Here is a 57,671-nt window from a genome sequence, read left to right as displayed (position 1 = left end):
TTCCAGTTCAACACGGCGGCCATTCAACTGGCGAATTTCCGCTTCCGGGTCGGCGTCAAAAGCAACGCTTAAGTGGCTGCCGATAAAACGGCTGAACGCCTGGTGCAGACGCTGGGTTTTCTGCACATCGAAAGAGAGCGTCGCGAACCGTTCGGAAAGCCCTTCGCGCTCGGCGTGCAGGTTTTCGATACGGTTTTCACGCGCCGCGCGCCCGAAGATCGGGACTTCCGGGAAGCGGGAGTAGCGCCACTGGCGCTCGGCAGTCTTCACCACCACCGCTTTTTCCAGTTCGTCGACGCTGAAGACGCTGTCATCAAACGACTGCGGGTCACCTTCGATAAAATAGAGATCTTCAGGGCAATCCGTCAGCCCTTCCAGCTGTTCGCTGATGAGAGACAGATCCGGCACCACGATCGCATGACGCGAAGGGCCATACAGCGCGGAGAAGTACGGCGCATCTTCAAGGCTGACGTCATCATAAATTTCTGACAACAGCACGCCGCCAAAACGTTCGGCCAGCGTATTTAGACGCTGATCTTCCGAGCCGCCTGGCTGGCTTAAGCGTTCAATCTCTTCATCTATCGCATTTTTACGCGCGCCCACTTCGTCGCGCTCAACAATCGCCTCACGTTCACGTTCGAGCAATTGTTGCAGATACTCGGTCACATCCTGGCCGGAGGTAAACTCTTCGCCGCTCTGCTCGCACAACTGATTCAGGCTATTTTGCGCCGCCAGCCAGACAGGGGCTCGCCGCATCAAATGCTGAATACGCGACTCAACCTGCTCCTGCTCCTGACGCAGCGTCATTCGCTGTTCGCGCGCATTCGACACGCTGTCAGAAAGGTCGGCGATACGCGCTTCCAGTTCCTGATGCAGGGCTTCCAGTTCGTCGATATCGAAATGCTTACCCTGACGCTTACAAAACTCAGCCAACAGGCGTTCGGCTTCCTGTTGTTCACGCAGACGCTGTTCCAGTTCGTTCAGGCGCATACGCAACGGCTGAACCTGTTCTGCCAGATGACGCTGGTTGACGCCGTCGCGCAGCAGTTCCCGTGCGACATCCCACGCTTCACCGCGCGCCAGCGGGCCATTGATCGCCGCCACCAGTTGATACGCCTGCTCAAACTGACTGTGCGCGGTTTGCGCCACACTCATTTTTTGTTCCAGCGAGAGCAGTTTTTCCGTCGCTTCCTGCTCTTTGGCCTGGAAGGTTTCCAGCCACTGCGCCGCACTGTCCGCCGTTAAATCCGGCAGATGGCAAATTTCTTTAGCCCGGGCAAGCGCCTGAATCGCCTGGTTGTATTGAATGGCGCGCGTTTGCTGTACATCCAACGCCTGCTGATAATCGGCGAGCTGATTTTTCAGCTCATCCACTTCCAGCTCTGCGGCTTCGGCACGAGCTTCATTCTCTTCCTGACGATCGACCGCTTCGGCGACCACTTCATTTTGTTCTTCAAGGCGGATCTGTAATTCATCCAGGTCAGCCTCGTAACGTTCAATTTTTTCTTGCTGGCGCAGGGCCGTTTGCACCAGATTCAGGTGATCGCTCGCCGCCTGATAGTCGGCTTCCAGATCGCCCTCTGCACCGTTGTGCTCGCCCAGCTCACGCGCCATATCGACGTGCTTGTACTGCTCCGCCGCCAGTTGCTTACGGGAGGTGTGCAATTCACGGCGATACTCAAGGGCTTTATCCAGATGGACCCGCCGCTCGTTAGCATGGCGCATGTAGTCAGCCGCCACATAGTTAGTGGCTTCGCTGATAAGATGCTTAAACAAGTCGCGGTCAGACTGGGTGACGCGAATCGCTTCCAGCGTCATACGGTTTTCACGCAGCGCGGCTTCCATATCCTGGAACGCTTTACGTACACCGCTGTTTTCCGGCAGCAGGTAGTCACGCAGCGAGCGCGTAATCGCGCTGGAGATACCGCCGTAAAGTGACGCTTCGATCAGGCGATAGAACTTACTGCGGTCTGACGCGGAGCGGAGACGGCGAGCAATAATGCCCAGATCGAACATCAGCGAGTGATAGTCGGTAATCGAGTTGAACTGCTTAAACTGCACGCCTTCCATCTCGTCGAGCTTTTCTTTCAGCTCCGCAAGCGTCAGCACACGAGCCTGGCGATCGTTGAGGGTTTCCGTGACCAGTTGCGTCGGTTGTACCGACATCGGCAGCCCCTGAATGGCGAACGGCTTGATGTCGACTTTACGGTCGCGCCCGGCAACCTGCTGCAAACGTACGCCCACAACCACACGCTGATGACGTGAGTTGAGAACATCCAGCATGGAGTAACAGACACCCGCTTTCAGCTTACCGTGCAGACCTTTGTCTCGCGATCCGCTGGTCGCTCCCGCCTCGGTGGTATTACGGAAGTGCAGCAGGGTCAGATCCGGGATAAGCGCCGTAACGAACGCCGCCATGGTGGTGGATTTCCCTGCCCCGTTCCCCCCGGATAACGTGGTGACCAGTTCATCGAGATCAAACGTTCGGGCGAAGAAACCGTTCCAGTTAATCAGCGTTAGTGAGCGAAATTTACCGCGTTCAATCATTATTCTTCCTCTCCACTGTCCGCCTGATTCTCTTCGGTCTCATCATTGAGCTGTAGATGGTTTTCGACGGGCATCGCTTCGCCATCACGAATTAAGCGGCGTTGCGCTTCACGAGGATCGTCGCCGCTACGGACATCCGCCCCGAAGCGGAAGACCGACTCGGTGATGCGGAATTTGCTGCTGTCGTGGCCCATAAACCACACCATGCCCAGGCGACGCAGACGGTTTAACGATGAACGTACCTTTTCCTGCAGTTTCTGACGGTCAACGTCTGAACCGGTCGAGCGGTTGTTTACCAGCTTCAACAGTTTGGCTTCGTCAGCCAGCGTCAGCAGTTCGTCGTACAACTCTTGCTGGGTAAAAATCCCTTCATTCGCCAGACGTTCCGGACTGAGATAGAGATAGCACAGGATTTTACCGACCATCATGTCCAGCTCAGACAACACGGAGCGCGGAATAATCGTTGTGGAACGCGGGCGAAGATAGAAGAAACCTTCCGGCGCGCGAATTAACTCAACGTTATAGCGGCTGTAAAACTCTTCCAGATATTCCTGAAAATCCATCAGAAAGGCATGGTTATCCAGTTCATCCAGACCAATATGTCTGCCCGAGCGTAATGCGCTGTCCAGCGCCGGAAATAACGGGTTTGCCAGCGCCTGCGCCAGCTTAACTGGCATCACTTGTTCAATATTTGTCAATGACATGCGCCTGTACCTTGGCTCCGTAATCATTAATTGGCTGCCATTTAGGAGGCAGTCCGGTGAAATCTGCTTGCGCTACGCCAAGACGTACCGCTTGATCAATTACAATACGCGCGACGTCAAAATGACGCGCACGCGGGTATTGCGCCAGATACTCGCGCACCACCAGACCGAGATCCAGTGGTGCTTGTCTGGATTTGTAGATAGCCAGCTGTTCTTCGATGATCGCCGCCAGCTGTTCCCGAATCTCGTTAAATTCTTCATATTCCAGATCCGGCGGCAACTCCCCGGTTACCTCTTCGTCGCGCAGGACCATCTCTTCATCGCGCATGTCCAGCAGGCGATCTGCATTGGCGTAGGTTAGCGCCCACGGATCGTCAAAATAGGTTTGAACGGACTGACGTAAACGTTGAGCAAAGACGCGGTTTTTATCCATATCAATGGCGGTACGGATAAATTTATGCACGTGCCGATCATAGCCAATCCACAAGTCGATGGATTGCTGACCCCAGCTAATAATGCGATCCAGTTTGCTCTGGAGATCGAAGACCAGTCTGTCGACGAAATGCAGATCGTCGCGCGTCATGATTGCGTCCTGAATGTGCAACAGATTAGCTTGCAGCTTATCGCCCGCCGCTTCCAGCGTATCCTGGAGTTCGCGCAACGTGCCGGAGGTTTCAGACAGCAACATTTCGCAGCTCGAAATCGCTGCGCGCCAGTCCTTGTTCAGCAACTGGGCAATGTCGTCTTTCACCTGCTGTTGCTGCTCGTCCATGATGCGCTGCGTCAGGTCGATACTGTCGAAGATTTCCGCCACGGAATATTTCAACGGCGCATACACATTACGATGCCAGTGGAATTCATCGCCGCCTTCACTCGCCGCATCTGCGGCACGCTTCAATTCACCCGCCACAATGGACAGCTGCATTGAGAGACGCAGCGTGGAAAACTCACGCTGGCGAATATAGTAGTCGGTAATGCCGATCCCAAGCGGCGTCAGACGGTAGATGGCATTCCCTTCCGCCTGCTCACTGGTAAAGCGGTTCAGCAGACGTTGACGAACCATATCGTTGATCGCGTTGTTGGCGCGCACGCCGATGGTTTCGCTGGTTTGCTCAAACGCATCACTGACATGGCGGAATGCATCCACCAGCTCCCCTTCGCTCATCTCACCGTCCAGACGCTCGCCGTTGAGCGTGGCCACCGCCAGCAGGAACGAAAGTCTGTCTACCGGCAGCGCGATGGAGAAGTCATTTTTTCTGGCCCAGGCAACCAGTTCGGGGACTGTCTGGGAAAATTCACTCATAAGTTATCCTTGCATCTGCGGTTTGCGAGCGGTGACATGAATGTAACGGCCAAGGCTAATGTAAGGCTCCTGGCGACAGTAGCGCGTTTCTAATTCGACTAACATTTCATAACAGTCACGCTGTTGGTGCTTCTCACGCAGATAATCATGAAACACACGTACACCCGTTTTGCCGGTAATCTGCCAGCCAATCTCTTCCAGCCATTGGTAAACCTGCCCCGGTTCACGCGGATAGTCTGGCGAAAGCGTACGTTTTTTACGTTTTGGCATCCCGACTTGCACGTAGTCAAAGTTCCCTGCCACCATGTTGTGCATCAACAGGCCGTTAGCATTGTAGAACATTAATGACAGCACGCCGCCGGGACGTAACACAGACCAAAGCGTTTGTAACATGCTGACGGGGTCAGCGACCCACTCAAGCACAGCATGAAACAATATCAGATCAACCGGGCTTTCCAAATGCGAAGCAACATCCTGAGCGGCGCATTGTATAAAATGCATGTTTCCGCTTACGCCTTTCGCCTCAGCCGCCAATTGCGCGCGCGCAATCATTTCGCCGGACAGATCGCATAGTGTGACCCGATGACCCCGTTCAGCCATTTTGATCGCGGTCTGCCCTTCACCACCGCCAGCATCCAGGATGTGCAGTTTTTGCTCACCCATTTCCGCCAGGACACGGTCAAGGTCTTGCCACAAAATGGCCTGCCGCAGCTGCCCCTTGGTGGTTCCGTAAATGTTACGGGAAAACTTTTCTGCAATGTCATCAAAATTGCGATCCCGCATCGGGCTCTCCACAGGCTAACAAAGGGGTTCTCTGATAAAACCGCTATTTTGTCACAGCCACGCCGAGAATGAACCTGTCTGGTGTAATATCCCTGCAGATCCCCTGCTGTATGGTTAAAAAAGGAACCAAAAAGGATGCTTTTTACACTGAAGAAAGTGATTGGCGGTATGATGCTGCCGCTCCCGCTCATGCTCTTGATCATGGGGGTGGGACTGGCGCTGGTGTGGTTTAGTCGCTTTCAAAAAACCGGCAAGGTGTGTCTGAGCCTGGGCTGGCTCGCATTATTGCTATTGAGCCTGCAACCGGTTGCCGATCGCTTACTGAAACCGATCGAAGACCAGTATCCCACCTGGCAAAACACGCAAAAAGTCGAATATGTCGTGGTGCTGGGCGGCGGTTATACCTGGAATCCACAGTGGGCGCCAAGTTCAAACTTGATCAGCAACAGCCTGCCGCGTCTCAACGAAGGGGTGCGACTTTGGCTGGCCAATCCGGGGTCAAAACTGATTTTTACCGGCGCAAGAGCAAAAACGAATAATGTCAGTACGGCTGAAGCCGGAGCCAGAGTCGCGCAGTCACTCGGCGTGCCGCTAAGCGATATCATTACCCTGGATAGCCCCAAAGACACTGAAGAAGAAGCGGTAGCCGTTAAGCAGGCCATCGGCGATGCGCCGTTCCTGCTGGTCACTTCCGCGTCGCATTTACCGCGCGCCATGATTTTCTTCCAGCAGGCGGGGCTTCATCCGCTCCCGGCCCCGGCAAATCAGCTGGCGATTGATTCGCCGCTCAATCCGTGGGAGCGAGCGATCCCTTCTCCCGTCTGGTTGATGCACAGCGATCGCGTCGGATATGAAACATTAGGTCGCGTCTGGCAGTGGCTTAAAGGGGCCTCAGGCGAGCCAGGGCAGGAGTGATTTGGCCGCAAGATCAAAGTTAGCGCGGTTAAAACGCCCTGTATTGACCAGTTGCGAAACTTCATCCCACAATACATAGAGCCAACGCCGCCAGATAAAGGATTCTGCGACTGGCGCGCGTTGCAGGTAATGCCAGAGCAACCCTTCCGCCAGTGCGTTGTCCATCAAGCGAAACAATTCGTACTCCCGTGGCGCCCACAGCATCACGCCAGGTCCTACCATTGCCAAAAGCTGATCGTTGCGGGCATCTTTAAGCATACTGCGCAAACTGAAATTGCCGTGAATCAGTACGCAATTGTCGTTAAATCCTTCAAACAACGCAGGCAGGCATTCCCGGGTACGGAACAGAATGCGCTTGTCATGCATCGTTAACCCCGTATTGTTGAACTGGTTTAACGTGCTCCATAACACTTCGACACGCTGGCGGTACCAGGAAGGCCAGATATTTTCCTGCGTATTATCCACCGCGCCCACACAGCCACGGCTATCCTGACGATGCCAGGAGAGCAAACCTTCAACAATCTGGTCTTTTAAATGCTCCCACCGTTCAGGCGTTCGCGCTGGCGCTTCAACGGGTACGCCACGCATCCGTTCCAGCAGTAAAATATCGGGGCCGGGATGCTCTTCATGGGTCATGACGCCGTAAATGACCGGCATACGCACCGTGCCGCTACGCGCCAGCATGGTCGTTTTCCACGCCAACTGTTGCGCCATACCTGGCGTGGTGAAACTTCTCGCCATGAGCGGCATCGGTTTTCCCTGGCTGTCATACAGTGACCACAGCGCCGTATCTACCTTTTCATTCACGCACTCTATACGGCTGAGTTTTTCACCCAGTAAATGACTCAATTCGGCTCGCAGCTGTTCCATTTCAGATTGCCCTCATAAACGCTACTGCTTTCATAATGAGCGTCGTATGGACAGATGTCACCCTGATGAGATCAATTGATGAAAAGAAAAGTGGAGGAAAATCGTAACGGTACGACACCCCTCTCATAACTGAGCGGAGTGTCGGTATTGAAGCTTAACGCATTTCAGCGCGAACGCGCTCAAGGTCTTCGGCTGTATCCACACCAGTTCCAGGAACTTCTTTAGCAACGGCAACATGGATTTTTTCGCCGTACCACAACACACGAAGCTGCTCCAGCATCTCAATGTGTTCCAGTGGGCTTGGCTGCCAGTTCACATAGCGGCGAATAAATCCGGCACGATAGCCATAGATCCCCAAATGGCGCAGGAAGGTATCGCCAATGGTCTCACGGCTATTGGCAAAACGGTCGCGATCCCAGGGGATCGTCGCACGAGAGAAGTAAAGCGCGTAGCCTTGTGCATCCAGCACCACTTTCACCGCGTTTGGATTGAATGCCTCTTCCGCACTGTGAATCGGCACTGCCAGCGTTGCCATACCGACCTGGCGCTGCGCCAGGTTGTCCGCGACCTGGCGAATAATTACCGCCGGGATCATCGGCTCATCGCCCTGTACGTTCACAATGACGGTATCATCGCTGAATCCGCATTTTTCCACGACTTCCGCCAGTCGCTCGGTACCCGACTGATGATCGGCGCGGGTCATGCACACCTCACCGCCAGCCGCCTCTACCGCGCGCGCCACATCTTCATGATCGGTCGCCACAATAATACGATCGGCCCCGGATTCACGCGCACGTTCCAGCACGTGCACAATCATCGGCTTGCCGTTGATATCCTGTAATGGTTTACCCGGCAGGCGCGTCGATGCAAAACGGGCAGGAATAATGACCACAAAACTCATGATTTGCTCTCGTCGGAGGTCAAAGGACGGGCTTCGGTTTCCAGTAATACCGGAATACCATCGCGTAATGGGAAAGCAAGGTTATCCAGTTTGCAAATCAGTTCTTGTTTTTCCTGGTTGTACCAGAGTTTGCCGTTACATACCGGGCAGGCAATGATTTCGAGCAGACGATGATCCATAGTTCCTCCAGATGGACCGGATTGTGATTCTGTAAATATTAACATAATCGTCTATCCCTCTGCGTCTATTTCCCAGCCCTGTCGGCAGTCACCAAACAATCCCTGGGGACAAACGCCCAGCGTAACGCGCTTTGCCTGCTGCCAACGCGCGAAATCGCTAATCGCCTGAAACAGACCTTTTTGCAGGGTTGCACCGGGCTTGATCCCCTCTTGCAGGTACAACGCAATCACTTCCAGTACCCCCGTTTTGCGGTGCATTTTGGCATCCATCCGCCCGACCAGCGCCCCTCGATGCAACAACGGCAGGACAAAATAACCGTATTGTCGTTTAGGCGCCGGGGTGTAGCACTCCAGACGATAAGTGAAATCAAACAGTTGCTCTGCCCGTTTTCGATCCCAGACAACGGGGTCAAACGGTGACAACACGGCGCTGTGCGTCGCCGTTAATTGGCCTGCCAGTGCCTGTTCAAGCAACGGTTGAAGGTCTGCATGGAGCCACAACGTGCCTAATGTTTCAACCTCGACTGGAATGATCTGCTGTTGCTCAGCGCGGGCGTCCCGCCATGCATTCAACGCAGGCCGTTTTAAGCGGTAGTAGTCCGCCAGCCACGGTTCACGGAATATCCCCAGACTGCGCGCACTGTTATCCAGCATCGCGGTTTCCGCTTGCGCCTGAGAAAGTAAGTCACGTTTATCATCCCAGTGGGGCATGACGCGTTGCGTCAAATCATACACCCGCTGAAAGTTGCGACGTTCCACCACCATCACCTTTCCGGCGGTAAACAGTCCTTCGAGATGACGTTTATGGGGCTTCCACTCCCACCAGCCGTTAGCCCCTTTGCGTGGATGTTCAAAATCCGCAGAGCGCACCGGACCGTTGTGATGAATATGCTGCATCAGTTGCTCGATTTCATGGGCATGCTCTTTCATCCAGGCCGCTTTATACTTCCAGCCCATGTTCTCGGGCGACAGCATTCGGTGGCGGATGAGCGCAAAGTCGCTACGCGGCAGAAAACAGGCCTCATGCGCCCAGTACTCCATCAGTTCACCGCGCAATAATGCGTCATCCAGCCACTGCGGCGGATAGTTCCCAAGGCGGCTGAATAGCACCAGATACGGGCTACGTGCGACAATGTTGATGGTGTCGATTTGCAACAGCGACATGTGCGAAATGGCGGCGAGAATATCGCCAGGCTGCGCGCGACGGCGTGATTTCTTTAACAGCCCCTGGGCTGCAAGGTGAAGGTGACGAGCGTCGGTAAGAGAGAGTTGCGGCAACAACATTGAGAACTCCATAAATCGTTCGCCGCCGCAGCCTGATTCAGCTAACGAACCAGCGAAATGAGTTGCTTAAGCAAGGCATCCGGTTCTTCACCAGACAGCTGAGCATCAACAGGCAAATACCACCAGTTATCGTCTGCAAACGAGCGGCACTTAACGGCATCCTTTTCCGTCATCACCAGCGTCTGACCTTCGGTGAGTAATGCGTTGACGTCACCGTAACTGAGCGACTGATGATCTGCCAGCGCCACGCATTTTTGCGGATGTGCGCCGCATGCGTCGAGTGTCGCAAAGAAACGGGGAGGATGGCCGATGCCCGCCATAGCGACAATATTACGCAGTTGCGCCACATTACAGCGTTCACCGGTGCGCAGATTGACTGCAAGGCCGGGTTCCAGAAGCATGGGAATTTCACCCGATTCAGCAACGCCGCCATTAACAATAACTGCATCCACCGATTTAAGCCGACCCGCACGCTCGCGCATCGGGCCTGCCGGCAGCCACCAGCCATTGCCAAATCGGCGAACACCGTCAACCACCACGATTTCTACATCACGCGCCAGACGGTAATGTTGCAACCCATCATCGGTCACAATAATTTGCACATCATGATGAGCCAAAATGGCTTTTACCGCATCGCAGCGATTGGGCGAAACGGCAACCGGCGCGCCGGTACGTTGAGAGATCAGAACCGGTTCATCACCCGCTTCCGCTGTCGTGGTCTCGTGTGTCAGGAGCAACGGATAGGATGGCGCCTTACCACCGTAACCCCGTGAAACCACCCCCACGCGAATACCACGCTGCTGGAGCTGTTCAACCAACCAGATAACGACCGGCGTTTTACCGTTGCCACCCGCCGTCAGATTCCCCACGACAACGACCGGCACTGGCGCACGCCAGGTTTGTTTTAATCCCAGCCTGTAGCACAAGCGGATACTCCCGCTCACCAGGCCGTATAGCCAGGAGAGTGGGAGTAATAGCCGCCATAAAGGCGACTCACCGGACCAGATGCGTGCGATCATTGACCAAATTGCATTCTGTGCAACTGAGCATAGACACCGCTATGTTCCAGCAGGTCAGTATGGGTTCCACGTTCAACAATCAGCCCGTCTTCCACCACTACAATCTCATCTGCCTGTTCAATAGTGGAGAGGCGGTGAGCAATAACCAGCGATGTACGGTTTTTCTGTAGTTCGTCCAGCGCAGCCTGGATCGCACGCTCCGACTCGGTATCCAGCGCGGAAGTGGCTTCGTCCAGAATCAGAATCGGACTGTCGCGCAGCAGAGCACGCGCAATCGCAATACGCTGGCGCTGACCGCCAGACAACAGGACACCGTTCTCACCAATGACTGTATCCAGACCGTCATCCATTTTGTTGATAAAGTCCATCGCATACGCCATACGTGCAGCCTCTTCGATCTGCTCGCGGGTGTACACCTCATTACGTGCGTAGGCAATGTTGTTAGCGACGGTATCGTTAAAAAGATGTACGTTCTGTGAAACCAGAGCAACCTGGTTACGCAAGGATGCCAGCGTATACTCACGCAGGTCATGCCCGTCCATCAGGATATGGCCTTCATCAATGTCATAAAAACGGGTGATAAGACTGGCGATCGTCGATTTCCCTGAGCCTGAACGCCCGACTAACGCCACGGTTTTACCTGCCGGAATATTCAGACTGATATTACGCAGTGCAGGCACTTCACGTCCCGGGTAGGTGAAGGTGACGTTGCGGAATTCCAGGTCGCCGCTTGCACGTTCAATAACACGCTTACCTTCATCTTTCTCTTGCTCGCTGTCCAGAATCGCAAATAGTGTCTGGCATGCCGCCATCCCACGCTGGAACTGTGCGTTGACGTTGGTCAGAGATTTCAGCGGGCGCATCAGGGCAATCATGGATGAGAAGACAACGGTGATCGTCCCTGCGGTCAGGTTTTCCATGACGCTCGGGAAGCTGGCCGCATACAGGACAAAGGCCAACGCCAAAGACGCAATCAGCTGAATGATGGGGTCAGAGATAGCAGAGGCCGACACCATCTTCATCCCCTGCATACGCATTTTATTGCTGACTTTGTCAAAACGTTTGGTTTCGACTTCCTGACCACCAAAAATCAACACTTCTTTGTGGCCTTTCAGCATCTGCTCAGCACTGGTCGTGACCTGCCCCATCGTGTTCTGCATGTTTTTACTGATGCTACGAAAACGCTTAGAAACCACGCGAATCGCAATTGAGACAACGGGCGCCAGTACGATCAGAATGATCGACAGTTGCCAGCTGTAGTAGAACATCAAGACAAACAGACCGATAATCGAGGCCCCTTCACGCACAACGGTGATCAGCGCCCCAGAAGAGGAAGATGCGACCTGCTCTGAGTCGTAGGTAATGCGCGAGAGCAAAGTGCCTGTCGACTGCTTATCAAAAAAGGAGACGGGCATCCCCATCATATGGCCGAACAAGCGACGACGTATTGTCATCACGACCTTACCTGACACCCACGAAAGACAGTAGCTGGAGACATAGCTGGTGATGCCACGTAATACCATCAGACCAATCACCACCAATGGCATCCAAAGCAGCACCGAACGGTCTGTTTTACCAAAACCTTCATCCAGTAACGGCTTCAGGAGCGATAACATGAAGGTATCGCTCGCTGCGTTGAGGATTAACGCCACACCCGCCACGATCAGGCCCAATTTGAACGGCGCAATGGTTGGCCACAGTCTGCGGAATGTCTGCCACGTAGAGAGATCTTTATCGTTATGCATTCAAAAAACCAGCATTTGTTGAAATAGCCGCATATTCTACCCGTTATCCTCTGACACGCCAAACCACTGATGATACCAACGAGGTAAAATTTGCTCCCGCAGACTGCGTATTCGCCAACCTTGCGAGGAAAAGATAAGCGAAATCTGCCCCTGATGCGGCGTATCCAGCCATTGATATCCCTGCTGACGGTATCGCTGCCTGACTTTCCGTGACGGCAATCGCCAGGCGTTGTAACGCGATGCCGAGGCCAGCGCCCCCTGCCCCTCAACACGTTGAATTAACGCCAGCGACGAAGACGTATTGCTACCATGGTGCGGAACCTGAATAAATGTCGCCTGTAAATGTTGCCAATAGTGACTTAGCATTTTTTGTTCTGCGCCGGATTCAATATCCCCCGTCAACAGCACACTGTATTTACCGTCATCGACTTTGACGACACAGGAACGGTTATTCCCATTTTCTTTATTACCTTTGATCGGCCAGTGCGCGCGAAACGTCAATCCTTGCCATTTCCACTGTTCTGCCCGAAAACAGGGCTGATGCCCTTCCCATCCTAACGAGCTTCTTATCCAAAGCGTTGGCCAGGCTTTCTGTAATGAGTGCAATCCACCACGATGATCCAGATGTTCGTGGCTGAGAATAATGCCTTCGGGTTTCAGGTTGTGCCAGCGTAGCCAGGGAATGATCAACTGCTGCCCGCTGTCACCCTCCGGCCAGGCTCGCCCGGTATCATAGAGAATAGCCTTGCCATTGCGGGCAATGACCATCGCCAACCCCTGCCCGACATCCAGCATGTGAACCTGCCATTCATCTTTGGGCTCTGTACGCCATACGGGCCAACTGACTAAAATCGCTCCTGCCAGGCATACCCCCGGCCAGGTACGCCAAACAGCAAACCGCCAGGCAATGATTATTAACCAGGGAGACAATGCCAACCATTGCCACCGCTTATCAATACTGATCCAGCCTTCCGGTAAATGGCTGAGCAGCCAAAACAAGAGTGCCAGTGAACGATCGGCCAGATACCAACATCCCTCTTCAATGAGGAGTGGTCCCGTCAGGTGCACCACCATGCCAGCCAGAATGAGCGGGACAGAAATAAATGTCACCAGCGGTACAGCAAACAGATTTGCCAGAAATGCGGTCACACTCAGGCCATGAAAGATCGCAATTTGCACAGGTAAGAGCAACACCGTAATGCCTAACTGCAGATGGATAAGACTCCATATCAAGCGCCCCACGCGTGATACCGAACAGGCTGGAGCAGGACCCCATTGATACCAAAACAGAAGTGCAGCAACCGCCAATGCCGACAGCCACAAACTCTGCGACAAAATGGCAACAGGATCGGCAATAACAATCGCCGCCAGACAACAAAGCCAGACCTCCCATCCACTCCATTGCCGTCCGCTTAATTTAAGTATTCCCCATGCACTCAAGGCAATAACCGTGCGTAATGCGGGTGGCTGCAACCCCGTAAGCCAGGCATAAAACAGGGCGCTGCCGATTCCACCCACAAGGGGAACCGGCCAGCGAATCCACCCCGCTGGCAACACAAATTGCATACCTCGAATAATTCCCCCCGTGAGCAACGCGGCAAAGGCAATGTGCAGACCGGAAATCGCCATCAGATGTGTTGTGCCAGTATCCCGCATGAGGTCTTTCACCTCCTGCGGCACCGACAGACGCTCCCCCATGCCCAGCCCCAGGATAACCTGCTGCCAGGGATAGTTTTCCAGCGAAGCCGTGAGAGAAGACAAGTAACGAGCACGTAAGCTGCACCGGGGGTCGATGACACTTGCCTGCAAAAAACGTCCCGTCAGAGGTTGATGCTGGGCCAACGCATAACGTTGGCTATCGAACCCACCGTCATTCAGTTGACCATGTACCGCGCGTATCTTTAGCGTCATTGCCCACTGTTGCCCGGCGCACACTTCGCCTGGCAAATACTGATCGTTTAAAACGATTCCCACCGCAGGAAATAGTCGCTGCCCCTGCACATGCGTAACTTGCCCATAATGCGTCGTCATATGGTCAGTCGCGGTTATTTGCACAACAGCCTGTTGCGTTGCACCAGGCAATGTATTGCCCGGCCAGAGAGTCTGTTTTGCGGCGAAGATCCCCCACAGAAAGAAGAGCACAGTCAGTGTGACATAACGCGACCAACGCCGGGGAATAAAACAGAATACACACGCCAGAAGGAATACGACGGCGAGATACGGCGTATCCGGTAATGCGGGTAATAGCAACAGAGGAAGAATGCCAGACAATGCGCACGCACTCACCGTTGTTATTTTCATAGGCACCTCCCTGTTAGAGAAAGTGTGCCGTTTTGTGGTGTGGTTGTCCGGTGGCAGTTTGACAACTTACAGCAAGGATTCCGCTGTTTTTGGATGGCGGCTGAAACGCGCAAATACAAATGCGAAGGGGATTCCAGTTCCCCATCTTTGACGGGGTTCCAGAAACGAAAAAAGCACCTCTACGGTGCTTTTTTCTGGCTCAAGTTTTAAGTTAAAACTTAACCGTAAATATTGGCGCGATCGCGCAGTTCTTTACCTGGTTTAAAGTGAGGAACATATTTTCCTTCCAGATCCACTTTGTCGCCAGTCTTCGGGTTACGTCCGGTACGAGGTGCGCGGTAGTGCAAAGAAAAACTGCCGAAACCGCGGATTTCAATACGCTCGCCCTGCGCAAGAGTCGAGGCCATATGCTCCAGCATCTCTTTCACTGCATCTTCAACCGCTTTCGCGGGAATGTGAGATTGCTGGGTTGCAAGTCTTTCAATCAATTCTGACTTGGTCATGATTCCTCCGGTTCCTTAAAGGCAAAATTAGCTGTTACTGTCGCTGCATTGATTAAGGGCGGCCGTAGCCGCCCTTAGTGCTTGATTACAGGACGAATCCCGCAATCTGTCAAGTAAACTCGTGATACTTCAGGATGAAACACCCCGAAGTTTCAGAGAATTACTCGCCTTTAGCTGCTTTGAAAGCTTCAGCCATTGCGTTGTTGGAGAAGTTTGCATCTTCCTGTTTGTTAACAGTTGCGATTGCATCTTTCTCATCAGCTTCGTCTTTCGCACGAACAGACAGGCTGATTGCACGGTTTTTACGATCAACGCCGGTGAATTTAGCTTCAACATCGTCGCCAACGCTCAGAACCAGAGTTGCATCTTCAACGCGGTCACGGGAAGCTTCAGAAGCGCGCAGGTAACCTTCAACGCCGTCAGCCAGTTCTACGGTTGCGCCTTTAGCGTCAACTGCAGTGACTTTACCGTTTACGATTGCGCCTTTCTTGTTCAGTGCAACCCAGTTGTTGAACGGATCTTCTGCGAGCTGTTTAACGCCCAGAGAGATACGCTCACGTTCTGCGTCAACCTGCAGAACAACTGCTGCGATTTCGTCGCCTTTTTTGTATTCACGAACTGCTTCTTCGCCTGCAACGTTCCAGGAGATGTCAGACAGGTGAACCAGGCCGTCGATGCCGCCGTCCAGGCCGATGAAGATACCGAAGTCAGTGATAGACTTGATTTTACCTTCAACACGGTCGCCCTTGTTGTGGGTTTCCGCGAACTGCTGCCATGGGTTGTTTTTGCACTGCTTCAGACCCAGGGAGATACGACGACGTTCTTCGTCGATATCCAGAACCATAACTTCCACTACATCGCCAACGTTAACAACTTTGGACGGGTGGATGTTTTTGTTGGTCCAATCCATTTCGGAAACGTGAACCAGGCCTTCAACGCCTTCTTCGATTTCAACGAAGCAGCCGTAGTCGGTCAGGTTGGTCACGCGACCAGTCAGTTTGGTACCTTCCGGATAACGCTTAGCGATAGCTACCCACGGATCTTCGCCCAGTTGTTTCAGGCCCAGAGATACACGGGTACGCTCGCGGTCGAACTTCAGCACTTTAACAGTGATTTCGTCGCCCACGTTTACGATTTCGCTCGGATGCTTAACGCGTTTCCATGCCATGTCAGTGATGTGCAGCAGGCCGTCAACACCACCCAGATCAACGAATGCACCGTAGTCAGTGAGGTTCTTAACGATACCTTTAACTTCCATGCCTTCCTGCAGGTTTTCCAGCAGCTGATCGCGTTCTGCGCTGTTCTCGGATTCGATAACGGCACGACGAGAAACAACAACGTTGTTACGCTTCTGGTCCAGCTTGATTACTTTGAACTCAAGCTCTTTGCCTTCCAGGTGCAGCGTGTCGCGAACCGGACGAACGTCTACCAGAGAACCTGGCAGGAACGCGCGAATACCGTTCAGCTCAACAGTGAAGCCACCTTTAACTTTGCCGTTGATAACACCGACTACAGTTTCAGCTTCTTCGTAAGCTTTTTCCAGCGTGATCCAAGCTTCGTGACGTTTAGCTTTCTCACGGGACAGCAGAGTTTCACCGAAGCCGTCTTCTACTGCATCCAGTGCAACGTCAACTTCGTCACCAACCTGGATTTCCAGCTCGCCCTGGGCGTTTTTGAACTGCTCTGCCGGAATGGCAGACTCAGATTTCAGACCGGCGTCAACCAGTACGATATCTTTGTCGATAGCAACAACAACACCACGAACGATGGAACCCGGACGGGTTTCGATTGTTTTTAAGGATTCTTCAAATAGTTGAGCAAAAGATTCAGTCATGTTTAATCTTCAGGTTTCATATTTAACGTCCACCTGGCTCCATGCCGGATGGGGTTGTTTAACATACCCGCTGTCATTCCATTGCAACGGGGGTACTGCAAATTCGGTCGCGTTTAAGCGAGTGCCAGTTTTTGGCGCGCGTATTGTAACGCTTTTTCAATCACTTGCTCAATGCTTAATCGGGTAGAATCCAAAACTAAAGCATCAGCAGCGGGAACCAGCGGCGCTACAGCACGATTACGATCGCGATCGTCGCGTTCTTTGATCTCGGCCAAAAGGCGATCAAAGTTAACACTAAAGCCCTTCTCCTGCAACTGAAGCATACGGCGATGAGCACGTTCTTCAGAAGAGGCGTCAAGGAAAATTTTTACAGGCGCATCAGGGAATACCACCGTGCCCATATCTCGTCCGTCAGCGATCAAACCAGGCGCATCACGGAACGCGCGCTGACGGCGTAGCAACGCTTCGCGAACGCGTGGAAAAGCCGCCACTTGAGAGGCGGCATTGGCGACGTCCTGAGTCCGTATTTCGCCACTTACATCTTCCCCTTCCAGAATCACTTCCAGAGTGCCGTTCGTTGAGACAAAACGGACATCCAGATGAGATGCCAGCGGTACCAGCGCGTCTTCAGAGGTTACATCGACATGATGATGTAACGCAGCCAACGCCAGTACACGATAAATCGCACCAGAGTCCAACAGATGCCACTGCAATGCTTCCGCCATTGCTTTGCACAAGGTGCCTTTACCTGCACCGCTTGGGCCATCAATGGTAATTACCGGGGCAATTGCTGTCATCTTTATCTCCTTAAAGGCATACCGTTAACGTGAACGCCGCGCATTATACGCGTCTGTACGACGGAAAGTGAGTATTGCTTGCAAATTACGGGCAACAGGAGATGGAATGCAGAATAATTACGCAATTATAGCGGGCTGAGAGGGTATCAGCCCGGAACATGACAAACTTTTACTTTTTATCCGCAGCGATACGTTCGCGGATATGTTGCGCACGTTCGGTTGATGGCGGGTGGGAATCGAACATCGATTTAGCATGACCCGAATCCATGGTTGCCAGCTTATCAAAGCTGCCGACTAACCCTTGCGTGCTGATACCGCGTTTTTTCATCAGATCGTAAGAGAAATCATCCGCTTCTGACTCTTTATCACGCGAGTATTTGGCATTGATTGCCCCGGCAGCAATATCGCCAAGCTGAGATTGAGAAAGCTGAGCCGCTACGCCGCTGGTGGCGGAGATAGCGTCGCGTGCGGCAACGATAGCGTAAGATGCTTTCATTTCTGCCAGCGAATGCCCCAACGCGACGTGACCCAGTTCGTGGCCCAGAACGCCTTCGATTTCATTGTCGTTCATCATGTCCATCAGGCCGCTATAGACACGTACGCAGCCGTTTGCCATCGCCCAGGCGTTAACATCACTGGTCATGTATACCTTATAATTTACCGGTGTACCGTTGATGTTATTACCCAGCGCTTTGGCGATTTTGGCTAAGCGTTTGCTGTATTTGCTGGACGAACTGGCCATTTGATTTTGGCTATCCAGTTCCTGACAACCCTGGTTCGCCATCGCTTTAGCATCGGCATCCGTCAGCGTCGCTGCTTTGTAAGCAGACAACCCTGAACTTACCGCCATATTGGTGTCGATACCGTGTGTATTCTGACAGCCACTCAGCAGCGCGGCGGAAACGGCCAGTGCCAGCAGTAATTTTACATTTTTCATGTGAATCATCCGTTGATTAAACATAATTTATATAAATATTAATGAGTTATAAAAGCACACGGAGATTAACATTGTTGCGAACGGCTAAAAAGTCCGAAAAAAAACGCCGACTCAAGGTCGGCGTTCATCACTCATTATTTATGATTACGCAAGCGTACTAATTCGCGTCAGTTGTTCGAAATAATCCGGGAAGGTTTTGGCGGTACATTTAGGATCAAGAATCGTTACCGGCGTGTCGGATAACGCCACCAGCGAGAAGCACATCGCCATGCGGTGGTCGTTGTACGTGCCAATCTCGGCGAACTGTAATTGAGCCGGCGGTGTGATGCGAATGAAATCGTGCCCTTCTTCCACTTCAGCGCCCACTTTACGCAGCTCGGTCGCCATTGCAAATAAGCGATCGGTTTCTTTCACACGCCAGTTATAGATATTACGCAGCGTCGTCGTGCCTTTCGCAAACAATGCCGCTGTTGCAATGGTCATTGCTGCATCCGGGATATGGTTCATATCCATATCAATGGCATTTAATTCACCCCGCGTGCAGGCAATAAAATCGTCACCCCAGGTTACCGTCGCGCCCATTTTTTCTAGCACATCGGCAAAACGAATATCGCCCTGCATACTGTTACGGCCAATACCGGTTACCTTCACCGTTCCACCTTTAATGGCGCCTGCCGCGAGGAAATACGATGCGGAAGAAGCATCGCCTTCGACAAGATACGCGCCCGGAGACAGATACTGCTGCCCTCCCTTGACGACAAAACGCTGGTAATTCTGGTTCTCAATCTCAACGCCAAACGTTTTCATCAGATTCAGCGTGATATCGATATACGGTTTAGAAACCAGTTCACCCTTGATAACAATCGTCGAATCTTGCGGCGCCAGCGGCGCGGTCATCAACAATGCGGTGAGAAACTGGCTGGAAACACTGCCGTCAACCTCAACCTGCCCACCGGTAAATCCACCGCGAAGACGTAACGGCGGATAGTTTTCCTGCTCCAGATACTCAATATTCGCCCCGCCCTGACGCAAGGCATCCACAAGGTGTCCAATTGGACGTTCTTTCATGCGCGGTTCACCCGTCAGCACGATATCGTTCGTTCCCAGGCACAATGCTGCCGCCAGTGGGCGCATGGCGGTTCCCGCATTACCGAGAAACAGTTCCAGCGAACCTTCAGCCTGTAACGCGCCACTGTTGCCGTTGAGCTCACAGCGGGTACGATCGGCAGACAGGGTGTAATCAATCCCCAGCGCACTTAGCGCATTGAGCATATGGCGAACGTCATCGCTGTCCAGCAGGTTAGTCAGAACAGTGGTGCCGCGTGCTAACGCCGCCAGTAACAAAGCGCGGTTTGACACACTTTTGGAACCAGGCAGATTAATGGTGCCATCGACCCGCGCGATGGGTTGTAACGTCAGGGATTCCATGAAACTCAACTCTCAAAAACAGAAATAAAAACCCCACAGGCAAGCTGTGGGGATGAAAAAGTACCGCCAATTAACCGCGACGACGCTCGAAATCGATCATGAAATCGGTCAGCGCTTTAACGCCTTCAAGCGGCATGGCGTTATAGATAGAGGCGCGCATTCCCCCCACCACTCGGTGGCCTTTCAGCGCATGTAAACCTGCTGCAAATGACTCCTCCAGGAAGAGTTTATCCAGCGCGCTATCAGCCAACTGGAACGGTACGTTCATGCGGGAGCGGTTAGATTTCGCCACATCGTTACGATAGAAATCACTGTTATCAATCACGCCATACAGCAGTTCGGCCTTTTGTTGATTGATTTTATCCATCGCGGCCACACCGCCCTGCTCTTTCAGCCATTTGAAGACCAGGCCAGAAAGATACCAGGCGAATGTCGGCGGTGTGTTGAACATGGAGTCGTTCTCGTTCAGCACGCTGTAATCAAGGATAGACGGGCAGGATGTATGCGCTTTGCCCAGTAAATCTTCACGAACGATCACAATCGTCAGACCCGCAGGACCGATATTTTTCTGCGCACCGGCATAAATCACCCCGTAACGGGAAATATCCAGCGGTGTAGAGAGAATTGTCGAAGAGAAATCGGCGGTTACGACCACATCAGACGCAAAATTCGGCGTTTCATTGATCGCGATACCGTCGATGGTTTCGTTCGGGCAGTAGTGCAAATAGGCGGCGTTATCGGACAACTGCCATTCGCTCATTGGCTTAACCGCACGCAGACCGTCAACGGTGACTTTGGCGTCAATCACATTGGGGGCGCAGTATTTTTTGGCTTCTTTAATGGCGCTGGCAGCCCAATATCCGGCGTCAACATAATCCGCCGTTGTTTTATCGCCCAGAATATTGAGCGGAACAGCGGCAAACTGACCACGGCCACCGCCATGGCAGAACAAGACTTTGTAGTTAGAGGGGATGCTGAGGAGATCGCGAAAATCTTTCTCTGCTTCCTCTGCGACCTGGATGAACTCTTTGCCGCGGTGGCTAATTTCCATTACCGATGTGCCAAGACCCTGCCAGTCACAGAGATCCTGTTGCGCCAGTTTAAGCACGTCTGCCGGTAGCATTGCCGGACCTGAACTAAAATTGAAGACCTGAGCCATTTCCCCTCACCACGTTGTATTGTTTTCAACTCAACATCCCGTCAGTTGCGAACAGCAGAACGACAGACATTGGATATATGTTATTGCTGTGGATATCGGTTTTATCATTCAGTGACACGCGCCGCAATGGGTAAAACTGACCGGCGCAAAAATGCGCGTTGTATCACACAACAGAATCTGTCGGTTTGTCGGGTTAAAACCGATATTTTTGCTGTCAGACGATCCGTTTTGCCTGACTGGCCCTCGACCATTCTGGATTTGCACAGCGTGGACATAATTGATGATCGCCAGCTTTCATCGCTACCACTTCGCTGCAACGCACACAGGCGTAGTCCCCCGCCTCGGGAACAACTTTAAATCGCTGCGTACACTGTTTAGGCAAAATGCTGAGTCCAGACTTCACCTCTTCGTCGGCAAAAAAATAGACGCTAATTTGCCCATTGATTTCGAGGATAGCGAGTTTCACCTGCCCCAGTTGTTCAACACCATTTAGACGCAACTCCATAAAGAACTCAAACTCGGTCATATTCGCCCGCCCGAGCTTCGACCAGGCCAGTTCACCGTCCTCAATGATCACCACGGGTTTGCCTTCCAGCATATCTTCCAGTTTCTCACTGTGCGCCATCAGCCACATGACCAACCGATAAAGCAAGGCCAGCGAGAGAAAAACGACCAGCACCGGGAGCAGCGGAACATCATCATAAAACGCGACATCTCCGGCGGCCGACCCCAGGGTCAAAATGATCAACACTTCAAAGAGCGACATCTGCCGTACGCCACGGCGTCCGGTCATCTTCAGAAAAAGAAACACCAGAACAAAGGTATAGAAGCTTCGCAGCGCAACTTCCCCCAGAAACTCCAGCGGCACGTTATCCAGCGCCATACGTTGCCAATCAAACGCCTTCATTTTTATGCCCTTGCGCGGGTGAGTTTTGTAAAAGCATAGTCAATACTTTTATTTACGCCGAAGGCCCGGTGGCGATAGCGCCATGCCTGGAAAACCCGTATCATTGCGCGCTTTCCGTACGACAAAAGTGATTTTCATGACGCAAACATTTATCCCTGGCAAAGACGCTGCTCTGGAAGATTCCATCGCTCGCTTCCAGCAAAAACTGCTCGACCTTGGTTTCCATATTGAAGAGGCCTCCTGGCTGAATCCGGTGCCAAACGTCTGGTCTGTGCACATTCGCGACAAAGAGTGCGCGCTGTGCTTCACCAACGGTAAAGGCGCAACCAAAAAAGCGGCACTGGCCTCCGCGCTGGGCGAATATTTTGAGCGTCTGTCCACGAACTATTTCTTTGCTGATTTCTGGCTCGGCGACACCATCGCCAACGGTCCGTTCGTACATTACCCGAACGAAAAATGGTTCCCGTTAACCGAAGACGACGACGTTCCTGAAGGTCTGCTGGATGCGCGTCTGCGTGCGTTTTACGATCCGGATAACGAACTGACCGGAAGCATGCTGATTGACCTGCAGTCCGGTAACGAAGAGCGCGGCGTCTGCGGTCTGCCGTTTACCCGCCAGTCTGATAACAAGACCGTGTATATTCCGATGAATATTATCGGCAACCTGTATGTCTCTAACGGGATGTCCGCCGGTAACACACCGAATGAAGCGCGCGTTCAGGGGCTGTCTGAAGTTTTTGAACGTTATGTGAAGAATCGCATTATCGCGGAAAGCATCAGCCTGCCGGAAATCCCAGCCGATGTGCTGGCGCGTTATCCGGCGGTAGTCGAATCCATCGCGAAGCTGGAAGCCGAAGGTTTCCCGATTTTCGCTTATGACGGTTCATTGGGCGGCCAGTATCCGGTTATCTGCGTGGTTCTGTTCAACCCAGCCAACGGCACCTGCTTCGCCTCCTTCGGTGCGCACCCGGACTTCGGCGTGGCGCTGGAGCGCACGGTCACCGAACTGTTGCAGGGTCGCGGTCTGAAAGATCTTGATGTGTTCACTCCGCCAACTTTTGATGATGAAGAAGTGGCTGAACACACCAACCTCGAAACTCACTTCATCGATTCCAGCGGTCTGATCTCCTGGGATCTGTTTAAGCAGAATGCCGATTATCCCTTCGTTGACTGGAATTTCTCCGGCACCACGGAAGAAGAATTCGCTACCCTGATGGCTATCTTCAATGCTGAAGATAAAGAAGTGTACATCGCCGATTATGAGCACCTGGGTGTTTATGCCTGCCGTATCATTGTGCCGGGCATGTCTGACATCTACCCGGCCGAAGATCTGTGGTTAGCCAACAACAGCATGGGTAGCCATCTGCGCGAAACGATCATTGCTCTGCCAGGCAGCGAGTGGGAAAAAGAAGCTTACCTGAATCTTATCGAACAACTCGATGAAGAAGGTTTTGACGACTTTACCCGCGTACGCGAACTGCTGGGACTTGCAACCGGGCCAGATAACGGTTGGTCTACGCTGCGTATTGGCGAGCTAAAAGCAATGCTGGCGTTGGCAGGCGGCGACCTTGAGCAGGCGCTGATCTGGACTGAGTGGACGATGGAGTTTAACGCCTCTGTCTTCAGCGCTGAACGTGCGAACTACTACCGTTGCCTACAGACATTACTGCTGCTGGCGCAGGAAGAAGATCGTGAACCTCTGCAATATCTGAATGCCTTTATTCGCATGTATGGCGCAGAAGCCGTTGAAGCGGCAAGCGCGGCATTGAGCGGCGAATCGGCGTTTTATGGGTTACAGGCGGTTGACGGCGACTTACTGGCTTTCCCATCGCACCAGTCTCTGTTGAAGGCCTATGAGAAGCTGCAACGTGCAAAAGCCCTCTGGTGGTCAAAATAAAACCGAATAGCATACTCTAAGTAGGCTTGAACACTCGGTTGAGCTATATTACGGGGCGCTTTTAGTGCCCCGTTTTACTTATTTTTGCCTAACCAAAAATAAATGTAATGACAAGGTTAAATATTGGTAGTTGATATTACATAAAATAATGCGTAAGTGTTGCTATATATGTCAATTACTCCATTTTAATTAACTGCATTTCCAGAGGTCCAGAGAAAAAATTCAACTCACATTATAACTTTTAAAATTTATTTTTATTTTATAAATCAATTAATTACATCGCAATCGTGCAAAAACCATGCGACTTGAAGGCCTATAAGCCAGGTGAGATATGATCTATATCAAATTCTCATCTATAATGCTTTGTTAGTATCTCGTCGCCGACTTAATAAAGAGAGAGTTAGTGTGAAAGCTGACAACCCTTTTGATCTATTACTCCCTGCTGCAATGGCCAAAGTGGCCGAAGAAGCAGGTGTCTATAAAGCAACGAAACATCCGCTGAAGACTTTCTATCTGGCGATTACTGCCGGTGTATTCATCTCAATCGCCTTTGTTTTCTATATTACCGCCACAACCGGTACCGGAACGATGCCGTTCGGTATGGCTAAACTGGTGGGGGGTATCTGCTTCTCTCTGGGGCTGATTCTTTGTGTTATCTGCGGCGCAGACCTCTTTACGTCAACCGTACTGATCGTCGTCGCCAAGGCCAGCGGCCGTATCACCTGGGGTCAACTGGCAAAAAACTGGCTTAACGTTTATGTTGGCAACCTGATCGGCGCCTTGCTGTTCGTATTACTTATGTGGCTATCTGGCGAGTATATGACCGCCAATGGCGCATGGGGACTCAACGTTCTGCAAACTGCTGACCATAAAATGCACCATACTTTTGTTGAAGCTGTCTGCCTCGGTATTCTTGCTAACCTGATGGTTTGCCTGGCCGTGTGGATGAGCTACTCGGGTCGCAGCCTGATGGACAAAGCGTTCATCATGGTATTACCGGTCGCCATGTTTGTGGCCAGCGGTTTTGAGCACAGTATCGCAAACATGTTTATGATCCCTTTGGGTATTGTAATCCGCGACTTCGCAACACCGGAATTTTGGGCCGCTGTCGGTTCCGCTCCGGAGAATTTTACTCACCTGACCGTGATGAATTTCATCACCGATAACCTGATTCCGGTTACGATCGGTAACATTATCGGCGGCGGTTTGTTGGTCGGGTTGACATACTGGGTCATTTACCTGCGTGGCAACGACCATCATTAGTCCTTTGATGTTTGTTATACGCAGTAAATAAAAAATCCACTTAAGAAGGTAGGTGTTACATGTCCGAGCTTAATGAAAAGTTAGCCACAGCCTGGGAAGGTTTTACCAAAGGTGACTGGCAGAATGAAGTAAACGTCCGTGACTTCATTCAGAAAAACTACACTCCGTATGAGGGTGACGAGTCCTTCCTGGCTGGCGCGACCGATGCGACCACAGCTCTGTGGGACAGCGTGATGGAAGGCGTTAAACAGGAAAACCGCACTCACGCGCCTGTTGACTTTGACACCTCCGTTGCATCCACCATCACTTCTCACGACGCGGGTTACATCAACAAAGCGCTCGAGAAAATTGTTGGTCTGCAGACTGAAGCTCCGCTGAAACGTGCGATTATCCCGTTTGGCGGCATCAAAATGGTTGAAGGTTCCTGCAAAGCGTACGATCGCGAACTGGACCCGATGCTGAAAAAAATCTTCACCGAATACCGCAAAACCCACAACCAGGGCGTATTCGATGTTTACACCAAAGACATTCTGAACTGCCGTAAGTCTGGCGTTCTGACTGGTCTGCCAGATGCGTATGGCCGTGGCCGTATCATCGGTGACTACCGTCGCGTTGCGCTGTACGGTATCGACTACCTGATGAAAGACAAATACGCTCAGTTCGTCTCTCTGCAGTCCGATCTGGAAAACGGCGTAAACCTGGAAGCAACTATCCGTCTGCGTGAAGAAATCGCTGAACAGCACCGCGCGCTGGGTCAGATCAAAGAAATGGCAGCTAAATACGGTTGCGATATCTCTGGTCCGGCTACCAACGCTCAGGAAGCTATCCAGTGGACCTACTTCGGCTACCTGGCCGCTGTTAAGTCTCAGAACGGTGCAGCAATGTCCTTCGGTCGCGTATCCACCTTCCTGGATGCTTACATCGAACGTGATATCAAAGCAGGCAAAATCACAGAGCTTGACGCTCAGGAAATGATTGACCACCTGGTCATGAAACTGCGTATGGTTCGTTTCCTGCGTACTCCTGAATATGATGAACTGTTCTCTGGTGACCCGATTTGGGCAACTGAATCTATCGGTGGTATGGGCGTTGACGGCCGTACTCTGGTAACCAAAAACAGCTTCCGCTTCCTGAACACCCTGTACACCATGGGTCCTTCTCCGGAGCCGAACATCACCGTTCTGTGGTCTGAAAAACTGCCTCTGAACTTCAAGAAATTCGCCGCTAAAGTGTCCATCGACACCTCTTCTCTGCAGTACGAGAACGATGACCTGATGCGTCCGGACTTCAACAACGACGATTACGCTATCGCTTGCTGCGTAAGCCCGATGGTTGTTGGTAAACAAATGCAGTTCTTCGGTGCGCGTGCAAACCTGGCGAAAACCATGCTGTACGCAATCAACGGCGGCGTTGATGAAAAACTGAAAATCCAGGTTGGTCCGAAATCTGAACCGATCAAAGGCGATGTTCTGAACTTCGACGAAGTGATGGACCGCATGGATCACTTCATGGACTGGCTGGCTAAGCAGTATGTCACCGCGCTGAACGTTATCCACTACATGCACGACAAGTACAGCTACGAAGCCTCTCTGATGGCGCTGCACGACCGTGACGTTATCCGCACCATGGCGTGTGGTATCGCTGGTCTGTCCGTTGCTGCTGACTCCCTGTCTGCAATCAAATATGCGAAAGTTAAACCGATTCGTGACGAAGACGGTCTGGCTGTTGACTTCGAAATCGAAGGCGAATACCCGCAGTTTGGTAACAACGACTCTCGTGTTGATGACATGGCGGTTGACCTGGTAGAACGTTTCATGAAGAAAATTCAGAAACTGAATACTTACCGTAACGCTATCCCGACTCAGTCTGTTCTGACCATCACCTCTAACGTTGTGTATGGTAAGAAAACCGGTAACACCCCAGATGGTCGTCGTGCTGGCGCGCCGTTCGGACCGGGTGCTAACCCAATGCACGGCCGTGACCAGAAAGGTGCTGTTGCCTCTCTGACCTCCGTTGCAAAACTGCCGTTTGCTTACGCTAAAGATGGTATCTCTTACACCTTCTCTATCGTTCCGAACGCACTGGGTAAAGACGACGAAGTTCGTAAGACCAACCTGGCAGGCCTGATGGATGGTTACTTCCATCACGAGTCTTCCATTGAAGGCGGTCAGCACCTGAACGTGAACGTCATGAACCGTGAAATGCTGCTGGACGCGATGGAACACCCGGAAAAATATCCGCAGCTGACCATCCGTGTATCTGGCTACGCAGTACGTTTTAACTCCCTGACTAAAGAACAGCAGCAGGACGTTATTACCCGTACCTTCACTCAGACCATGTAATTCCCTGTCTGACTGAAAAAGCGTACAATAAAGGCTCCACGTAAGTGGGGCCTTTTTAACAGGTAGTCCCCCTACCCGCAGCCTGTTTCGTCAGCTATCTATACTCAATGGATGACTGCCAAAACAGACTCGACACAGTGAACAACTGTGCACTCACACGGCCCCGGATGGGCCACATCTGGAGAAACACCGCAATGTCAGTTATTGGTCGCATTCACTCCTTTGAATCCTGTGGCACCGTTGACGGCCCAGGTATCCGTTTTATTACCTTTTTCCAGGGCTGCCTGATGCGCTGCCTGTACTGCCATAACCGTGATACGTGGGATACGCACGGCGGTAAAGAAGTGACTGTTGAAGAGTTGATGAAAGAAGTCGTCACCTATCGTCACTTTATGAACGCCTCCGGCGGCGGCGTTACCGCATCCGGCGGTGAGGCTATTCTGCAGGCGGAGTTCGTTCGCGACTGGTTCCGCGCCTGTAGAAAAGAGGGCATTCACACCTGCCTCGACACAAACGGTTTTGTCCGTCGTTACGATCCGGTGATCGATGAGCTGCTGGAAGTGACTGACCTGGTCATGCTTGACCTGAAGCAAATGAATGACGAGATCCACCAGAACCTGGTAGGCGTCTCTAACCATCGCACGCTGGAATTCGCCCGCTACCTGTCCACGAAAAATATTAACGTGTGGATCCGCTACGTCGTCGTACCGGGTTGGTCAGATGATGATGACTCTGCACATCGCCTGGGCGAGTTTACCCGTGATATGGGCAACGTCGAGAAAATTGAGCTGCTGCCGTATCACGAGTTGGGTAAACACAAATGGGTGGCGATGGGTGAAGAGTACAAACTTGATGGTGTTCATCCACCGAAGAAAGAGACCATGGACCGCGTAAAAGGCATTCTCGAGCAGTATGGTCATAAAGTGATGTATTGATATTAATGTATTAAGGAAGCAAAGCATGGATGGCGTTTTGCGATATGGAATGTTCGCGCTTCTGTTTACACGCCACGAAGCTCCGGCCCGGGATCAACCCGGGCCGGAGCTTCGTTATTTGTATAACGATGACAATACTGAAGAAACCGTCGCGTTCTTCTACGATAATACCTTTGCACGCTGTAATGAATGCAATCCCTACAGCCAAAGCGATATCGACGCACTACGCTCAGCGCCGCTTGGCACCCGAATAGGCAATATTTATAAAGTTGCGAATAATCAAATCTGCACCGACGCAACTGAGCGTTTCCCCCTTCCCATAATTAGCCAAAAGAGTCGTCCTGAGCCTATACCGATAATCGTTGATTTAACCGACAGCGATCAGGTTGCAGCCAGCGTCTATCTGTCAGGCCGTTAAAGGAGATAATTATGCGCTTACTTATTTCAGGGATTTTACTGCTATCCAGCCAGGGCCTGAACGCCGCCACTCGTTGCGATATTAATGCCATTGTGCAGCACGTGTGGCCAGATGCGAAACCGGCAGCGGAAGGTATGATGATCACTCCAGGTAATCAGGTTATCGATATCACGGGCAACTCACCACAAAGCGCAATTTGTCGCGTCTGGCCTGCCCAGCCTGAATTGACACTTGCGGCTGTACCCCTGATGTCCCAGGAGAAAATCGACTATGGACACAATGGCGATCTGGAGTTGCTGGTACTCAACTCCGTCACCCTGGAGGTTAAACAACGATTACTCCTGCCAGAGCGGATGAGTGATGATGCTATCCGCATTACGGGTATCGCCCTTGATACCGCACGCTGGAAAGTGGCTCCCGGCCAAACCGCCTTTGGTCTGCACATCACCCGTAGCGGCAGCTCGCGTGTTAATCCGATTGGTGAAGATGCGCTGTCGTTGTACGTCATTGAAAATGACCAACTACGCCTGGTATTAAAGGGGATCGCGCTGACGGCTAACAGCGGCGAATGGGACGGAAACTGTGCTGGAGAGTTTAACGATATCAAACGTACTCTTGCTATCGCCCCCTCTTCCCATAAGGGTTACGCCGATATCCGTGTCAGCGAAAAAAGTGTGGCATCCACAGCCTTTATTGATGCTAATGGTGAATGTACTGCGAAAGATACACCTGGTAAGGCCACCTGGACCCTGCACTATGACGGGAAACAGTATACCGTCCCACAAACGCTGGCACCGCTGGAGTAAGATCTTCACGACATAAAATTTTCCGACAGCGTATTTGCCGCGTGCTCGACTGAAAAATACGCTTCTTATGCGCTTTGCTGCATTCCGCATAGCGCTCATCCAGTTCCTTCAGCGCATGAAGTAATTCATCCGCAACCATCATCGCACCGGCTATTTCGGCGAAACATACCTGCTGTCCCTTCAGCGCCACAGCAGGTTGTAGATTACAGGCTGAAAAACAAACCTGGTGTCAGGAAAAGTGCCTCGAGCAAATAAATACGTACGGTCATGCTGTATTGCCATGGCCCATCGTAATGCAGCTTTTAGGCTTACTTAAAGACGCCGTTTATCACGGAGGTGACAATCGCGGTACTCAGTGCAATTAACACCAGATCCTCACCGACAATGCGCCATTCATAACCCGGATAAGACGGTAATTGCCCCAGCATTGAAGAAGGCACCATTTTCTTTGCTATCCCCGGCGGCAGAGGCTTACCACGGGCGTAGTTTTTGGCAATGCCGGGGGGAAGCGCTTTATATCCGGTTAAACCGTAATTGAGTGCCAACGACCGTGCGCGATCGTAATTAATCCGAATAGAGACATCATCATCGACGTTCTTTTTATCCGCCTTTGACTTATTCTCATGATTTTGTTTATTTCCATGGTTACCGGAATTTCCATTACCATGGTTGCCGCTATTGCTTTTACCGCCGCTATTCCCATTACCATTGCCAGGATCGGCGATAACCGGAGCAGAAGCGAATGTTAAAGACAACACCACCGCCAACGCGGTAGTGAGGAAACGACGTGTTGACATGATTGCAGCCTTTTAAAAGAGATGCCTGATTGAATTATCGTTTCTCTCAGGAAGTAAACAATACGTAAAACTCTTAGATATGACGGCATAAAAAAAGCCTGTTGTGAACAGGCTTTTTTACATCAGGCATGCGCCACGGGGGTTGGATGCTCGCCAGCCTTGCGCAGTAACATCAACAGATAAATAAACGATACGCTGGCAATCATAATAAACAGCAGATTATCTGAATAATTTTGCATCAGCATCGCCGTAAATGAGGGGCCAAGCAGGCTACCAACGGTATAGCTCAGCAATAACGCCTGATTCATCGCCACAAGTTGGTGCTGTCCGACCTTTTCACAGGCCCATGCCATCGCCACCGGGTAAAGCGTAAAACCGGCTGCACCCAGAATAAACAGCGCTGGCGCCATTGCAGCCTGCATCATCATGGCAAGACTGCCGAGGATCACCACAAAGACCTGGACACGTAAAACCAGCAGTCGACCAAACTTGTCGGCCAGACGGCCAATCGGCCATTGCCCCAGAATACCGGCACTCACTAATACCGCCATCCAGAAACCGATACTGGCGTTGCTGATCCCCTGGTGCTTCAGATAAAGCGGCATCAGACCGTACAGAGAACCCAGCACAATTCCGGAAATAATGCAGCCATTCACGCCCAACCGCGCCTGGCGCAGCTTAAGCATAGAGACAATCGGCGTCGTGCTTTGGTCTTCAGACTGCTGATTCAGAATACGGGTAAAGAGCAGCGGTAAAATCCCAGCCAGAATCATTCCGGTTACCCAGGGCAGCACGTTCATCAGATCCGTCGGCACTTTACTGACCAGCACCTGGCCAAGAAATGTCCCCACGTAATAGACCATCATATAGGCAGCAAGCAACCGGCCACGGTTTCGCGACGTGCCGCTACACATCAGCGCGCTTTCGACAACGACCCAAATCATGGCGCAACCGACGCCCGCGATAAAGCGCCAGGTCATCCAGCTCCAGAATCCCACCATCACGCCCAGCCCTACGCAGCCGACGGCAAAAATCAGCGACGCAATGTAATAGCTGCGATTAAACCCAAGGCGTTTAATTAAATACCCTGTGAGTAATGTCCCGACCAGGTTCCCGGTAAAGTAGGACGAACTGACAATGCCGACCTGCCAGGTCGGCAGTTCTTCCTGGGCGAGCCATAGCGGAACGAGCGTGTTTAATACCGCTATCGCCAGAGTCAATAAAAGCAAGCCACACAGCAACAGCATGACAGGCCGGGTATAGGTGGACATGGATAAAAACCGTGAGGAAGTTCAAATTTCATGCGCATCATGCCACCGGCAAAAACATTGTCAATCGGCGAAATCAGCGGCGTGGCGGGGTTTCTGGGCTATCGATTTGAAATACTGATTCTTAACATGAATGAATGGAAAGTGATAAATCCCAGGTTATTGTTTTAATTGATCTAAGACAAAATTGTCCCGTTTCGTTCAGTCGAAAAATTTCATGATTGAAAATGCCCTATTTTTCGTTCGTTAGACTCCTTGCTGTTAAAAAAGAAAAACCGGGGCAAAAGCCCCGGTTCAGATGATTGACACTCTCTACGCTTAGCTCGCGACCGCCATACCGACCGTCATATGCAAACCGTAGAACACGCCACGACCAATCAACTCCCCCACCAACAGCAGGAGAAACGCGACTGACAGCAGCGGTACTGCGGGTTGATACCCTTTGAGCTGCGGCAGGATCCAGCAGCATAACGCCACAGCCAGCAGCACAATACGCCAGGCCATTAATGAACCGTAATCCGGCACCAGCGCAGATGCCTGCTGAATTGAGCTATGGATCGTCGCCAGTTCAGCGCCCTGCATCACCGACATCATGGCACTGACAACCAGCGCCAGTACAGAAATAACCGGTAACAACCGCATTGCCCATCCGTCCACACCCGCCAGGCGCAGCAGCAGATAACCCAATAACGGACCGCCCATTAACAGCGTCAGGAAGAAGCCTACCGGAGTCCACACACTGTACCAGGTCGGTACGGTGTCGATGGTGTTATACACACGCACCATCATCCAGACAAAGACAACGCCCAGTACCATCGTCGCAACCAGCCACAGATTACGCAGCGCGGGAGAGAGTTTCCTGAGCATAGCCAGCAACCAGCCGATCCCGCCAATGGCAAAGAAGAGAGAGCCACTGGCAATTTCATTACTGAGCGCTGAAGATCCCACACGATTAAGCGAGTTAAAGGCGCGCATCGGTGAGCCCAAATGGAGCATTGAGGCAATAAAACCGATCCCCATCAGCACCCACAGGCCAAACATACAGGCAATGACCCGCTGCTGAGATTCAGCACGCAGATCCCCTTTCATCAGCGCTAATGCCATTACGATAAAACCGCCAGCCACACATTGTCCGAAGACCGTGAAGATCATTAGCGGCCATTCATGCCATCCACTTCCCATCTTACACCTCCTTCGGATTTGCCAGATAACCGGTGGTATCTCCGGTCGGGCGACTATTGGCGTTAGGTTTGATAACGATACATGGCTTCGTGAAATGCGCGCCCGGTAACGGTGCGACTGCGGCCAGTTCGCCATGTTTTTTACGCAACTCGTCAATCGGGCCGAAGTCCAGCGCGCGCAGCGGGCAGGACTCCACGCAGATCGGTTTTTTGCCGTCGGCGACACGGTCGTGACAACCATCGCACTTGGTCATGTGGCCTTTAGCGGCATTGTATTGCGGTGCGCCGTACGGGCAGGCCATATGGCAATAACGGCAACCGATGCAGACATCTTCGTCCACCACCACAAAACCGTCTTCACGTTTATGCATCGCACCGCTTGGGCAGACCTTGGTACAGGCCGGATCTTCACAGTGGTTGCAGGCGATGGAGAGATAATAGGCAAAGACATTCTGGTGCCATACGCCGTTATCTTCCTGCCAGTCGCCGCCGGCATACTCGTAAATACGACGGAAACTGACGTCCGGGGTTAAATCTTTGTAGTCTTTGCAAGCCAGTTCGCAGGTTTTGCAACCGGTGCAACGGCTGGAATCAATAAAAAATCCATACTGGGTTGTCATCGGTTACTCCTTAGACCTTTTCAACCTGAACGAGGTTGGTATGTGACGGATTCCCCTTCGCAAGAGGCGACGGACGCTGCGTTGTCAGAACGTTAATACACCCGCCCTGATCTACGCGTTTCGCATCCGGGTCATACCAGGCCCCTTCACCCAGGGCGACAACGCCTGGCATCATACGCGGCGTGACTTTGGCTTCGATATGAAGCTCACCACGGCCATTGAAGATACGTACCTTCTCTCCGTTTTTGATGCCACGTTTTTGCGCATCCATCGGGTTAATCCACATTTCCTGGCGGCAGGACGCTTTCAGCACATCCACGTTGCCGTAAGTTGAGTGCACGCGAGACTTGTAGTGGAAGCCCGTCAACTGCAGCGGATAGTCTTTGGTCAACGGATCGTTGTAGCTTTCAAAACCCGGCGCATAGATCGGCAGCGGATCGATCACATCACCTTCAGGCAATTCCCAGCTCGCTGCAATCTCTGCCAGCGCCTGCGAGTAGATCTCGATTTTACCGGACGGTGTCGTCAGTGGATTAGCCTGTGGGTCTTCACGGAACGCTTTGTACGCCACGTGATGTCCTGCAGGATCGCGCTGTTTAAAGATCCCTTGCTTGCGGAACTCTTCAAATGACGGAAGTTCCGGCATGGCTTTGCGCGACTGCTCGTACAAATAGCGCATCCACCCTTCCTGGGTACGCCCTTCAGTAAACTGCTGCTCTACCCCCAGACGTTTTGCCAGCTCGCTGGTCATCTGGTAGATCGTCTTACATTCAAAACGGGGCTTGATGGCCTCATCGGTGAAAATCACATACGACATATTCCCGCAGGAGGCATCCAGCGCAAAGTCCATCTGTTCGGATGCCGTGCAGTCAGGCAGCAAAATATCGGCATATTTCGCTGAAGAGGTCATATGGCAGTCGATGACAACAATCATTTCGCACTTCTTGTCATCCTGGAGAATTTCATGCGTGCGGTTGATTTCCGAGTGCTGGTTGATAAGACAGTTGCCCGCGTAGTTCCAGATCATTTTGATCGGCACATCAAGCTTGTCTTTACCACGCACACCGTCGCGCAGCGCGGTCATTTCAGGACCGCGTTCAATCGCATCCGTCCACATGAACATCGAAATACTGGTTTCTACCGGGTTTTCCAGCGTCGGCATACGTTCAAACGGAATGCTATAAGAACCTTCGCGCGCACCGCTGTTACCACCGTTAATACCAACGTTGCCGGTTAGTATCGCCAGCATGGAAATGGCACGCGTCGCAATTTCACCATTCGCATGGCGCTGCGGCCCCCAACCTTGCGAAATATAGGCCGGTTTAGCACTGCCGATTTCACGGGCCAGTTTCACAATTCGCTCAGCCGGAATACCGGTAATTTGCGCTGCCCATTCAGGCGTTTTCGCTATACCGTCTTTACCTTGCCCCAGAATATAAGCCTTATAGTGGCCATTTTTCGGCGCACTGGCAGGTAAGGTTTTTTCGTCGTAACCCACACAATATTTGTCGAGGAACGGCTGATCGACCATGTCTTCGGTAATCAGTACGTACGCCAGCGCATTAACCAACGCCGCGTCGGTACCCGGACGAATCGGGATCCATTCATCCTCTCGCCCTGCCCCCGTATCGGTGTAGCGCGGGTCGACGATGATCATTCGTGCATTTGATTTCTGACGCGCCTGTTCGAGGTAATAGGTTACCCCGCCCCCGCTCATGCGGGTTTCGCCAGGGTTATTACCAAACAGGACGACGAGCTTACTGTTCTCAATATCAGAAGGGCTGTTGCCATCCGCCCAGCCGCCGTAGGTGTAATTCAGTCCGGCTGCAATTTGCGCAGAAGAATAATCCCCATAATGGTTCAGATACCCACCGCAGCAGTTCATCAGACGCGCAACCAGCGTTTTGCCTGGCGGCCATGAACGCGTCATCGTACCGCCGAGCGTACCGGTACCATAGTTCAGATAGATCGACTCGTTGCCATAGTCTTTAATCAAACGTTGCATATTGGTCGTGATGATCTCGTAGGCTTCATCCCAGCTAATACGCTCGAATTTGCCTTCGCCGCGCTTGCCTACACGTTTCATCGGATATTTCAGGCGGTCGGGATTGTAGACACGTCGACGCATAGAGCGTCCACGCAGGCAGGCACGTACCTGATGCAATCCTTCGTAATCATCATCACCGGTATTATCGGTTTCAACGTACTTGATTTCCCCATCCACCACATGCATACGCAGTGGACAGCGGCTACCACAGTTTACCGTACAGGCGCTCCAGACCACTTTTTCGCTGGACTGAGCCGGGCTGATTGCTTCAGCGGCATTCGCGATTCGGGTAAATGGCAGGGTGAACGCGCTACTGGCTATTGCCAGTCCGCCTATCGCCGTCGTTTTTACCAAACCGCGACGACTCACCTCAGTTGCCAGTACGGCATCGGGGATCTTAGTTTTCATAATGGCTCACTCTGCTGCTCACATAACAAAGGCAAAACTTCGTTGTGTAGTTATTTATATATCGACATCATCGCTATATAGTTTTGTATATAATGAGTGTGATGAAATTCAGCGAAATCTGCTGAGTTTCATACGAAGCCAGTATTACCTCTAAGGGGGTATGGATTATTGTTCGGTATCAAACGGACATAAAAAAAGCGCCCTTAGGCGCTTTTTTAACTCAAAGAAAGCAGTATTAGCCGATATATTCCAGTCCGTTCATATACGGACGCAATACTTCCGGCACCGCAATGCGGCCATCTGCCTGCTGATAGTTTTCCATTACCGCCACCAGCGTACGGCCAACGGCCAGACCAGAACCGTTCAGTGTATGAACCAGACGGGTCTTTTTGTCAGACTTGTTGCGGCAACGCGCCTGCATACGGCGAGCCTGGAAATCCCAGACGTTAGAGCAGGAAGAGATCTCGCGATAGGTATCCTGAGCCGGGATCCACACTTCCAGATCGTAGGTCTTGCATGCGCCGAAGCCCATGTCACCGGTACACAGAACAATTTTGCGATACGGCAGACCCAGCAACTGAAGCACTTTCTCAGCATGGCCGGTCATCTCTTCCAGTGCGTCCATGGAATCTTCCGGACGAACGATCTGTACCATTTCAACTTTGTCGAACTGGTGCATACGGATCAGACCACGCGTGTCACGACCGTAAGAACCCGCTTCGGAACGGAAGCACGGCGTATGCGCGGTCATTTTGATCGGCAGGTCGTCTTCGTCGATGATTTCATCGCGCACCAGGTTGGTTAGCGGCACTTCCGCAGTTGGGATCAGCGCATAGTTGCTGCTGTCGGATTCTTCTTCCAGCGGACGCGTATGGAACAGATCGCCGGCAAATTTCGGCAACTGACCGGTACCGTACAGCGTGTCGTGGTTCACCAGATACGGTACATAGTTTTCGCTGTAACCGTGCTGTTCAGTGTGCAGATCCAGCATGAACTGCGACAGTGCGCGGTGCATACGGGCGATCTGACCTTTCATCACCACAAAGCGAGAGCCGGTAAGTTTAACCGCAGCAGCGAAATCGAGACCGCTGTGCATTTCGCCCAGGGTAACGTGGTCGCGAACGTCGAAATCGAATTGACGCGGGGTGCCCCAGCGGCTGACTTCAACGTTGTCGTTTTCGTCTTTACCGACCGGTACGTCATCGTGAGGGATGTTCGGGATGGTCAGCGCGATATCGCGGATTTCCGCCAGCAGCACATCCAGCTCAGATTTCGCGGCATCAAGCTGCTCACCGAGTTTGTTCACTTCCAGGCGTAATGGCTCGATATCTTCCCCGCGCGCTTTCGCCTGGCCAATGGATTTCGATCGCGAGTTGCGCTCTGCCTGCAGGTTTTCGGTTTCTACCTGCAGTACTTTACGACGCTCTTCAAGAGCGCGAAGTTTATCTACATCCAGCTTAAAGCCCCGGCGTGCCAGTTTTTCTGCGACTGCGTCTGGCTCGGTACGCAGCAGATTGGGATCGAGCATGCTTATCCTGTGCTTATCGAATTAAAAAGGGAATGCAACCGCAGCCTGCGGTTGCAAAGATACATTGCCAACATTACCGCAACGCCTGCGCTAGCGGTAGCGTTTTGTGCGGCTATTTTGATCCTGTTCAGCGAGCCAGGCGAGCTTTTCACCAATCTTACCTTCAAGACCCCGTTTAGTCGGATGGTAATAGCGCATTTGTGCCATTTCAGCCGGGAAGTACTCTTCACCTGCAGCGTACGCGTTGGGCTCATCATGGGCATAGCGATACTCCTGCCCATACCCCATTTCTTTCATCAGTTTGGTCGGTGCATTACGCAGGTGAACCGGCACGTCGAAATCCGGGCGTTCACGTGCATCGGCCATCGCGGCTTTGAAAGCGGTATAAACAGCATTACTTTTTGGCGCACAGGCCAGGTAAACAATCGCCTGCGCAATCGCACGTTCGCCTTCTGCCGGGCCAACGCGGGTGAAACAGTCCCATGCGGAGATCGCCACCTGCATAGCGCGTGGGTCGGCATTACCCACATCTTCAGACGCAATAGCCAGAAGGCGGCGCGCAACGTACAGCGGATCGCCACCGGCGGTAATGATCCGCGCGTACCAGTAGAGCGCCGCATCCGGGGCGCTGCCGCGAACGGATTTATGCAATGCAGAGATAAGGTCGTAAAAGCGGTCACCTTTGTTATCAAAGCGCGCGCTGCGTTCCCCGGCAATCTCGGTCAGTAACGCAGGCTGAAGAACACGTTTTCCACTGGCATCGACTTCCGCCATGTCCGCCATCATTTCAAGCGTATTTAACGCACGACGCGCATCGCCGTTAACCAGTTCGGCTATCGCCCTGCATGTTTCATCCGGCAGGACGATATCCTGACCGCCATAGCCACGTGCTTTGTCTTCCATCGCCTGGCTCAGCACCTGCTCAATATCGTCGGTGGTCAGCGATTTCAACAAATAGACACGCGCTCGCGACAACAACGCGGAGTTCAGCTCAAAGGAAGGGTTTTCAGTTGTGGCGCCGATAAAGGTGATAGTGCCATCTTCAATATGCGGCAGAAACGCATCCTGCTGGCTTTTATTGAAGCGGTGAACTTCGTCGACAAACAGGATCGTGCGACGGCCCGCGTTACGGTTCTGGCGAGCACGTTCAATGGCTTCGCGGATCTCTTTCACGCCAGAAGTGACAGCCGAAATACGTTCGACATCAGCATTGGCATAACGGGCGATCACTTCGGCAAGGGTGGTTTTTCCCGTGCCAGGCGGCCCCCACAGGATCATGGAGTGCAGATGACCCGCCTCGATGGCGCGAGGTAATGGCTTACCCGCAGCCAGCAGATGCTGCTGACCAATATACTGTGCTAAATTTTCTGGCCGCATACGTGCGGCCAGTGGCTGAAAGGTATTATCAGAAAAATCGAGCGACAGATTGCTCACTCACAGGCCTCTACTTACGTTGGTCGTCTACCGTTACGCCTTGCGGAGGGGTAAAGGTAAATTTCGATGCTTCTACAGCGCCATTCTGCTGAGACTTCAGCTGATAGTTGCTGCGCTGACCATCTTGCTCTACCGCACTGAACTGATGAATGGTGCCGTCACGCCCAACATTGATAGTGAACTGCTTCAGGTTCCCGTTGCTGGTTTTCGGCGTCAGGACGAAGTCATCGCCGTTTTGTTTAATGTTGTATTGCTGCCAGTCGCTGGACTGGTTGCGGGCAATCAGCATAAACGGTGTATTGCCTGTTGCATCCTTCAACCACGTCGCCGTTGCCTGCTCGACAAAGGGGTTAAAGAACCACAGCGTTTTACCGTCAGACACCAGAATGCTCTCGTCAGGCTGCGTCATATGCCAGTTAAACAGATTTGGGCGCTTGACCCATAAATCCCCCTGGCCTTCCTGAACCGCTGCACCGCTACCGTCGGTCACTTTCTGAGTAAAGCTGGCGTGGAAGCTGCTGACTTTATCCAGACGACTTTTCAGATCGCTGGCGGCATCGGCCCATACGCTGCTCACGACAAAGCTTGAGAGTAATGCACAGGTGATTGCGATTTTTTTCATTGTTATTCCTCAAAATACGTCACTCCCGATGGGGAGATCCCTCTGCTATCCATTCCAGGCCAAAAATCAGCATGAGGAAAGAAGAAAATACTGAATTCTTATTTATTTACCGAACTTTGCAATCAATCAAAGGGAGGCGGAGCCAACACTTCACGATTGCCGTTATGACCTTGTTCGCTGACGATCCCTTGCGCCTCCATCTGCTCGATGATGCGCGCCGCACGGTTATAGCCAATGCGGAACTGGCGCTGTACGCCGGAGATCGACGCTTTACGTTTTTGGGTCACAAAATTCACGGCCTGATCGAATAAGGGATCCAGCTCTTCGCCACCGTCTAAGCCGCCACCGCCGCCTTCACTTTCGCTATCGGAGGTGATGCCGTCGACGTACTGTGGACGACCACGCGCTTTCCAGTCCTGCACGACAGCGTGAACTTCTTCATCGCGAACGAACGCGCCGTGAACACGTACAGGCGTGCTAGAGTTCGGGGCGGAGTAAAGCATATCCCCCATTCCGAGCAACGATTCCGCGCCACCCTGGTCGAGAATAGTACGGGAGTCGATCTTGCTCGACACTGTAAACGCGATACGCGTTGGGATGTTCGCTTTAATCAGGCCGGTAATAACATCAACCGACGGACGCTGCGTAGCCAGCACCAGGTGGATACCCGCAGCGCGCGCTTTCTGCGCCAGACGTGCGATCAGCTCTTCCACTTTTTTGCCGACGGTCATCATCAGGTCAGCAAATTCATCCACCAGCACAACGATATACGGCAGTTTTTCCAACACCGGATGCGTGACATCCATGCTGTCGCCCGGTTTCCAGTATGGGTCCGGAATCGGACGGCCCATGCGTTTCGCTTCGGCAATCTTCTCGTTGTAACCCGCCAGGTTACGCACGCCCAACGCTGACATCAGCTTGTAGCGGCGTTCCATCTCGTTGACGCTCCAGCGCAGGGCGTTGGCGGCATCTTTCATGTCGGTAACCACTTCCGTTAACAGATGCGGTATACCTTCATAAACCGAGAGCTCCAGCATTTTCGGGTCGATCATGATAAAACGAACGTCTTCAGGCTGTGCTTTGTAGAGCATGCTGAGGATCATGGCGTTCACACCGACCGATTTACCGGAACCGGTAGTACCGGCAACCAGAAGGTGCGGCATTTTCGCCAGGTCAGCCACCACGGGATCACCGGCGATGTCTTTACCCAACACCACAGAGAGCGGCGACGGGTTATCACGGAAGCGCGCGCAGTCGAGCACTTCACGCAGATAAACGGTCTGGCGTTTTTTGTTCGGCAATTCCAGACCTACGTAAGGTTTACCTGGAATCACTTCCACTACGCGCACCGCGACGGTAGACAGCGAGCGGGCCAAATCGCGCGACAGGTTGGAAATACGCGCCGCTTTCACACCCGGCGCCAGGTTCAGTTCGAAGCGGGTGATTACCGGACCCGGTGAGTAGTTCACAACATCCGCTTTAATGCGGAAATCCGCCAGTCGAGCTTCGACCAGGCGTGCCATTTGCTCAAGCGCAAAGGTATCCACTGGCTCAATTTCCGTTGGCGGCGGCGTCAGCAAATCTAACGACGGCAGCGGCGTGGTCGGTTTAAGCGCCGGGCGACCGTCACCGTTACGCATCAGCAGCGGATGAATCAGGCTTTCTTTTGGCTGCGCAACAGGCTGTTGTGGCTGCTGGTACTGCGGCGGCTGCGCAACAGGCTGCTGTGGCTGCTGATACTGCGGCGGTTGAACAACAGGCTGATGTGGCTGTTGATACTGCGGCGGTTGAACAACAGGCTGATGTGGCTGTTGATACTGGGGCGGTTGTGCAACAGGCTGCTGATATTGCGGTTGTTGAACAGACGCAGACTCCGGCATCACACCTGGGGTGAACAACGGCTCATGCGGGCCCTCATCCACCAATGTTTTCATCGGTGAGAACTCAAAATCATCCAGCGAGAATGGATTCGCGCCTGAGGGTTGTTCGCCGGAATAACGTTGTTGCTGTGAAGAGGCAAACTGACGCGCCAGCTCGGCTTCAGCGCGGGCATCTTCGTCTTCCGGTTGAGAACCATCGTGCTGATATTCTTCGCCATAACGATGCTGCTGCGATTGTGCAAACTGGCGAGCCAGTTCATCTTGCTGCATCGCCTCGATTTCATCTTCAGAGTACTGCGTATCAGAATCGAGACGCTCCGCCTCACGCGCTTTCTCTTCCGCCATGCGTTGAGACGGTAATTTGATGCCATACGATGCCAGCTCACGGCGTGTTGGTACACGCACACGATTTGGTCGCGGTAACTGCGGTCCAATACCTTCTTTAACCTGCGGGCGTGGCGCGCCATCCCCCGCAAGACTAAATACTGGTGCTGCCGCAGCGGCTACCGCCCCTGCCGCCAACGTTGCGTCTTTCACGCCTGCCGCTAATGGTGCAGCCGCGGCAATGGATTCCACTGGCGGTATAGCCGCCGTCACGGGTGAAGAATACTTCACCGGCTCAGGTTCGTTCACTGGCTCAGGAATTGGCTGATACCACGCCGCAAGTTGCTCACGCTCACGCGCACGCTTTTCTTCCACTTCTTCAAAATAGTAAAGCGGTGGGCGTGCAGGTTTAGATTCTTCAACCTCTGGCTCTGGCTCAACGGCAATGGGTTCCGGTTGATGAACAGGCTCAGAGGAATGCACCGGCTCTTGTGGGTAAACCGGTTCAGGTTGCCAGCTTTGCTCCGCAACGGCTTCTTGTGGCTGCCATGGCGTTTGCGGTTGCGGCGCGACGGGCTGTTCGTAGCCAGGTTCCGCAACTGGTGGCGCATAATAGTGCGGCTCAGGTTCAACTGGCGCAGGTTGCTGCCAGGGTTCATGAGCAGGAACCTGTGGTTGACCATATTGCGACGGTTGCGGATACCCTTCCGGCGCTGGGGCAATAACGGTGTCGGTATATTCCGGCCCTGGTACAGATTGCCATTGCATCTCAGGTGCAGCGGGTACAGGTTCGGCGCCGGGAATCGACGGTGTTTGCAGCGCGGGATCGGCAGGCGCAGCCCAGGCTTGCGTAGCCGCTGTCGCCACGGCGGCGGCAGCTACCGGTTCGGTGACCGAGTGACCATTGAGCAACGGATCATATTCATCATACTCAGGCTGAGTCGCACGATGCCCGGAGAAAAGCACGTCGTTAGGATCGGCAGGTACGCCACGCGCGCTGTATTCAATTTCCTCTTCATCATCCATGCGTTTGCCGGAAAATAGCGCCGCATCGGTATGACGACCGCGTGGGTTGGTAAACTTCTCTGCCAGACGTTTGCGTCGCGCCAATGCACCCCGGAGAATACGTGCGCGTCGGGACTCTCGTTTGACGCCATCAGGTTCATCGGCAAACTCGTCGTCATCTTCATACTCTTCATCGTCGATCCACGTATCATCACGACGGGTACGATTACTGGCGAATGTCAGAAGATTGAGCAGCCAGCCGCCTAATTTTTCGGCAATGCTGACCCATGACCACCCCGTAAACAGCGTCAGACCGGCGGCCCAGATGCACAATAACGCAATGGTTCCCCCACTGCTGTGCAGCAAAGGTTGAAGCGTCGTGCTCAGCAGACTGCCAATCACGCCGCCAGAGGCGAAATACCAGATGTCATCAGCATTAATTGCCGCAAGACCGCAGGAGGTCAGAATGAGCGCCAGCACGCCAATCACGCGCAACGACACGGCAAAATAATCGATATATTCGTCGCTGGCCTGATGTCGCCAGGCAAACCAGCATCCCCCCACCATAATGACCGGGATGGTGTAAGCCATGACGCCGAAAATGAAGAACAAGGTGTCAGCCAGCCAGGCTCCCGGCATGCCGCCCAGATTATGGATAGGTTCGTGCCATGCAGTCTGCGACCAACTGGGATCTGAGGGATTAAAACTCAGTAAGGCAGCCATCAACCAGACGGCAAAAAGGGCAATAAGGATCAGCAACGCTTCCAGAAGTCGGCGCCCGCTGCTTAACTTTGTCAATGTGACTTCTTTGTCTTCAGTGTATTCCTGGCTCAAAAAAGGCTCTCCAGGTTTCAGGCTTTTCCTGCCCGATGCTAAAACGGACAACAGCACCGGGTTGCCCCGGCACTGTTGCTGTATGGATTAACAGGAGTGTAATCAAACTGCGTCGATTTTGCACCTGTTCCGTGTTAGCGCGTCTTAATTACCAGACGATTGCTCTGTTTTACTTCTTCCATCACCACATAGGTACGTGTGTCATTCACGCCAGGCAGACGCAGCAGGGTTTCCCCCAGCAGCTTACGATAGGCAGACATATCCGGCACGCGTGTTTTCAACAGGTAGTCGAAGTCACCGGAAACTAAATGACACTCTTGAATTTCTTCAAGTTTTTGTACTGCGGTGTTAAATTGCTCAAACACATCCGGCGCACCACGATTCAGAGTAATCTCAACAAAAACCAGAAGTGATGCATCCAGATAATGCGGGTTTAACAGTGCTGTATAGCCCTGAATAAATCCCTGTCTTTCCAGCCGACGAACACGCTCAAGGCAGGGTGTCGGTGAAAGTCCAACTCGTTTAGAAAGCTCGACGTTCGAAATACGGCCATCCTTTTGCAACTCATTAAGAATGTTGCGATCGATGCGGTCGAGATCTTTGCCAGGGCGCTTCTTGCTATCTACCATTATTATTGTCTCTCTGTATTCCTTCCCTACTCCTGCCTGACTCTTTGCACATCACTGTTTAGAGCCTATGCCCATCACAATAGACCGAAACCCAGAGGGATTAACGGCGCGCAATGCCGGGTCTATAGTGAGAAGACCGTTGCCTGATGGCCGCTATCGATATCACGAATGGCGTCTGTCCACACCATGCGTAGATTTCGCTAGCCGGTAAACATGGTATTTACATGCATGGTTATGCATCACACACATATCACTGTTTTCTTCTTCAATGAATGTTTTCGCAAAACAGCAGGGGATTGTCAAAGCAAAACATCGATTTTTAGTACAACATGCCAATTATTCATTGGGAGCGGTCGTTAATCGTCATTTTATCACCTTATAACAGCCCTATTTTAAGTAGAAATCATTATAGTCGCGCCCTCTCCGTGGCCTCTCATTGGTTCCTGCTATTACACAAATTGTTAACAAAATCGCTATACTCTTTTTTTACGCCACCAAATTCCCTACAATCCTGCCCATTGCCTGCCAACAACTATGGGGATCTCATGGGCACGACCAAACACAGTAAACTGCTTATTCTTGGTTCAGGACCAGCGGGATATACCGCTGCGGTCTACGCTGCGCGTGCAAACCTGCAACCGGTCCTGATCACCGGTATGGAAAAAGGCGGTCAGCTGACCACCACGACCGAAGTGGAAAACTGGCCAGGCGATCCAAACGACCTGACGGGGCCGCTGTTGATGGAACGCATGCATGAACATGCGACAAAATTTGATACTGAGATAATTTTTGATCATATCAATAAGGTGGACTTGCAGAACCGTCCGTTCCGTCTGACTGGCGACAATGGCGAATACACCTGTGATGCGCTGATCATCGCTACCGGGGCTTCCGCTCGCTATCTCGGCTTGCCATCAGAAGAAGCGTTCAAGGGACGCGGCGTTTCCGCCTGCGCCACCTGTGACGGTTTCTTCTATCGCAATCAAAAAGTCGCGGTCATCGGCGGTGGCAACACGGCTGTTGAAGAAGCGTTGTACCTGGCGAATATCGCCTCTGAAGTCCATCTGATTCACCGTCGCGACAGTTTCCGTGCAGAAAAAATCCTGATCAAACGTCTGATGGATAAAGTCGAAAACGGCAATATCGTGCTGCATACCCACCGTACGCTTGAAGAAGTGACTGGCGATCAGATGGGCGTTACTGGCCTGCGCCTGCGCGATACGCATAACACCGACAACATTGAATCGCTGGACGTTGCGGGCCTGTTCGTTGCCATCGGCCACAGCCCGAATACCGCTATTTTCGACGGTCAGCTTGAGCTGGAAAATGGCTACATCAAAGTTCAGTCAGGCATTCACGGTAATGCCACGCAAACCAGCATTCCGGGTGTCTTTGCGGCTGGCGACGTGATGGACCACATTTACCGCCAGGCGATTACGTCTGCGGGAACAGGTTGCATGGCGGCGCTGGATGCAGAGCGTTATCTCGACGGTTTAGCCGACGCTGGCAAATAAGTTTACAAATCATCAACAAAAGTAAAAAAGGCGACTATAAGTCGCCTTTATTTTTGCCCCGTTGTAACATTGCCCTGCCTAAAATTCTGATAACTCACCTGCTAAGCGTGCAATGAATAAAACCCGTCAAAAAGAGTTAACTCGCTGGTTAAAACAGCAAAGCGTCCTCTCTCAGCGCTGGCTGAACATTTCTCGTCTGTTGGGATTTGTCAGCGGCTTATTGATTGTCGCTCAAGCCTGGATCATGGCGCGTATTCTGCAGCATATGATTATGGAGAACATTCCTCGTGAAGCCCTCCTCCTCCCTTTTATCGTTCTGGCACTGATTTTTATCCTGCGCGCCTGGGTCGTCTGGCTGCGCGAACGCGTCGGTTTTCATGCCGGGCAGCATATCCGCTTCGAAATACGTCGCCAGGTGTTGGACCGTCTGCAACAGGCGGGACCGGCGTGGATTCAGGGAAAGCCTGCGGGAAGTTGGGCGACGCTGGTGCTTGAACAGATTGACGATATGCACGATTACTATGCGCGCTATCTTCCACAAATGGCGCTTGCCGTCTGCGTGCCACTGCTGATCGTCGCCGCCATTTTTCCAACCAACTGGGCTGCCGCGCTGATCCTGCTCGGAACGGCGCCGCTGATTCCGTTATTCATGGCGATGGTTGGCATGGGGGCCGCAGATGCCAACCGCCGTAACTTCCAGGCGCTTGCACGTCTGAGCGGTCATTTTCTCGATCGCTTGCGCGGTATGGAAACGTTACGCATTTTTGGGCGTGGGGAAGCCGAAACTGAAAGCATTCGCGCTGCGTCGCAGGATTTTCGCCAACGCACCATGGAGGTCTTGCGCCTCGCCTTTTTATCTTCGGGCGTTCTGGAATTCTTTACCTCGCTTTCTATCGCGCTGGTCGCTGTCTACTTCGGTTTTTCTTATCTTGGCGAACTTAACTTCGGGCACTATGGCACCAGCGTCACGCTTGCCGCCGGTTTCCTGGCGCTGATTCTTGCCCCTGAGTTCTTTCAGCCTTTACGCGATCTTGGCACGTTTTATCACGCTAAAGCTCAGGCCGTGGGTGCGGCTGACAGCCTGAAAACGTTTATGGAAACGCCCCTCGCCCACCCGGAACGTGGCGATATTGAGCTGGCGACGAAAGACCCTGTCTCGATTGAAGCCCGGGACCTTATTATCACCTCCCCGGAAGGTAAAACTCTCGCCGGTCCGTTGAATTTCTCACTGCCAGCGGGCCACCGTGCGGTGCTGGTCGGGCGCAGCGGTTCAGGGAAAAGTTCTCTGCTGAATGCGCTGTCCGGTTTTCTCTCCTACCAGGGGTCATTGCGTGTTAACGACATTGAACTGCGCGATTTGTCTCCTGACTCCTGGCGTAAGCAGCTTTCCTGGGTCGGGCAAAATCCGCAACTCCCTGCGGCAACATTGCGGGAAAATGTGCTGTTAGCGCGTCCGAATGCCACTGAGCAAGAGCTCAAAGCCGCGCTCGACAACGCCTGGGTCAGTGAGTTTCTGCCGATGCTGCCACAAGGCCTGGACACACCAACGGGCGATCAGGCCGGTCGACTTTCCGTCGGTCAGGCGCAACGCGTTGCGGTTGCTCGCGCGTTGTTGAACCCGTGCAAACTGCTGTTGCTTGATGAACCCGCAGCCAGCCTGGACGCACACAGCGAACAGCGCGTTATGCAGGCATTGAACGCCGCGTCCCGACGCCAGACCACCTTGATGGTTACCCACCAGCTCGAAGATCTGGCTGACTGGGATGCCATTTGGGTGATGCAGGACGGACACATTGTCGAACACGGTCACTATACCCAACTCAGTACCGCCAACGGGCCGTTTGCCACGTTATTGGCTCACCGTCAGGAGGACATCTGAATGCGCGCCTTGCTCCCCTATTTAGCGCTCTACAAGCGCCATAAATGGATGTTAACGCTCGGGATCGTGCTGGCGATCGTCACGCTGCTGGCCAGCATTGGACTGTTGACGCTCTCCGGCTGGTTCCTGTCCGCTTCCGCCGTCGTGGGTGTTACCGGCATTTACAGTTTTAACTATATGCTGCCTGCCGCAGGCGTACGCGGTGCGGCGATTACCCGTACTGCGGGTCGCTATTTTGAACGGTTAGTGAGCCATGACGCGACGTTTCGCGTCTTGCAGCATCTGCGAATTTATACCTTCAGCAAACTGTTACCCCTCTCTCCGGCGGGGCTTGCCCGTTATCGCCAGGGGGAGTTGCTTAACCGCGTGGTTGCCGACGTCGATACGCTCGATCACCTCTATTTGCGCGTCATCTCTCCAATAGTGGGCGCCTTTGTGGTGATTCTGGTCGTCACCCTGGGCCTGAGCTTTCTCGATGTCACCCTCGCGATAACGCTCGGGGGGGTTATGTTGCTGACCTTGTTCATTCTGCCTCCGCTGTTTTACCGCGCGGGGAAGAGTACCGGACAGAGCCTGACCCACCTGCGTGGACAGTATCGCCAGCAGCTCACCGGCTGGCTGCAAGGACAAGCGGAATTGACGATCTTTGGCGCCAGCGATCGCTACCGGGCGCAGATGGAAAGCACAGAGTTGCAGTGGCATGAAGCCCAACGCCACCAGTCTGAACTGACCGCACTGTCTCAGGCCGTCATGCTGTTGATTGGCGCGATGGCGGTCATGTTAATGCTGTGGATGGCCTCCGGCGGCGTGGGTGGCAACGACAAACCCGGTGCGCTGATTGCCCTCTTCGTCTTTTGCGCGCTGGCGGCATTTGAGGCGCTGGCCCCCGTGACGGGAGCGTTCCAGCATCTTGGTCAGGTTATTGCCTCTGCGCTACGCATTACCGATCTCACCGAACAGAAACCCGAGGTGGAATTTCCGGAGGCGGACTCAGCGGTGCCAGAGCAGGTGACGCTGACGATGCGTGATATTTCGTTCAGCTATCCTGAGCAGGCACAAAATGCGCTGGAATCCCTCTCGCTGCACGCGAACCCTGGTGAGCATATTGCCATTCTTGGGCGTACAGGCTGCGGAAAATCGACGCTATTGCAATTACTGACCCGGGCGTGGAACCCGCAGCAGGGCGAGATCCTCATCAACAATCAGCCGATTTCTGAACTTAACGAAGCCACGCTGCGCGCCACCATCAGCGTCGTACCGCAGCGCGTACATCTGTTCAGCGCCACACTGCGTGACAACCTTCTGCTGGCGGCCCCTAATGCCAGTGACGAAGCGCTGTCAGAAATGCTGTGCCGTGTCGGGCTCGAGAAATTACTCGACGATGGCGGGCTTAATAGCTGGTTAGGTGAAGGGGGTCGTCAGTTATCCGGCGGTGAACTTCGCCGTCTGGCTATCGCCCGCGCATTATTGCACGACGCCCCGCTGATGTTGCTGGATGAACCGACCGAGGGGTTAGACGCCACAACCGAAAGCCAAATGCTTGAATTGCTTGCTGATGTTATGCGAAACAAAACGCTGTTAATGGTCACACACCGCCTGCGCGGGCTGTCGCGTTTTGATCAAATAATAGTGATGGACAACGGGCAAATTATTGAGCAAGGTAATCACGCAGATCTGTTAGCCAGGCAGGGTCGTTATTACCAGTTTAAGCAACGTCTGTAAGCTATTATTGAACGATCCGACTTGCGTACTGGAGTTGTGCTGTCATGCGCCTGGTTCAGCTTTCTCGCCACTCAATAGCCTTCCCTTCCCCGGAAGGCGCTTTGCGCGAGCCCAATGGGTTATTAGCCCTTGGGGGCGATCTTAGCCCCGCCCGCTTATTAATGGCGTACCAGCGGGGCATATTTCCGTGGTTTTCGCCTGGCGATCCGATTCTCTGGTGGTCCCCCGACCCTCGCGCTGTTTTATGGCCGGAACATTTTCATCTCAGCCGCAGCATGAAGCGCTTTCACAAACACTCACCCTATCGGGTGACGTTGAATTATGCGTTTGATCAGGTCATTGAAGGCTGTGCCAACGATCGCGAGGAAGGGACATGGATAACGCGCGATGTGGTGGAGGCTTATCATCGTTTACATGAATTGGGCCATGCGCACTCCATTGAAGTATGGCGCCACAATGAATTAGTGGGCGGAATGTACGGCGTATCGCAAGGCACCCTTTTTTGCGGTGAGTCGATGTTCAGCCGCCAGGAAAATGCCTCCAAAACAGCACTGCTTGTTTTTTGCACTGAATTTCGCCATCAGGGGGGAAAACTGATCGACTGCCAGGTGCTAAATAACCACACCGCGTCGCTGGGAGCCGTGGAAATAGCCCGTCGTGAATACCTTGAGCATCTCAGCATAATGCGCCCGCAGCGGTTGCCAGCCCTTTTTTGGGTGCCTCGCACGTTATTTTCACCTGAGGAGTGAATGTTTTCGGCACATTTTTTGTTGGGGTGTTATAATTGTGCCGCAGAGCAGGTTATGCCCATTACCCCGCCGCCGTTAAGGAACAGTTCGCGTCAGGTAACGCCCATCGTTTATCTCATCGCTCCCTTATACGTTGCGCTTTTAGTGCGGCTTTGCCGTGTGTGATCGGAGTAATGCGCCAAACCTGATTTGCTGTGTTTTAAACGCGCAAATCTTTACTTATTAAAAGAACTTCGGCATTATCTTGCCGGTTCAAATTACGGTAGTGATACCCCAGAGGATTAGATGGCCAAAGAAGACAATATTGAAATGCAGGGTACCGTTCTTGAAACGTTACCTAATACCATGTTCCGCGTAGAGTTAGAAAACGGTCACGTGGTTACTGCACACATCTCCGGTAAAATGCGTAAAAACTATATCCGCATCCTGACGGGCGACAAAGTGACTGTTGAGCTGACCCCGTACGACCTGAGCAAAGGCCGCATTGTCTTCCGTAGTCGCTGATTGTTTTCACGCCCGAATGGCGTAAAGATAATAAAAGGTCGGTTTATCCGGCCTTTTTTGTGGGCGCAATGTCAGGTGTTAATCTTCTACCATCCGCGCATACTCTTCCGTTAAGAAATCGACTAATGCACGTACGGAAGGCAGCAATCCACGTCGCGTTGGAAATACCGCGTGGATAACTTCCCTTTTCGGCTCCCAGCCATCCAGCAAAGCGACCAGCTCACCGGCAGCCAGTTGCTCTTTGACCATCAATACCGGTAACTGCACAACGCCAACGCCCGCGACTGCCGCCTCACGCAACGCCAGCATATCGGTGGTAATCAAACGCGGCGTAAAATGCACTTCGGCCCTCGCCCCTTCTGGTCCAAACAATTCCCATCGGTGTATATGTTTCCCGGCGGCAAGACTCAGGCCCGGCCAGTTGTTGAGCTCTGCGGGGGAAGAAAGATTGCCCATCCGGGCGATCAATGCCGGGCTGGCAAACAGGCGATGTCCGCGATCGGATAATACACGCATCACCAGATCGCTATCCTCAAAAGGACGCGGCCTGACGCGAATCGCAATATCAATCCCCTCACCCACCACATCAACACGACGATTAGTCGCTTCCAGTTGCAGTGAAACATCGGGATAGCGCGCCAAAAATTTAGCCAGCATCGGACCGATATGCGCATGCAGCAACGTGACAGGACAGGTCAGCTTCACCACGCCGCGCGGCTCCACCTGTAGCGCAGCGATAGCATCCTGCGCCGCCTGCGCCTCAACCAGCATCGCTTTGCAATGCTCATAAAACGTCTGCCCAACTTCAGTCACATTGAACTGCCGTGTCGTACGCTGAATCAGCCTGACCCCCAGACGTTCCTCAAGTTGTGCGATACGCCGACTGAGTTTTGACTTAGGTTCATCGAGCGCGCGACCTGCCGCAGCAAATCCCCCTTCCTCGACGACATGAACAAACCACGCAAAATCATTGAGATCCGGTTTCATTTTTATTGTCCCATTTTTAGAACAGTCCATGCCATTTTAGCTACTACACACCTTATTGTCATGAATATAAGCTTATTGACAACACCACTACGCCATTGAGGAGATAAAGATGAAACACGTAACAGGCGTCTACACCGCACCTCGCCCGCACTGGGTTGGCGATGGATTCCCGGTTCGTTCGCTGTTCTCTTACCAGTCCCATGCGCAATCGTTGAGTCCGTTCCTGCTTCTGGATTACGCAGGTCCCCACACCTTCGCGCCAGGCACTGAAAAACGCGGCGTTGGTGAACATCCTCACCGGGGGTTCGAAACGGTCACGATCGTTTACAGCGGTGAAGTTGAGCACCGCGATTCAACCGGTCGCGGCGGCATCATCGGCCCAGGTGACGTGCAGTGGATGACGGCGGGCGCGGGCATTCTGCACGAAGAATTTCACTCTCCTGCATTTACTGAACGCGGGGGAGAGCTGGAGATGGTGCAGTTGTGGGTGAACCTGCCCGCCAAAGACAAAATGGCCGCTGCGGGCTACCAGAGTATCAGCAGTGAGCTAATTCCCGCCGTTGCCTTACCTGGCGAGGCTGGCACTGCGCGGATAATCGCTGGCGACTTCCTGGGAACAAAAGGCCCGGCACACACCTTCTCGCCGCTGAATGTCTGGGATATGCGTTTACAGCAAGGCTGCGACATCACGCTTTCTCAGCCCGCGTGCTGGAGCACCGCGCTGATTGTCCTGAAAGGCAGCATTACGGTAAACGGCACCACGCCGGTCAATGAAGCGCAAATGGCGGTACTCAGCCAACAGGAAGAAGCCTTCCATCTCGATGCCAGCAGCGACGCCACCGTCCTGTTGCTGGCGGGGGAACCGTTAAATGAACCGATTGTCGGTTATGGCCCCTTTGTGATGAACACAAAGCAAGAGATCGCCGAAGCTGTTCGCGATTTTAACTCTGGTCGTTTTGGCCAAATCTGAAAACATTGAGGAGAACACCATGTCCAGTCCTGCTAATTTTAATGGTTTGCGTCCGGTTATTGATGTGAATGATTCCGTGATGCTGTTGATCGATCACCAGAGCGGTTTGTTCCAGACCGTGGGCGATATGCCAATGCCGGAGCTGCGCGCACGCGCTGCCGCGCTGGCCAAAATGGCAACCCTGTCGAAAATGCCGGTTATTACCACCGCATCCGTACCGCAGGGTCCTAATGGCCCCCTTATCCCCGAGATCCACGCCAATGCACCGCATGCGCAGTACGTTGCACGTAAAGGCGAAATTAACGCCTGGGATAACGACGAGTTTGTTAAGGCGGTAAAAGCAACGGGCCGTAAAACGCTGATTATCGCAGGCACGATTACCAGCGTGTGCATGGCGTTCCCGGCCATCAGTGCAGTGGCTGAAGGTTACAAGGTATTTGCCGTGATTGATGCTTCGGGCACGTACAGCAAGATGGCGCAAGAGATCACCCTCGCCCGCGTGGTGCAGGCCGGTGTCGTACCGATGGATACAGCGGCGATCGCTGCTGAACTCCAGGGGACCTGGAATCGTGAAGACGCGGCCGAATGGGCTGATGTGTACACCCACATATTCCCGGCCTATCAGTTGCTGATTGAAAGCTACAGCAGGGCGCAGGAAGTGGTGAAGAACAACGAAAAGCTCGATTCACAGCACTAATACATCTCCCCTGCGCCACGTCGGGCAGGAAGATGTACACTGCGTAACCAAACGAGAGTGAAAGCGTAAATACTGCTTGACCGTTTTAGCGCAACTCCCTATAGTAGCGCCCCGTTGCCCCCCAAGCGGTCAGGCAGCAAAACAATATGGTGAGGTGTCCGAGTGGCTGAAGGAGCACGCCTGGAAAGTGTGTATACGGCAACGTATCGGGGGTTCGAATCCCCCCCTCACCGCCATATTCGAGAAAGAGCTCGTACGAAAGTACGGGCTTTTTTTTCGCACGTTGCACACACCGGGGGGATGAGAATCCCCGACCGGGGTTCGACAACTGGCGCAGCCAGTTGGGCAGGCCACGAACGCAGTAAGTGGGCTGCCCGTAGGGCGAGAGAAGCGAGTCAATCCCCCCCTCACCGCCATATTTGAGAAAGAGCTCGTACGAAAGTACGGGCTTTTTTTTCGTATGTTGCACACACCGGGGGGATGAGAATCCCCGACCGGGGTTCGACAACTGGCGTAGCCAGTTGGACAGACCACGAACGCAGTGAGTGGGCTGCCCGTCAGGGCGAGCGAAGCGAGTCAATCCCCCCCTCACCGCCATATTTAAGAAAGAGCTCGTACGAAAGTACGGGCTTTTTTTTCGCATGTTGCACACGCCGGGGGGATGAGAATTCCCGACCGGGGTTCGACAACTGGCGCAGCCAGTTGGACAGACCACGAACGCAGTGAGCGGGCTGCCCGTAGGGCGAGCGAAGCGAGTCAATCCCCCCCTCACCGCCATCTTCGAGAAAGAGCTCGTACAAAAGTACGGGCTTTTTTTCGCATATTGCACCGTCACGCGAATATTGCCGGATGGCGGTGCAGACACCTTATCCGGCCTACGAATGAGCATGTACCGTAGTTCGGATAAGGCGTATGCCGCCATCCGACATAAAAAAGGCATAAAAAAACCGGGCTCAGTGGCCCGGTTCATCAGACGATAAGATATTAATGCGCGGCTTCTGGTTTGTGCTTTTGCGCACTCTGGAAACCATACGTCAGCTCATTCTTCTCTTTATCGAGGGCGACAGTCACCTGACCACCATCCACCAGCGAGCCAAACAACAACTCGTTAGCCAGCGGTTTTTTCAGGTTGTCCTGCACCACGCGAGTCATTGGGCGTGCACCCATTGCCCGGTCGTAGCCTTTCTCAGCCAGCCAGTCACGCGCTTCCTGGCTAACTTCCAGGGAGACACCTTTCTGATCCAGTTGAACCTGCAACTCGACAATAAATTTATCAACAACCTGATGAATCACCTCGGTAGACAAGTGATCGAACCAGATAATATTGTCGAGACGGTTACGGAATTCCGGCGTAAAGACTTTCTTAATCTCACCCATCGCATCCGTACTGTTGTCCTGATGAATGAGGCCAATGGATTTACGCTCAGTTTCACGCACGCCGGCGTTAGTGGTCATCACCAGCACCACATTGCGGAAATCCGCTTTGCGGCCGTTATTATCGGTCAGCGTACCGTTATCCATCACCTGCAACAACAGGTTAAAGACATCCGGATGTGCTTTCTCGATTTCATCCAGCAGCAACACGGCATGCGGATGTTTGATGACCGCATCGGTGAGCAACCCCCCCTGATCGAAACCGACATATCCCGGAGGCGCACCGATCAAGCGGCTAACGGTGTGACGCTCCATATACTCGGACATATCAAAGCGCAGCAGTTCAATCCCCAGCGCTTTGGAGAGCTGTACCGTGACCTCAGTTTTACCCACGCCAGTAGGTCCGGCGAACAGGAATGAACCGACAGGTTTATGCTCGTGCCCCAGTCCTGCGCGACTCATCTTGATGGCTTCGGTCAGCGCCTCAATGGCTTTATCCTGGCCAAAGACCAACATTTTCAGACGGTCGCCGAGACTTCTCAACGTGTCGCGATCGCTCTGCGAGACGCTCTTCTCTGGGATACGCGCAATACGCGCCACCACGGATTCGATATCCGCCACGTTGACGGTTTTCTTGCGCTTGCTGACCGGCATCAGACGCGCACGCGCCCCTGCTTCGTCGATCACGTCAATCGCTTTATCCGGCAGATGACGGTCATTGATATATTTCACCGCCAGTTCTACCGCCGCCCGCACCGCTTTCGCGGTATAGCGAACATCATGGTGCGCTTCGTACTTCGGTTTCAGACCGTTAATGATCTGCACGGTCTCTTCCACCGACGGCTCAGTAATATCGATTTTCTGGAAGCGACGCGCCAGAGCACGGTCTTTCTCGAAAATGTTGCTGAATTCCTGATAGGTCGTAGAACCGATCACGCGGATCTTGCCGCTGGAGAGCAGCGGTTTTATCAGGTTTGCCGCATCCACCTGGCCGCCCGATGCCGCCCCCGCACCAATAATGGTGTGGATCTCATCGATGAACAGGATGCTGTTAGTGTCCTGTTCCAGCTGTTTCAGCAGCGCTTTAAAGCGTTTTTCAAAGTCACCGCGATATTTGGTCCCTGCCAGCAGCGAGCCAATATCCAGTGAGTAGAGGGTGCAATCCGCCATCACTTCCGGCACATCACCCTGGACAATACGCCAGGCCAGTCCTTCGGCAATCGCCGTTTTACCGACACCGGATTCACCCACCAGCAACGGGTTATTCTTACGGCGGCGGCACAGAACCTGAATGGCACGCTCCAGCTCTTTCTCACGGCCAATCAGCGGATCGATCCCCCCCACGCGCGCAAGCTGGTTAAGGTTAGTCGTAAAGTTCTCCATACGTTCCTCCCCGCCAGTTTGCTCTTCGTTATTCGGTTGGTTGCCTGAGTCAGAAGACTGACTCGGCTCGTCTTTACGCGTGCCGTGAGAAATAAAGTTCACCACATCAAGACGGCTGACTTCATGCTTACGCAGCAGGTAAGCCGCTTGTGATTCCTGTTCGCTGAAAATAGCGACCAGTACGTTAGCGCCGGTAACTTCACTACGACCGGAGGACTGAACGTGGAAGACGGCGCGTTGCAGCACACGCTGAAAACTCAACGTCGGCTGCGTGTCGCGTTCTTCTTCGCTGGCAGGCAGAACGGGTGTGGTTTGTTCAATGAAGGCTTCGAGTTCCTGACGGAGCGCAACCAGATCCACGGAACACGCTTCCAGCGCTTCGCGGGCTGATGGGTTACTGAGCAACGCCAGTAACAAGTGCTCGACGGTCATAAACTCATGACGGTGCTCGCGCGCTCTGGCGAAAGCCATGTTTAAACTGAGTTCCAGTTCTTGATTGAGCATAGGCACCTCCCCCAATTTTTATGCCTGCATTCAGGCTTTTTCCAGCGTACACAGCAATGGATGCTCGTTCTCCCTCGCATACCTGTTCACCATCGCCACTTTGGTTTCTGCAACCTCGGCGGTAAAGACTCCGCAAATGGCCTTACCCTGGTAGTGAACGGCGAGCATCAATTGAGTTGCACGTTCTACATCATAAGAAAAGAATTTTTGTAACACGTCAATAACAAACTCCATCGGAGTGTAATCATCATTGACTAATATCACTTTATACATAGATGGCGGTTTTAGCGCGTCGCGCACTTGATCTTCCGCAAGCTGGTCAAAGTCCAGCCAGTCTTTCGTCTTACCCATTGTCAGTCGTCATCTTCGGTTACGGTTACCGGCAGTTACTCTGCCGCTGACAAGAGCTTATGCGCACAAGTAATTTACCTCAATTGATAGATAACTATCATCTATCACTGTCATCCGCGACATCTGTCACATTACCCGGCAATAGCGTTAACTGCTTCAAAATTTTGATTCATTTTTACCCTACCCCCCCCGCCAAATGCTTGACGGCTCGCCTGATTTCTCTAAATTGTACTCTCGAGAGTTGGCGAGGTTTTGAACAGCCTCCGCTCTACCACCGGTTCATTCCATCTTACTTATATAAGATTTACGAAGGATGTCGAAGCATGGAAACGGGTACTGTTAAGTGGTTCAACAATGCCAAAGGGTTTGGTTTCATTTGCCCTGAAGGCGGCGGCGAAGATATTTTCGCCCATTACTCTACCATCCAGATGGATGGCTACAGAACGCTAAAAGCCGGACAATCTGTCCAGTTTGATGTTCACCAGGGGCCAAAAGGCAATCACGCCAGTGTCATCGTGCCTATCATTGAAGCAGAAGCTGTCGCATAGCTCTTCTGTCTCATTGTGTACATCCTGCAGTCAAAATGCCAGCCCCCAGGGCTGGCATTTTTATTTTTGAAGGAATACAACACATTATTCCCTGGCCAGCGCATCGACAGGATCCAGTCGGGCGGCGTTTCGCGC

General features: G+C 52.8%; 47 protein-coding genes, 1 tRNA gene, 1 other RNA gene and 1 pseudogene (2 of these 50 only partly in view). 17 read left to right on the top strand and 33 right to left on the bottom strand.

The features are described 5' to 3' along the window. The 4 genes in view from mukB to cmoM are tightly spaced (at most 3 nt apart) and all read right to left on the bottom strand, a layout consistent with a single transcriptional unit that may run on beyond the window. A protein-coding gene (gene mukB, locus AC07NP_RS02770; RefSeq protein WP_494659501.1) for a chromosome partition protein MukB crosses the window boundary here: on the bottom strand, nucleotides 1-2,547 show its 5' portion. The gene continues 1,914 nt to the left of window position 1, outside the view; the window shows 2,547 of its 4,461 coding nt (coding positions 1-2,547); the start codon lies at nucleotides 2,545-2,547; the stop codon falls past the left edge of the window. Then, the gene (gene mukE / locus AC07NP_RS02765; RefSeq protein WP_203358273.1) at nucleotides 2,547-3,251 is read right to left on the bottom strand and encodes a chromosome partition protein MukE; all 705 of its coding nucleotides are present in this window, start codon (nucleotides 3,249-3,251) and stop codon (nucleotides 2,547-2,549) included. Before mukE ends, mukB begins: the two co-directional genes overlap by 1 nt. Beyond that, nucleotides 3,232-4,554 (bottom strand): chromosome partition protein MukF, encoded by a 1,323-nt coding sequence (gene mukF, locus AC07NP_RS02760; RefSeq protein WP_494659500.1) that lies wholly within the window; start codon nucleotides 4,552-4,554, stop codon nucleotides 3,232-3,234. Before mukF ends, mukE begins: the two co-directional genes overlap by 20 nt. Nucleotides 4,555-4,557: 3 nt before the next feature. Further along, nucleotides 4,558-5,337: a tRNA uridine 5-oxyacetic acid(34) methyltransferase CmoM gene (gene cmoM / locus AC07NP_RS02755; protein WP_276292210.1), complete on the bottom strand. Its 780-nt coding sequence runs from the start codon at nucleotides 5,335-5,337 to the stop codon at nucleotides 4,558-4,560. Nucleotides 5,338-5,472: 135 nt separating this feature from the next. On the opposite strand from cmoM, the gene elyC reads away from it, so the two are divergent. Continuing rightward, nucleotides 5,473-6,252: an envelope biogenesis factor ElyC gene (gene elyC, locus AC07NP_RS02750; RefSeq protein WP_494659499.1), complete on the top strand. Its 780-nt coding sequence runs from the start codon at nucleotides 5,473-5,475 to the stop codon at nucleotides 6,250-6,252. Here the strand turns inward: elyC and AC07NP_RS02745 are convergent. From AC07NP_RS02745 to AC07NP_RS02680, 14 genes are all read right to left on the bottom strand, one after another. Beyond that, nucleotides 6,229-7,122 carry a YcbJ family phosphotransferase gene (locus tag AC07NP_RS02745; RefSeq protein WP_203358277.1) on the bottom strand — a complete coding sequence of 298 codons (894 nt, stop codon included), beginning with the start codon at nucleotides 7,120-7,122 and terminating at the stop codon, nucleotides 6,229-6,231. The two genes, elyC and AC07NP_RS02745, sit on opposite strands and share 24 nt — an antisense overlap. 154 nt (nucleotides 7,123-7,276) lie before the next feature. Beyond that, the gene (gene kdsB, locus AC07NP_RS02740; RefSeq protein WP_494659498.1) at nucleotides 7,277-8,023 is read right to left on the bottom strand and encodes a 3-deoxy-manno-octulosonate cytidylyltransferase; all 747 of its coding nucleotides are present in this window, start codon (nucleotides 8,021-8,023) and stop codon (nucleotides 7,277-7,279) included. After that, complete coding sequence (gene ycaR, locus AC07NP_RS02735; protein WP_162380057.1) at nucleotides 8,020-8,202, bottom strand: protein YcaR; 183 nt, start codon at nucleotides 8,200-8,202, stop codon at nucleotides 8,020-8,022. Before ycaR ends, kdsB begins: the two co-directional genes overlap by 4 nt. 51 nt (nucleotides 8,203-8,253) lie before the next feature. Then, nucleotides 8,254-9,486: a winged helix-turn-helix domain-containing protein gene (locus AC07NP_RS02730; protein WP_494659497.1), complete on the bottom strand. Its 1,233-nt coding sequence runs from the start codon at nucleotides 9,484-9,486 to the stop codon at nucleotides 8,254-8,256. 41 nt (nucleotides 9,487-9,527) lie between these two features. Continuing rightward, nucleotides 9,528-10,505, bottom strand: a complete 978-nt coding sequence (gene lpxK, locus AC07NP_RS02725) for a tetraacyldisaccharide 4'-kinase (RefSeq protein WP_494659496.1) — start codon at nucleotides 10,503-10,505, stop codon at nucleotides 9,528-9,530. Then, a complete protein-coding gene (gene msbA, locus AC07NP_RS02720; protein ID WP_494659495.1) occupies nucleotides 10,502-12,250 on the bottom strand; it encodes a lipid A ABC transporter ATP-binding protein/permease MsbA in 1,749 nt (582 codons plus the stop codon). Before msbA ends, lpxK begins: the two co-directional genes overlap by 4 nt. 36 nt (nucleotides 12,251-12,286) lie before the next feature. Then, the gene (locus tag AC07NP_RS02715; RefSeq protein WP_494659494.1) at nucleotides 12,287-14,551 is read right to left on the bottom strand and encodes a ComEC family protein; all 2,265 of its coding nucleotides are present in this window, start codon (nucleotides 14,549-14,551) and stop codon (nucleotides 12,287-12,289) included. Between the two features lie 218 nt (nucleotides 14,552-14,769). Continuing rightward, the gene (gene ihfB / locus AC07NP_RS02710) at nucleotides 14,770-15,054 is read right to left on the bottom strand and encodes an integration host factor subunit beta (protein WP_002463068.1); all 285 of its coding nucleotides are present in this window, start codon (nucleotides 15,052-15,054) and stop codon (nucleotides 14,770-14,772) included. A 160-nt stretch (nucleotides 15,055-15,214) separates the two neighbouring features. Then, nucleotides 15,215-16,888 (bottom strand): 30S ribosomal protein S1, encoded by a 1,674-nt coding sequence (gene rpsA / locus AC07NP_RS02705; RefSeq protein WP_004860074.1) that lies wholly within the window; start codon nucleotides 16,886-16,888, stop codon nucleotides 15,215-15,217. Nucleotides 16,889-17,001: 113 nt separating this feature from the next. Continuing rightward, entirely contained in the window at nucleotides 17,002-17,685 is a 684-nt protein-coding gene (cmk, locus tag AC07NP_RS02700; RefSeq protein ID WP_203358283.1) for a (d)CMP kinase, read from the bottom strand. 169 nt (nucleotides 17,686-17,854) lie between these two features. Then, a complete protein-coding gene (gene loiP, locus AC07NP_RS02695) occupies nucleotides 17,855-18,622 on the bottom strand; it encodes a metalloprotease LoiP (RefSeq protein WP_203358284.1) in 768 nt (255 codons plus the stop codon). Between the two features lie 144 nt (nucleotides 18,623-18,766). Continuing rightward, a complete protein-coding gene (aroA, locus tag AC07NP_RS02690) occupies nucleotides 18,767-20,050 on the bottom strand; it encodes a 3-phosphoshikimate 1-carboxyvinyltransferase (RefSeq protein WP_494659493.1) in 1,284 nt (427 codons plus the stop codon). 70 nt (nucleotides 20,051-20,120) lie between these two features. Beyond that, on the bottom strand, nucleotides 20,121-21,209 hold the full coding sequence (gene serC / locus AC07NP_RS02685) for a 3-phosphoserine/phosphohydroxythreonine transaminase (RefSeq protein WP_494659492.1): 1,089 nt from the start codon (nucleotides 21,207-21,209) through the stop codon (nucleotides 20,121-20,123). A 214-nt stretch (nucleotides 21,210-21,423) separates the two neighbouring features. After that, on the bottom strand, nucleotides 21,424-22,116 hold the full coding sequence (locus AC07NP_RS02680; RefSeq protein ID WP_494659491.1) for a DUF421 domain-containing protein: 693 nt from the start codon (nucleotides 22,114-22,116) through the stop codon (nucleotides 21,424-21,426). A gap of 136 nt (nucleotides 22,117-22,252) precedes the next feature. On the opposite strand from AC07NP_RS02680, the gene ycaO reads away from it, so the two are divergent. From ycaO to AC07NP_RS02650, 6 genes are all read left to right on the top strand, one after another. Then, complete coding sequence (gene ycaO, locus AC07NP_RS02675; RefSeq protein ID WP_494659490.1) at nucleotides 22,253-24,013, top strand: 30S ribosomal protein S12 methylthiotransferase accessory factor YcaO; 1,761 nt, start codon at nucleotides 22,253-22,255, stop codon at nucleotides 24,011-24,013. Nucleotides 24,014-24,418: 405 nt separating this feature from the next. Then, entirely contained in the window at nucleotides 24,419-25,276 is an 858-nt protein-coding gene (gene focA, locus AC07NP_RS02670; protein WP_203358289.1) for a formate transporter FocA, read from the top strand. A gap of 59 nt (nucleotides 25,277-25,335) precedes the next feature. Next, nucleotides 25,336-27,618, top strand: a complete 2,283-nt coding sequence (gene pflB, locus AC07NP_RS02665) for a formate C-acetyltransferase (protein ID WP_203358290.1) — start codon at nucleotides 25,336-25,338, stop codon at nucleotides 27,616-27,618. Nucleotides 27,619-27,812: 194 nt separating this feature from the next. Then, nucleotides 27,813-28,553, top strand: a complete 741-nt coding sequence (gene pflA, locus AC07NP_RS02660) for a pyruvate formate lyase 1-activating protein (RefSeq protein WP_203358291.1) — start codon at nucleotides 27,813-27,815, stop codon at nucleotides 28,551-28,553. A 25-nt stretch (nucleotides 28,554-28,578) separates the two neighbouring features. Next, on the top strand, nucleotides 28,579-28,971 hold the full coding sequence (locus AC07NP_RS02655) for a hypothetical protein (protein WP_494659489.1): 393 nt from the start codon (nucleotides 28,579-28,581) through the stop codon (nucleotides 28,969-28,971). A gap of 11 nt (nucleotides 28,972-28,982) precedes the next feature. Next, nucleotides 28,983-29,777: a PA3715 family protein gene (locus AC07NP_RS02650; protein ID WP_494659488.1), complete on the top strand. Its 795-nt coding sequence runs from the start codon at nucleotides 28,983-28,985 to the stop codon at nucleotides 29,775-29,777. 5 nt (nucleotides 29,778-29,782) lie between these two features. On the opposite strand, the pseudogene AC07NP_RS02645 reads toward AC07NP_RS02650, so the two are convergent. The 11 genes and pseudogenes from AC07NP_RS02645 to lrp all read right to left on the bottom strand — a co-directional run. After that, nucleotides 29,783-29,982, bottom strand: a pseudogene (locus tag AC07NP_RS02645) (MurR/RpiR family transcriptional regulator); the annotation flags it as partial. Nucleotides 29,983-30,085: 103 nt separating this feature from the next. Beyond that, nucleotides 30,086-30,574, bottom strand: a complete 489-nt coding sequence (locus tag AC07NP_RS02640; protein WP_203358294.1) for an anti-virulence regulator CigR family protein — start codon at nucleotides 30,572-30,574, stop codon at nucleotides 30,086-30,088. 122 nt (nucleotides 30,575-30,696) lie between these two features. Next, the gene (locus AC07NP_RS02635) at nucleotides 30,697-31,845 is read right to left on the bottom strand and encodes an MFS transporter (RefSeq protein ID WP_494659487.1); all 1,149 of its coding nucleotides are present in this window, start codon (nucleotides 31,843-31,845) and stop codon (nucleotides 30,697-30,699) included. A gap of 315 nt (nucleotides 31,846-32,160) precedes the next feature. Then, the gene (locus AC07NP_RS02630) at nucleotides 32,161-33,024 is read right to left on the bottom strand and encodes a dimethyl sulfoxide reductase anchor subunit family protein (protein ID WP_494659486.1); all 864 of its coding nucleotides are present in this window, start codon (nucleotides 33,022-33,024) and stop codon (nucleotides 32,161-32,163) included. 1 nt (nucleotide 33,025) lies between these two features. Continuing rightward, a complete protein-coding gene (gene dmsB, locus AC07NP_RS02625) occupies nucleotides 33,026-33,643 on the bottom strand; it encodes a dimethylsulfoxide reductase iron-sulfur subunit DmsB (protein WP_203358297.1) in 618 nt (205 codons plus the stop codon). Nucleotides 33,644-33,653: 10 nt separating this feature from the next. Next, the gene (dmsA, locus tag AC07NP_RS02620) at nucleotides 33,654-36,098 is read right to left on the bottom strand and encodes a dimethylsulfoxide reductase subunit A (RefSeq protein WP_494659485.1); all 2,445 of its coding nucleotides are present in this window, start codon (nucleotides 36,096-36,098) and stop codon (nucleotides 33,654-33,656) included. 235 nt (nucleotides 36,099-36,333) lie between these two features. Next, nucleotides 36,334-37,626, bottom strand: a complete 1,293-nt coding sequence (gene serS / locus AC07NP_RS02615) for a serine--tRNA ligase (protein ID WP_203358299.1) — start codon at nucleotides 37,624-37,626, stop codon at nucleotides 36,334-36,336. 90 nt (nucleotides 37,627-37,716) lie between these two features. Continuing rightward, nucleotides 37,717-39,060 (bottom strand): replication-associated recombination protein RarA, encoded by a 1,344-nt coding sequence (rarA, locus tag AC07NP_RS02610; RefSeq protein WP_494659484.1) that lies wholly within the window; start codon nucleotides 39,058-39,060, stop codon nucleotides 37,717-37,719. 10 nt (nucleotides 39,061-39,070) lie between these two features. After that, nucleotides 39,071-39,682 (bottom strand): outer membrane lipoprotein periplasmic chaperone LolA, encoded by a 612-nt coding sequence (gene lolA / locus AC07NP_RS02605; RefSeq protein WP_162380079.1) that lies wholly within the window; start codon nucleotides 39,680-39,682, stop codon nucleotides 39,071-39,073. A 122-nt stretch (nucleotides 39,683-39,804) separates the two neighbouring features. Next, a complete protein-coding gene (gene ftsK / locus AC07NP_RS02600; RefSeq protein WP_494659483.1) occupies nucleotides 39,805-43,725 on the bottom strand; it encodes a DNA translocase FtsK in 3,921 nt (1,306 codons plus the stop codon). 134 nt (nucleotides 43,726-43,859) lie between these two features. After that, entirely contained in the window at nucleotides 43,860-44,354 is a 495-nt protein-coding gene (gene lrp / locus AC07NP_RS02595; protein WP_000228473.1) for a leucine-responsive transcriptional regulator Lrp, read from the bottom strand. 545 nt (nucleotides 44,355-44,899) lie between these two features. Here lrp and trxB point away from each other — a divergent pair. The 5 genes from trxB (at nucleotide 44,900) to infA (ending at nucleotide 50,722) form a co-directional block, all read left to right on the top strand. Continuing rightward, on the top strand, nucleotides 44,900-45,868 hold the full coding sequence (gene trxB / locus AC07NP_RS02590; protein ID WP_494659482.1) for a thioredoxin-disulfide reductase: 969 nt from the start codon (nucleotides 44,900-44,902) through the stop codon (nucleotides 45,866-45,868). Nucleotides 45,869-45,980: 112 nt separating this feature from the next. Next, nucleotides 45,981-47,747, top strand: coding sequence for a heme ABC transporter permease/ATP-binding protein CydD (gene cydD / locus AC07NP_RS02585; protein ID WP_494659481.1), 1,767 nt, complete (start codon nucleotides 45,981-45,983; stop codon nucleotides 47,745-47,747). After that, complete coding sequence (gene cydC, locus AC07NP_RS02580) at nucleotides 47,748-49,469, top strand: heme ABC transporter ATP-binding protein/permease CydC (RefSeq protein WP_494659480.1); 1,722 nt, start codon at nucleotides 47,748-47,750, stop codon at nucleotides 49,467-49,469. Nucleotides 49,470-49,513: 44 nt separating this feature from the next. Further along, nucleotides 49,514-50,218 (top strand): leucyl/phenylalanyl-tRNA--protein transferase, encoded by a 705-nt coding sequence (aat, locus tag AC07NP_RS02575; RefSeq protein ID WP_494659479.1) that lies wholly within the window; start codon nucleotides 49,514-49,516, stop codon nucleotides 50,216-50,218. Between the two features lie 285 nt (nucleotides 50,219-50,503). Then, complete coding sequence (gene infA / locus AC07NP_RS02570; RefSeq protein ID WP_001040187.1) at nucleotides 50,504-50,722, top strand: translation initiation factor IF-1; 219 nt, start codon at nucleotides 50,504-50,506, stop codon at nucleotides 50,720-50,722. 78 nt (nucleotides 50,723-50,800) lie between these two features. Here the strand turns inward: infA and AC07NP_RS02565 are convergent, their stop codons facing one another. Beyond that, nucleotides 50,801-51,709, bottom strand: a complete 909-nt coding sequence (locus AC07NP_RS02565; protein ID WP_494659478.1) for a LysR family transcriptional regulator — start codon at nucleotides 51,707-51,709, stop codon at nucleotides 50,801-50,803. A 109-nt stretch (nucleotides 51,710-51,818) separates the two neighbouring features. Between AC07NP_RS02565 and AC07NP_RS02560 the strand changes: the two genes are divergently transcribed. The 4 genes from AC07NP_RS02560 to AC07NP_RS02545 all read left to right on the top strand — a co-directional run bounded on the left by AC07NP_RS02560 (nucleotide 51,819) and on the right by AC07NP_RS02545 (nucleotide 53,792). Next, on the top strand, nucleotides 51,819-52,679 hold the full coding sequence (locus AC07NP_RS02560) for a pirin family protein (RefSeq protein ID WP_494659477.1): 861 nt from the start codon (nucleotides 51,819-51,821) through the stop codon (nucleotides 52,677-52,679). 19 nt (nucleotides 52,680-52,698) lie between these two features. Further along, nucleotides 52,699-53,376 (top strand): isochorismatase family protein, encoded by a 678-nt coding sequence (locus AC07NP_RS02555; RefSeq protein ID WP_494659476.1) that lies wholly within the window; start codon nucleotides 52,699-52,701, stop codon nucleotides 53,374-53,376. A gap of 148 nt (nucleotides 53,377-53,524) precedes the next feature. After that, a tRNA-Ser gene (locus AC07NP_RS02550) sits at nucleotides 53,525-53,612 on the top strand. Nucleotides 53,613-53,656: 44 nt separating this feature from the next. Beyond that, a non-coding RNA gene (locus tag AC07NP_RS02545) (RtT sRNA) lies at nucleotides 53,657-53,792 on the top strand. Nucleotides 53,793-54,360: 568 nt separating this feature from the next. Here AC07NP_RS02545 and clpA read toward each other — a convergent pair. Together clpA and clpS are read right to left on the bottom strand one after the other, a co-directional pair. Next, nucleotides 54,361-56,637, bottom strand: a complete 2,277-nt coding sequence (gene clpA / locus AC07NP_RS02540) for an ATP-dependent Clp protease ATP-binding subunit ClpA (protein WP_494659475.1) — start codon at nucleotides 56,635-56,637, stop codon at nucleotides 54,361-54,363. Between the two features lie 30 nt (nucleotides 56,638-56,667). Further along, complete coding sequence (gene clpS, locus AC07NP_RS02535; protein WP_192611741.1) at nucleotides 56,668-56,988, bottom strand: ATP-dependent Clp protease adapter ClpS; 321 nt, start codon at nucleotides 56,986-56,988, stop codon at nucleotides 56,668-56,670. Between the two features lie 323 nt (nucleotides 56,989-57,311). Between clpS and cspD the strand changes: the two genes are divergently transcribed. Then, a complete protein-coding gene (gene cspD / locus AC07NP_RS02530; RefSeq protein WP_162379603.1) occupies nucleotides 57,312-57,536 on the top strand; it encodes a cold shock-like protein CspD in 225 nt (74 codons plus the stop codon). 84 nt (nucleotides 57,537-57,620) lie between these two features. On the opposite strand, the gene macB is transcribed toward cspD, so the two are convergent. Then, nucleotides 57,621-57,671, bottom strand: partial view of a macrolide ABC transporter ATP-binding protein/permease MacB gene (macB, locus tag AC07NP_RS02525; protein ID WP_494659474.1) — the 3' end only. It continues 1,896 nt past the right edge of the window; only the last 51 of its 1,947 coding nucleotides appear in the window; the start codon falls outside the window, past its right edge; the stop codon is at nucleotides 57,621-57,623.

Source organism: Citrobacter sp. GW821-FHT07H02, assembly GCF_059418505.1.
This window is presented reverse-complemented; position numbering and strand designations above follow the sequence as displayed.

What these genes read in the sequence shown, in the direction of transcription:
- serS (WP_203358299.1), bottom strand. Translation starts at nt 37,626, where the DNA reads ATGCTCGATCCCAATCTGCTGCGTACCGAGCCAGACGCAGTCGCAGAA.
- elyC (WP_494659499.1), top strand. Translation starts at nt 5,473, where the DNA reads ATGCTTTTTACACTGAAGAAAGTGATTGGCGGTATGATGCTGCCGCTC.
- cspD (WP_162379603.1), top strand. Translation starts at nt 57,312, where the DNA reads ATGGAAACGGGTACTGTTAAGTGGTTCAACAATGCCAAAGGGTTTGGT.
- cydC (WP_494659480.1), top strand. Translation starts at nt 47,748, where the DNA reads ATGCGCGCCTTGCTCCCCTATTTAGCGCTCTACAAGCGCCATAAATGG.
- lpxK (WP_494659496.1), bottom strand. Translation starts at nt 10,505, where the DNA reads ATGATCGCACGCATCTGGTCCGGTGAGTCGCCTTTATGGCGGCTATTA.
- AC07NP_RS02715 (WP_494659494.1), bottom strand. Translation starts at nt 14,551, where the DNA reads ATGAAAATAACAACGGTGAGTGCGTGCGCATTGTCTGGCATTCTTCCT.
- AC07NP_RS02555 (WP_494659476.1), top strand. Translation starts at nt 52,699, where the DNA reads ATGTCCAGTCCTGCTAATTTTAATGGTTTGCGTCCGGTTATTGATGTG.
- aat (WP_494659479.1), top strand. Translation starts at nt 49,514, where the DNA reads ATGCGCCTGGTTCAGCTTTCTCGCCACTCAATAGCCTTCCCTTCCCCG.
- pflB (WP_203358290.1), top strand. Translation starts at nt 25,336, where the DNA reads ATGTCCGAGCTTAATGAAAAGTTAGCCACAGCCTGGGAAGGTTTTACC.
- lolA (WP_162380079.1), bottom strand. Translation starts at nt 39,682, where the DNA reads ATGAAAAAAATCGCAATCACCTGTGCATTACTCTCAAGCTTTGTCGTG.
- ycaO (WP_494659490.1), top strand. Translation starts at nt 22,253, where the DNA reads ATGACGCAAACATTTATCCCTGGCAAAGACGCTGCTCTGGAAGATTCC.
- cydD (WP_494659481.1), top strand. Translation starts at nt 45,981, where the DNA reads ATGAATAAAACCCGTCAAAAAGAGTTAACTCGCTGGTTAAAACAGCAA.
- mukF (WP_494659500.1), bottom strand. Translation starts at nt 4,554, where the DNA reads ATGAGTGAATTTTCCCAGACAGTCCCCGAACTGGTTGCCTGGGCCAGA.
- cmoM (WP_276292210.1), bottom strand. Translation starts at nt 5,337, where the DNA reads ATGCGGGATCGCAATTTTGATGACATTGCAGAAAAGTTTTCCCGTAAC.
- pflA (WP_203358291.1), top strand. Translation starts at nt 27,813, where the DNA reads ATGTCAGTTATTGGTCGCATTCACTCCTTTGAATCCTGTGGCACCGTT.
- AC07NP_RS02560 (WP_494659477.1), top strand. Translation starts at nt 51,819, where the DNA reads ATGAAACACGTAACAGGCGTCTACACCGCACCTCGCCCGCACTGGGTT.
- cmk (WP_203358283.1), bottom strand. Translation starts at nt 17,685, where the DNA reads ATGACAGCAATTGCCCCGGTAATTACCATTGATGGCCCAAGCGGTGCA.
- AC07NP_RS02565 (WP_494659478.1), bottom strand. Translation starts at nt 51,709, where the DNA reads ATGAAACCGGATCTCAATGATTTTGCGTGGTTTGTTCATGTCGTCGAG.
- infA (WP_001040187.1), top strand. Translation starts at nt 50,504, where the DNA reads ATGGCCAAAGAAGACAATATTGAAATGCAGGGTACCGTTCTTGAAACG.
- lrp (WP_000228473.1), bottom strand. Translation starts at nt 44,354, where the DNA reads ATGGTAGATAGCAAGAAGCGCCCTGGCAAAGATCTCGACCGCATCGAT.
- kdsB (WP_494659498.1), bottom strand. Translation starts at nt 8,023, where the DNA reads ATGAGTTTTGTGGTCATTATTCCTGCCCGTTTTGCATCGACGCGCCTG.
- ycaR (WP_162380057.1), bottom strand. Translation starts at nt 8,202, where the DNA reads ATGGATCATCGTCTGCTCGAAATCATTGCCTGCCCGGTATGTAACGGC.
- AC07NP_RS02650 (WP_494659488.1), top strand. Translation starts at nt 28,983, where the DNA reads ATGCGCTTACTTATTTCAGGGATTTTACTGCTATCCAGCCAGGGCCTG.
- AC07NP_RS02745 (WP_203358277.1), bottom strand. Translation starts at nt 7,122, where the DNA reads ATGGAACAGCTGCGAGCCGAATTGAGTCATTTACTGGGTGAAAAACTC.
- AC07NP_RS02680 (WP_494659491.1), bottom strand. Translation starts at nt 22,116, where the DNA reads ATGAAGGCGTTTGATTGGCAACGTATGGCGCTGGATAACGTGCCGCTG.
- aroA (WP_494659493.1), bottom strand. Translation starts at nt 20,050, where the DNA reads ATGGAATCCCTGACGTTACAACCCATCGCGCGGGTCGATGGCACCATT.
- ihfB (WP_002463068.1), bottom strand. Translation starts at nt 15,054, where the DNA reads ATGACCAAGTCAGAATTGATTGAAAGACTTGCAACCCAGCAATCTCAC.
- AC07NP_RS02640 (WP_203358294.1), bottom strand. Translation starts at nt 30,574, where the DNA reads ATGTCAACACGTCGTTTCCTCACTACCGCGTTGGCGGTGGTGTTGTCT.
- dmsB (WP_203358297.1), bottom strand. Translation starts at nt 33,643, where the DNA reads ATGACAACCCAGTATGGATTTTTTATTGATTCCAGCCGTTGCACCGGT.
- AC07NP_RS02635 (WP_494659487.1), bottom strand. Translation starts at nt 31,845, where the DNA reads ATGTCCACCTATACCCGGCCTGTCATGCTGTTGCTGTGTGGCTTGCTT.
- clpA (WP_494659475.1), bottom strand. Translation starts at nt 56,637, where the DNA reads ATGCTCAATCAAGAACTGGAACTCAGTTTAAACATGGCTTTCGCCAGA.
- trxB (WP_494659482.1), top strand. Translation starts at nt 44,900, where the DNA reads ATGGGCACGACCAAACACAGTAAACTGCTTATTCTTGGTTCAGGACCA.
- rpsA (WP_004860074.1), bottom strand. Translation starts at nt 16,888, where the DNA reads ATGACTGAATCTTTTGCTCAACTATTTGAAGAATCCTTAAAAACAATC.
- loiP (WP_203358284.1), bottom strand. Translation starts at nt 18,622, where the DNA reads ATGAAAAATGTAAAATTACTGCTGGCACTGGCCGTTTCCGCCGCGCTG.
- mukE (WP_203358273.1), bottom strand. Translation starts at nt 3,251, where the DNA reads ATGTCATTGACAAATATTGAACAAGTGATGCCAGTTAAGCTGGCGCAG.
- msbA (WP_494659495.1), bottom strand. Translation starts at nt 12,250, where the DNA reads ATGCATAACGATAAAGATCTCTCTACGTGGCAGACATTCCGCAGACTG.
- AC07NP_RS02655 (WP_494659489.1), top strand. Translation starts at nt 28,579, where the DNA reads ATGGATGGCGTTTTGCGATATGGAATGTTCGCGCTTCTGTTTACACGC.
- clpS (WP_192611741.1), bottom strand. Translation starts at nt 56,988, where the DNA reads ATGGGTAAGACGAAAGACTGGCTGGACTTTGACCAGCTTGCGGAAGAT.
- AC07NP_RS02630 (WP_494659486.1), bottom strand. Translation starts at nt 33,024, where the DNA reads ATGGGAAGTGGATGGCATGAATGGCCGCTAATGATCTTCACGGTCTTC.
- serC (WP_494659492.1), bottom strand. Translation starts at nt 21,209, where the DNA reads ATGGCTCAGGTCTTCAATTTTAGTTCAGGTCCGGCAATGCTACCGGCA.
- dmsA (WP_494659485.1), bottom strand. Translation starts at nt 36,098, where the DNA reads ATGAAAACTAAGATCCCCGATGCCGTACTGGCAACTGAGGTGAGTCGT.
- AC07NP_RS02730 (WP_494659497.1), bottom strand. Translation starts at nt 9,486, where the DNA reads ATGTTGTTGCCGCAACTCTCTCTTACCGACGCTCGTCACCTTCACCTT.